44 protein-coding genes and 1 tRNA gene (2 of these 45 running past the window's edge) are annotated in these 57,671 nt (G+C 63.3%); 20 read left to right on the top strand and 25 right to left on the bottom strand.

Features of this window, described 5'->3' with window-relative positions; translation table 11 throughout:
- The 7 genes from FHS69_RS07520 to FHS69_RS07550 all read right to left on the bottom strand — a co-directional run.
- On the bottom strand, positions 1 to 29 hold the 5' end (the start) of the coding sequence (locus tag FHS69_RS07520) for an XdhC family protein (protein WP_166777212.1). Its footprint begins 817 nt before the window's first position; the window shows 29 of its 846 coding nt (coding positions 1-29); its start codon is at positions 27 to 29; the stop codon falls past the left edge of the window.
- Positions 29 to 2,218, bottom strand: a complete 2,190-nt coding sequence (locus FHS69_RS07525) for a xanthine dehydrogenase family protein molybdopterin-binding subunit (protein WP_166777213.1) — start codon at positions 2,216 to 2,218, stop codon at positions 29 to 31. The genes FHS69_RS07520 and FHS69_RS07525 overlap by 1 nt, the downstream gene beginning before the upstream one ends.
- The gene (locus tag FHS69_RS07530; protein ID WP_166777214.1) at positions 2,215 to 3,201 is read right to left on the bottom strand and encodes an FAD binding domain-containing protein; all 987 of its coding nucleotides are present in this window, start codon (positions 3,199 to 3,201) and stop codon (positions 2,215 to 2,217) included. Before FHS69_RS07530 ends, FHS69_RS07525 begins: the two co-directional genes overlap by 4 nt.
- Positions 3,198 to 3,707: a 2Fe-2S iron-sulfur cluster-binding protein gene (locus tag FHS69_RS07535; protein WP_166777215.1), complete on the bottom strand. Its 510-nt coding sequence runs from the start codon at positions 3,705 to 3,707 to the stop codon at positions 3,198 to 3,200. Before FHS69_RS07535 ends, FHS69_RS07530 begins: the two co-directional genes overlap by 4 nt.
- A 65-nt stretch (positions 3,708 to 3,772) precedes the next feature.
- On the bottom strand, positions 3,773 to 6,295 hold the full coding sequence (ligD, locus tag FHS69_RS07540) for a DNA ligase D (RefSeq protein ID WP_166777216.1): 2,523 nt from the start codon (positions 6,293 to 6,295) through the stop codon (positions 3,773 to 3,775).
- Between the two features lie 4 nt (positions 6,296 to 6,299).
- Complete coding sequence (gene ku / locus FHS69_RS07545; protein WP_130585995.1) at positions 6,300 to 7,130, bottom strand: non-homologous end joining protein Ku; 831 nt, start codon at positions 7,128 to 7,130, stop codon at positions 6,300 to 6,302.
- A gap of 66 nt (positions 7,131 to 7,196) precedes the next feature.
- The gene (locus FHS69_RS07550) at positions 7,197 to 7,763 is read right to left on the bottom strand and encodes a TetR/AcrR family transcriptional regulator (RefSeq protein WP_067674116.1); all 567 of its coding nucleotides are present in this window, start codon (positions 7,761 to 7,763) and stop codon (positions 7,197 to 7,199) included.
- 116 nt (positions 7,764 to 7,879) lie between these two features.
- Here FHS69_RS07550 and FHS69_RS07555 point away from each other — a divergent pair, with 116 nt between their 5' ends.
- The 5 genes from FHS69_RS07555 (at position 7,880) to FHS69_RS07575 (ending at position 16,506) form a co-directional block, all read left to right on the top strand.
- Positions 7,880 to 9,028, top strand: a complete 1,149-nt coding sequence (locus FHS69_RS07555) for an efflux RND transporter periplasmic adaptor subunit (RefSeq protein WP_166777217.1) — start codon at positions 7,880 to 7,882, stop codon at positions 9,026 to 9,028.
- Positions 9,029 to 9,030: 2 nt separating this feature from the next.
- Complete coding sequence (locus tag FHS69_RS07560; protein WP_166777218.1) at positions 9,031 to 12,240, top strand: efflux RND transporter permease subunit; 3,210 nt, start codon at positions 9,031 to 9,033, stop codon at positions 12,238 to 12,240.
- Positions 12,237 to 13,640: an efflux transporter outer membrane subunit gene (locus FHS69_RS07565; RefSeq protein ID WP_166777219.1), complete on the top strand. Its 1,404-nt coding sequence runs from the start codon at positions 12,237 to 12,239 to the stop codon at positions 13,638 to 13,640. The genes FHS69_RS07560 and FHS69_RS07565 overlap by 4 nt, the downstream gene beginning before the upstream one ends.
- Positions 13,641 to 13,761: 121 nt before the next feature.
- Positions 13,762 to 15,090, top strand: coding sequence for an alkaline phosphatase PhoX (locus FHS69_RS07570; protein WP_166777220.1), 1,329 nt, complete (start codon positions 13,762 to 13,764; stop codon positions 15,088 to 15,090).
- 207 nt (positions 15,091 to 15,297) lie between these two features.
- A complete protein-coding gene (locus FHS69_RS07575; RefSeq protein WP_166777221.1) occupies positions 15,298 to 16,506 on the top strand; it encodes a GGDEF domain-containing protein in 1,209 nt (402 codons plus the stop codon).
- A 147-nt stretch (positions 16,507 to 16,653) separates the two neighbouring features.
- Here the strand turns inward: FHS69_RS07575 and FHS69_RS07580 are convergent, their stop codons facing one another.
- On the bottom strand, positions 16,654 to 19,524 hold the full coding sequence (locus FHS69_RS07580; protein WP_166777222.1) for a M16 family metallopeptidase: 2,871 nt from the start codon (positions 19,522 to 19,524) through the stop codon (positions 16,654 to 16,656).
- 181 nt (positions 19,525 to 19,705) lie between these two features.
- On the opposite strand from FHS69_RS07580, the gene FHS69_RS07585 reads away from it, so the two are divergent.
- The 5 genes from FHS69_RS07585 (at position 19,706) to FHS69_RS07605 (ending at position 26,993) form a co-directional block, all read left to right on the top strand.
- Entirely contained in the window at positions 19,706 to 20,254 is a 549-nt protein-coding gene (locus tag FHS69_RS07585) for an RNA polymerase sigma factor (protein ID WP_166777223.1), read from the top strand.
- Complete coding sequence (locus tag FHS69_RS07590) at positions 20,251 to 21,324, top strand: FecR family protein (RefSeq protein ID WP_067507166.1); 1,074 nt, start codon at positions 20,251 to 20,253, stop codon at positions 21,322 to 21,324. The genes FHS69_RS07585 and FHS69_RS07590 overlap by 4 nt, the downstream gene beginning before the upstream one ends.
- A 146-nt stretch (positions 21,325 to 21,470) precedes the next feature.
- Positions 21,471 to 25,001, top strand: coding sequence for a TonB-dependent receptor (locus FHS69_RS07595; RefSeq protein WP_166777224.1), 3,531 nt, complete (start codon positions 21,471 to 21,473; stop codon positions 24,999 to 25,001).
- 184 nt (positions 25,002 to 25,185) lie between these two features.
- Entirely contained in the window at positions 25,186 to 25,515 is a 330-nt protein-coding gene (locus tag FHS69_RS07600; RefSeq protein ID WP_166777225.1) for a hypothetical protein, read from the top strand.
- Entirely contained in the window at positions 25,512 to 26,993 is a 1,482-nt protein-coding gene (locus tag FHS69_RS07605; RefSeq protein ID WP_166777226.1) for a methyl-accepting chemotaxis protein, read from the top strand. Before FHS69_RS07600 ends, FHS69_RS07605 begins: the two co-directional genes overlap by 4 nt.
- A 19-nt stretch (positions 26,994 to 27,012) precedes the next feature.
- Here FHS69_RS07605 and FHS69_RS07610 read toward each other — a convergent pair whose 3' ends face one another.
- The 9 genes from FHS69_RS07610 to FHS69_RS07650 form a co-directional block, all read right to left on the bottom strand.
- Entirely contained in the window at positions 27,013 to 27,900 is an 888-nt protein-coding gene (locus FHS69_RS07610) for a sugar kinase (RefSeq protein ID WP_243844593.1), read from the bottom strand.
- A gap of 25 nt (positions 27,901 to 27,925) precedes the next feature.
- A complete protein-coding gene (locus tag FHS69_RS07615; protein ID WP_067674058.1) occupies positions 27,926 to 28,681 on the bottom strand; it encodes an SDR family NAD(P)-dependent oxidoreductase in 756 nt (251 codons plus the stop codon).
- 30 nt (positions 28,682 to 28,711) lie between these two features.
- Positions 28,712 to 29,992, bottom strand: a complete 1,281-nt coding sequence (locus FHS69_RS07620) for an MFS transporter (RefSeq protein WP_166777227.1) — start codon at positions 29,990 to 29,992, stop codon at positions 28,712 to 28,714.
- Positions 29,993 to 29,994: 2 nt separating this feature from the next.
- Positions 29,995 to 30,357, bottom strand: a complete 363-nt coding sequence (locus FHS69_RS07625; RefSeq protein WP_166777228.1) for a cupin domain-containing protein — start codon at positions 30,355 to 30,357, stop codon at positions 29,995 to 29,997.
- 1 nt (position 30,358) lies between these two features.
- Positions 30,359 to 32,530, bottom strand: a complete 2,172-nt coding sequence (locus tag FHS69_RS07630) for a heparinase II/III domain-containing protein (protein WP_166777229.1) — start codon at positions 32,528 to 32,530, stop codon at positions 30,359 to 30,361.
- Positions 32,527 to 34,713, bottom strand: coding sequence for a chondroitinase-B domain-containing protein (locus FHS69_RS07635; RefSeq protein ID WP_166777230.1), 2,187 nt, complete (start codon positions 34,711 to 34,713; stop codon positions 32,527 to 32,529). Before FHS69_RS07635 ends, FHS69_RS07630 begins: the two co-directional genes overlap by 4 nt.
- Before the next feature lie 180 nt (positions 34,714 to 34,893).
- Positions 34,894 to 35,634: a FadR/GntR family transcriptional regulator gene (locus tag FHS69_RS07640; RefSeq protein WP_166777231.1), complete on the bottom strand. Its 741-nt coding sequence runs from the start codon at positions 35,632 to 35,634 to the stop codon at positions 34,894 to 34,896.
- 151 nt (positions 35,635 to 35,785) lie between these two features.
- Positions 35,786 to 38,821 (bottom strand): TonB-dependent receptor, encoded by a 3,036-nt coding sequence (locus tag FHS69_RS07645; RefSeq protein WP_166777232.1) that lies wholly within the window; start codon positions 38,819 to 38,821, stop codon positions 35,786 to 35,788.
- 279 nt (positions 38,822 to 39,100) lie between these two features.
- Positions 39,101 to 39,191, bottom strand: a tRNA-Ser gene (locus FHS69_RS07650).
- A gap of 312 nt (positions 39,192 to 39,503) precedes the next feature.
- Here FHS69_RS07650 and FHS69_RS07655 point away from each other — a divergent pair.
- Positions 39,504 to 40,454, top strand: a complete 951-nt coding sequence (locus tag FHS69_RS07655) for a peptidylprolyl isomerase (RefSeq protein WP_166777233.1) — start codon at positions 39,504 to 39,506, stop codon at positions 40,452 to 40,454.
- Positions 40,451 to 40,768, top strand: coding sequence for a DUF1905 domain-containing protein (locus FHS69_RS07660; RefSeq protein ID WP_166777234.1), 318 nt, complete (start codon positions 40,451 to 40,453; stop codon positions 40,766 to 40,768). Before FHS69_RS07655 ends, FHS69_RS07660 begins: the two co-directional genes overlap by 4 nt.
- Here FHS69_RS07660 and FHS69_RS07665 read toward each other — a convergent pair.
- Both FHS69_RS07665 and FHS69_RS07670 read right to left on the bottom strand, forming a co-directional pair.
- Complete coding sequence (locus tag FHS69_RS07665; protein ID WP_243844594.1) at positions 40,765 to 41,043, bottom strand: VOC family protein; 279 nt, start codon at positions 41,041 to 41,043, stop codon at positions 40,765 to 40,767. The genes FHS69_RS07660 and FHS69_RS07665 overlap by 4 nt on opposite strands.
- Positions 41,044 to 41,119: 76 nt before the next feature.
- Complete coding sequence (locus FHS69_RS07670) at positions 41,120 to 43,210, bottom strand: RelA/SpoT family protein (RefSeq protein WP_067463058.1); 2,091 nt, start codon at positions 43,208 to 43,210, stop codon at positions 41,120 to 41,122.
- Positions 43,211 to 43,352: 142 nt separating this feature from the next.
- Between FHS69_RS07670 and FHS69_RS07675 the strand changes: the two genes are divergently transcribed.
- Entirely contained in the window at positions 43,353 to 44,738 is a 1,386-nt protein-coding gene (locus FHS69_RS07675) for a class II fumarate hydratase (protein WP_094063856.1), read from the top strand.
- A gap of 82 nt (positions 44,739 to 44,820) precedes the next feature.
- Here FHS69_RS07675 and FHS69_RS07680 read toward each other — a convergent pair whose 3' ends face one another.
- Both FHS69_RS07680 and hemF read right to left on the bottom strand, forming a co-directional pair.
- Positions 44,821 to 46,728 carry a M1 family metallopeptidase gene (locus tag FHS69_RS07680; protein WP_166777235.1) on the bottom strand — a complete coding sequence of 636 codons (1,908 nt, stop codon included), beginning with the start codon at positions 46,726 to 46,728 and terminating at the stop codon, positions 44,821 to 44,823.
- Between the two features lie 83 nt (positions 46,729 to 46,811).
- Positions 46,812 to 47,669, bottom strand: a complete 858-nt coding sequence (hemF, locus tag FHS69_RS07685) for an oxygen-dependent coproporphyrinogen oxidase (RefSeq protein WP_166777236.1) — start codon at positions 47,667 to 47,669, stop codon at positions 46,812 to 46,814.
- A 124-nt stretch (positions 47,670 to 47,793) separates the two neighbouring features.
- Between hemF and pdeM the strand changes: the two genes are divergently transcribed.
- The 6 genes from pdeM to FHS69_RS07715 all read left to right on the top strand — a co-directional run bounded on the left by pdeM (position 47,794) and on the right by FHS69_RS07715 (position 53,968).
- Complete coding sequence (pdeM, locus tag FHS69_RS07690; RefSeq protein WP_166777237.1) at positions 47,794 to 48,498, top strand: ligase-associated DNA damage response endonuclease PdeM; 705 nt, start codon at positions 47,794 to 47,796, stop codon at positions 48,496 to 48,498.
- 155 nt (positions 48,499 to 48,653) lie between these two features.
- The gene (infC, locus tag FHS69_RS07695; RefSeq protein ID WP_082834681.1) at positions 48,654 to 49,172 is read left to right on the top strand and encodes a translation initiation factor IF-3; all 519 of its coding nucleotides are present in this window, start codon (positions 48,654 to 48,656) and stop codon (positions 49,170 to 49,172) included.
- Positions 49,173 to 49,301: 129 nt separating this feature from the next.
- Complete coding sequence (locus tag FHS69_RS07700; RefSeq protein ID WP_166777238.1) at positions 49,302 to 50,711, top strand: SLC13 family permease; 1,410 nt, start codon at positions 49,302 to 49,304, stop codon at positions 50,709 to 50,711.
- Positions 50,712 to 50,974: 263 nt separating this feature from the next.
- Positions 50,975 to 52,282: a cystathionine gamma-synthase family protein gene (locus tag FHS69_RS07705; protein WP_166777239.1), complete on the top strand. Its 1,308-nt coding sequence runs from the start codon at positions 50,975 to 50,977 to the stop codon at positions 52,280 to 52,282.
- A 182-nt stretch (positions 52,283 to 52,464) separates the two neighbouring features.
- Positions 52,465 to 53,163: an ATP-grasp domain-containing protein gene (locus FHS69_RS07710; protein WP_166777240.1), complete on the top strand. Its 699-nt coding sequence runs from the start codon at positions 52,465 to 52,467 to the stop codon at positions 53,161 to 53,163.
- A 13-nt stretch (positions 53,164 to 53,176) separates the two neighbouring features.
- Positions 53,177 to 53,968 (top strand): SDR family NAD(P)-dependent oxidoreductase, encoded by a 792-nt coding sequence (locus FHS69_RS07715; protein WP_166777241.1) that lies wholly within the window; start codon positions 53,177 to 53,179, stop codon positions 53,966 to 53,968.
- A gap of 9 nt (positions 53,969 to 53,977) precedes the next feature.
- On the opposite strand, the gene FHS69_RS07720 is transcribed toward FHS69_RS07715, so the two are convergent.
- Complete coding sequence (locus tag FHS69_RS07720) at positions 53,978 to 54,511, bottom strand: J domain-containing protein (protein WP_067462012.1); 534 nt, start codon at positions 54,509 to 54,511, stop codon at positions 53,978 to 53,980.
- A gap of 161 nt (positions 54,512 to 54,672) precedes the next feature.
- Here FHS69_RS07720 and FHS69_RS07725 point away from each other — a divergent pair, with 161 nt between their 5' ends.
- Positions 54,673 to 54,822: a hypothetical protein gene (locus FHS69_RS07725; RefSeq protein WP_157726959.1), complete on the top strand. Its 150-nt coding sequence runs from the start codon at positions 54,673 to 54,675 to the stop codon at positions 54,820 to 54,822.
- A 66-nt stretch (positions 54,823 to 54,888) separates the two neighbouring features.
- Here FHS69_RS07725 and pal read toward each other — a convergent pair whose 3' ends face one another.
- The 3 genes from pal to FHS69_RS07740 form a co-directional block, all read right to left on the bottom strand.
- The gene (gene pal / locus FHS69_RS07730) at positions 54,889 to 55,395 is read right to left on the bottom strand and encodes a peptidoglycan-associated lipoprotein Pal (RefSeq protein WP_067462009.1); all 507 of its coding nucleotides are present in this window, start codon (positions 55,393 to 55,395) and stop codon (positions 54,889 to 54,891) included.
- Positions 55,396 to 55,471: 76 nt separating this feature from the next.
- On the bottom strand, positions 55,472 to 56,827 hold the full coding sequence (gene tolB, locus FHS69_RS07735; RefSeq protein WP_243844615.1) for a Tol-Pal system beta propeller repeat protein TolB: 1,356 nt from the start codon (positions 56,825 to 56,827) through the stop codon (positions 55,472 to 55,474).
- Between the two features lie 29 nt (positions 56,828 to 56,856).
- Positions 56,857 to 57,671 carry the 3' portion of an energy transducer TonB gene (locus tag FHS69_RS07740; protein WP_166777243.1) on the bottom strand. The gene runs 37 nt beyond the window's last position, so the window shows 815 of its 852 coding nt (coding positions 38-852); the start codon falls outside the window, past its right edge; its stop codon occupies positions 56,857 to 56,859.

Here is a 57,671-nt window from a genome sequence, read left to right on the forward strand (position 1 = left end):
AGGGCTTGCAGAGCCGCTTCGGCCTGCATCAGTCGGGCATCGCCGCCAACACGCGGTCGGGCGTCATCGGATAATCGAACAGCCTTGCCCCGCAGGCGTTGTAGACCGCATTGCCGATCGCAGCGGCCCCGCCGCACATACCCAGTTCGCCGATGCCCTTGGCTTGCAGCGGGCTGGCCACCGGATCGCGTTCCTCGACCATGATGACATCGACATCGGGCACGTCGCGGTGCACGGGCACATGATACTCCGCGAGATCGCAATTCACCAGATGGCCGGTCCGCGGATCGAACTCGAGCGCTTCGGTCAGTGCGGCACCGATGCTCCAGGTAATCCCGCCAAGACATTGCGACCGCGCGGTCTTGTGGTTGAGAACGCGCCCGAAGCCGAATGCGCCCAACATGCGATTGACCCGGGTTTCGCCGGTGAAATGATTGACGCGCACTTCGGCGAAGAATGCCCCGAAACCCGAGGCGGTGTAGTCTTCGGCAATCGCTCCAGGCTCGTAATGCCCTTCGCGCGCGAGTTCCTTCCCGCCAAGCAGGTCCACGAGCGTTTGCCCGCCAATGACCCGTCCGTCGGCGAGGTCCAGCGCGGTTTCCTCAATCCCCACACGGTTTGCGATTTCCTCGCGCAGCGCCTGGCAGGCGACATAGACCGCAGAGCCGGTCGAGGCGGCGCCCCAGCTCCCGCCTGAGCCCGAGCCACGCGGATGCTGCGTATCGCCGAGGTCGACGAGAATCTGTGCGGGATCGAGGCCGAGCATCTCCCCGGCGATCTGCGCAAGGATGGTATAGGTCCCGGTTCCGATATCGGTCATGTCGGTTTCGACCAAGCCGGTTCCGTCGGGTTTGATCGTCACACGCGCCTTCGCCTCTCCGACATTATGGACCCGTGCTGCGCTCGCCATGCCCGTACCTATCCACCATTCGCCTTCGCGCGTCATCCGCGGTTTGCGCGGACCCGCATCCCAGCCAAAGGCATCGGCGCCCTGCCTGAGGCATTCGGCGAGCTTGTGCGACGAGAACGGCAGGCCCTCCTCGGGGTCTTCCTCGGGAATATTGCGCAGCCGCAGTTCGACCGGATCGATCCCCGCCCGTTCGGCCAGGATATCCATCGCGCCCTCGAGCGTCGGCATGCCCACCGCTTCGCCAGGCGCCCGCACCGATCCGGCGGTCATGCGGTGAATGCGCGCGACCTCCAGCATCAGCTCGCGGTTCTCGGCCGCGTAAAGGAAATGCGAGGATTGCAGCACCGGTTCGGCGAAGCTTTCGCCGGGCAGGTTGGAAACGAGAGCCTTGTGTCCAAACCCCGCAAGACGCCCCTCGCCATCGGCAGCGAGCTGCAACCGCTGCGTGGTTTCGGAGCGACGCATGATGCACTGGAAGACCTGCTGGCGCGACAGCACCACGCGAACCGGGCGCGACAATTCCATCGCCGCAATCGCTGCAGCGACCGTTTCTTCGCTCAGCCCCAGCTTCGATCCGAACCCGCCACCCACGAAGCGGGAGATTATCCGGACCTGGTCTTCTTCCATGTCCAGCGCATCGGCCAGTTCGGTGATGTTGTAATTGAGCATCTGGAGCGAGGCATGGACGGTCAGTTGCCGTCCATCCCACTGCGCAATGGCGGCATGCGGTTCCATCGCGGCCGACGCGTGACCCTTTGTCGTGTAGGTAACGTCGACCGCATTCTCGGCCGCCGACATTGCGCGCGCCAGGTCTCCCTGGCGAACGGTTTCATCTTCCTGCTCTTCGGCATCGACCACCTGCGGGTCGACCGGCGCATCGCTCTCCTCGCGATATTCGACCCGCAGGTGCTTGGCCGCATCGCGCGCCTGCTCGAACGTCTCGGCCACCACCAGTGCGACCGGCTGCCCCCAATAGCATACCGTTCTCGGTGACTGCTGCGGCGCCTCGTTGGCGGTGCCCTGCGCGGCGCGCGTGGTCATTCGCGGATCCTCGATCACAGCGATGACACCAGGCATGTCCATCACGCTGTCGCGATCGACGGACACCACTTGGCCGCGTGTGATCGTGGCGGTGGCGAGCACGCCTTCAACGCACCCTTCGACCGGATATTCAGCCGCATAGGGCGCGGTGCCAGTGACCTTGGCCAGCCCTTCGACACGCGTGATCGGCTGACCGATCGTACCCTGTTTCATCTGGTCCAGACGATTGGCGGTGTCGGGCTTGTCCTGCTTGAGATGCGCGCTCATGCCGCTTCCTCCACGGCCTGCTTCAACACGGCGTGCAACGTCCGGCGCGCAAGCGGTATCTTAAATTCGTTTTCGCCATGGCCCTGCGCATCTTCCAGCAGCAGATCGGCCGCCGTATCGTAGAGGTCGTCCGAGGGAGCCTGCCCGATCAGGGCATCGGCGATACGCGGGTCGTGCCATGGCTTGTGCGCCAGCCCGCCAAACGCCAGATCCGCGCGGGTGAACTTGCCATGCTGCAACTCGACCACCGCGGCAATCGACACCAGCGCGAAAGCGTAGCTCGAACGCTCGCGCACCTTGCGATAGAGTTGCCCGCCCATGACCGGAGCCGGCAGCGTCACCGCAGTGATGATTTCCCCCTGCTCGAGGACATTGTCGCGCCACGGCGTGTCGCCGGGCAGGCAATGGAATTCGCGCACCGGCACGCTACGCTCACCTCCGTCACCCGATACGATCGACACCTGCGCATCGAGCGCGCTCATCGCGACCGCCATGTCACCGGGATAGGTTGCAATACACTGGTCGCTCGATCCGAGCACGGCGTGCAGCTTGGCCACGCCGTCGATCGCGCCGCAGCCGCTGCCCGGCTCGCGCTTGTTGCAGGGCTGGTCGATATTCATGAAGTAGAAGCAACGCGTACGCTGGCACAGATTGCCGCCGGTCGTGGCCTTGTTGCGCAATTGCTGCGTCGCGCCGGCAAGGATGGCACGGGCGAGCAGCGGATAATCGCGGCGCACCCGCGGATGCACCGCCGTCTCGGTGTTGGTAGCGAGGGCGCCGATCCGCAAACCGCCTTCGGGCGTATCCTCGATCTCGCCGAAGCCGATGCGATTGACATCGGCCAACTCGCCCGGAGTTTCGACCTGCAACTTCATCAGATCGAGCAGGTTGGTCCCGCCCGCTATCGCCATCGTGCTGTCTTGCGACACGAGGCCGGTCGCATCGTCGAGAGTTCGTGCGCGCTGGTATTGGAACTGCCTCATGTCTTGGGCTCCCCGGCAACGTCGCGAATGGCGGCAACGATGTTGGCATAGGCCCCGCAGCGACACAGGTTGCCGCTCATGCGTTCGCGGATTTCCTCCCCGCTCGGCTCGACCGGGCCTTCCAGGTCGTTGCTGGCATCGCTCGGCCAGCCATTGGCGATCTCTTCCAGCATGGCGGTCGCCGAACAGATCTGGCCCGGCGTGCAATAGCCGCACTGGTATCCATCGTGTTCGACAAAGGCGCGCTGCAAGTCGGAAGGGGCATCGGGCGTTCCCAGGCCTTCGATGGTGGTGACGTGGTCGCCGTCATGCATTGCCGCCAACGTCAGGCAGCTGTTGATGCGGATCCCGTTGACGATGACCGTACAGGCCCCGCACTGTCCGTGGTCGCATCCCTTCTTGGTGCCACTGAGGCGCAGATCGTGTCGCAGGAAATCGAGCAAGGTAACCCGGGGGTCATCGGGGATGGGATGCTCGCTCCCGTTGACGGTCATTGTCTCGGCCATGCGCGTCTCCTTTTCTGGTCAACCCGCTCGTCCGGGAAAGTGTCCGAAAAATCCGGTGCCTTGCGTCACAGGTCGGGGAGGCGTTGATCGACAAATCCCCACCCATGCAGCGATCGCGATTGTGCGCGGTCGAGCAGCGTCCTGGCATCGTCGATCGAGTAGGAATCCGCATTGTCCATGTTTTTCAGCTCGTTCCACGCCAACGGAACGGCCACCGGTGCTCCCGAACGCGCTCGCGCCGAATAAGGTAGCACGGCAGTCGCGCCACGCTGGTTGCGCAACCAGTCGATGAAGATCTTTCCCTTGCGCTTGGCCTTGCTCATCGTCGCAGTGAAGCGTTCGGGCTGCGCCATGCTAAGTGCTTCGGCAAAGCGCCGCGCGAAATCCTTGTGGGCATCCCAATCGTGACCCGGGGTCAGCGGCACCACCACATGCACCCCTTTCCCTCCGGTCAGCATGGCGAAGCTGGCCAGGCCAAGATCGGCAAGCTGATCGCGAATATCGCGCGCGGCCCGTTTGACATCGTCGAAGCCGAGCCCCTCGTCCGGGTCGAGATCGAACACCATTCGTTCAGGCGTTTCCACTGTATCCGAGCGCGCGACCCAGCCATGGAATTCGATGGTCCCCATCTGCACGCATTGCAGCAGGCCGCGCATGTCGTCGACGAACAGATAGTCCTCATGTTCGCCGTCCTTCTCGCGGATCGCCACATGGTGCACGCTGTCGCCGAACCCGCCGCTATCGTGCTTCTGGAAGAAACACTTGCGCGCGCGCCCCTGCGGGCAGCGTACCAGGCTGATCGGGCGACGGGCGGCGAAGGGCAGCATGATGGGCGCGACGGCTTCGTAGTAATCGGCCAGTTCGCCCTTCGTCTGACCGCTATCGGGAAAGACGACGCGGTCGCGGCTCGAAATCTCGACGGTGCTGTCGGCCGGCCTTTGTGGGACTGGCTTTTCGGGGACGACGTGGTCGGCATCCTTGTCTGTTCGCAGCCCAAGGAAGCTGCCGTGGCGGATGTTGCCGTCAGCGGTGAACTCGGCAAAAGCGATCTCGGCAACCAGCTTCGGGGTCACCCAGCTCACCCCACGCGACGAAGCGCGATCGACGTCCGCCGGCGGTGTCTTGCGCGCCAGCCGCTTCATCTTTCCGGCAAGTTCGTCGAGATCGTCTGCGGTGAAGCCCGTGCCGACATTGCCCTTGTAGACCAGCTGGCCGCCCTCGTTCTGCGCCATCAGCAGCGAGGCAAAGGGGCGCCCTTTCGCAGTGGATTTCTTCCAGCCGATGATCACGAATTCCTGCCGGCGAGTGCATTTCACCTTGACCCACGCCTTGCTGCGCCGCCCCGCATAGGTCCCATCGACGGTCTTGCTGATGATCCCTTCCTGGCCGGCGTCGCACATCGTGCGATAAAGCCTTTCGCCCGCGCCCAGCACGTGTTCAGCGACGTGAATGGGCGGCTGGGCCGTGTCGAACAGCGCCTCGAGCCGCTCCTTGCGCTCGATATTGGGCAGGCCGGTCAGGTTTTCCCCGTCGAGTTCCAAGAGGTCGAAGGCATGGAGCGCCAAGCGATCCGTCGGGCCCTGCGCCCCCTTCCCGCGTTTGAGGACCTGCTGCAGCGACGAGAAATCGGGATTGCCCCTGGCATCATAGGCGACGATTTCGCAGTCGATCAGGCATGCAGGCAGATCGCAATCTGCAATGGCATCGACCAGCGGCCCGAACTTGTCGGTCCAGTCCTTGCCGTTTCGGGTGTAGACATGCACTTCATCGCCCTTGGCCGCGATCAGTGCGCGATAGCCATCGAACTTGATTTCGTGCATCCAGCGGTTGCCCGTCGGCACTTCGTCGACCAGCGTTGCCAGTTGCGGTTTGCGATAGGCGGGCAGCGCCGCCGCCTTGCGCGTGAATTTGGCTTTGTCGCGCTGGCGCCCGTTGCGCGTCGATGCCTTGCGCATTTGCTTGACGAAGGCGCCACCTTGCTGGCCCTCCAGCGAGTATTCGCCCTGCTTGTCCGCCGCGATTTCTGCCATCGACCGGCCGGTCAGAACGCTGGTCAGCTCGCGCTCGACCAGCGCATCGCCTGTTTCGACGTGCTCGTCCTGCAATTTGCGCAACAGCCAGTTCTCGCGCTCTTCGCCCTTGCGCGGTTTCAAGCGCACCAGCAGCCATTCGCCGCGCATGCGTTCGCCCGCGAGGCAGAAATGAAGATGGCCCTCTTCGAGATCGGCAACGCTTTTGCCCGCGATCGGCCGCCACGTTCCGCGGTCCCATAGCATCACGGTGCCGCCGCCATATTCGCCCTTGGGTATGACGCCTTCGAAATCGGCATAGGACAGTGGGTGGTCTTCCGTGCGCACCGCCAGCCGCTTGATATCGGGATCGGGCGAAGGGCCCTTGGTCACCGCCCAGCTCTTCAGCACGCCATCAACTTCCAGCCGTAGATCCCAGTGCAGACGGGTCGCATCGTGCTTCTGGACGATGAAGCGATTGCCCTTCGTGTTGCTGGCGCGCTTCCCAGCCGGTTCGGGCGTGAGCGCGAAATCGCGTTTCGCGTTGTAGTCTGCCAGAGGGTCCTTTTGCGCTGCCACGCGATCAGGCCGACTTTTTCCGGCGCGCCGATTTCTTCGGCTTGTCCTCGTTCACCGACTGCTTGAGCGCAGCCATCAGGTCGATCACGTTCGACCCGTCGCCGCCGCCCGGCTCATCGACATCCTCGATAACCGCCGACTTGCTCTTGGACTTGGCCTTTTTGTCGATCAGCTTGCGCAGCGCCTGGCCATAGCGGTCTTCGAACTCGCTGGCGTCAAAAGGCGCGCTCTTCTGGTCGATCAGCGTGTTGGCAAGATCGAGCAATTCCTTGCGCGGCTTGGCCTCGTCGATGTCGTCGAAAAAGGCCTGTCCGGCGCGAACTTCGTCCGCATAGCGCAGCGTTTCGAGCAGCAAGCCCTTCCCGCAGGGTTTGATGGCGACGAGCTTCTCGCTCCCACGGACCGACAATTGGCCCAGAGCGACCTTCTTTGCCTTACGCAGTGATTCGCGCAGCACGATGAAGGCTTCCTCCGCCAATTCGTCCTGTGGCGCGACATAGTAAGGTTTCTCGAAATAAAGCGGGTCGATCTCGCAGGCGTCGACGAACTGCACCAGTTCGAGTGTGCGCTTGCTCTCGATCTTGACGGCTTCGATCTCGTCTTCATCGAGCAGGACGTAATTGCCCTTCGAGACCTCATAACCCTTGATGATCTCATCGCGATCGACGGGTCCGATGCCGGGCACCACTTTCTCGTAGGATATCCGTTTGCCACTCGGTTCATGGATCTGGTTGAACCGGATTTTCGCCCCCGATTTGGTGGCCGAATAAATTTCGACCGGGATCGAAACCAGCGCCAGCCTGATCTGCCCCTGCCAATATGCGCGTGCCGCCATGTGCCTTCCCTTCGACGGGAAAAGCGCTTTACCGGCGCATGCGTTCCGGTGGGGGAGGCCGGCGCATCAATCTACCGGATCGGTCAGCGCCATGAGGCAGGACAGCATGGTATCGACCACCGACTCGATTTCCGTGCGCGTGGTGGTGCTCAGCTTCATGCCCATGATTGCATGGTGCAGCATTTCGCCGAGCCCGCGCGGGGTGATGGCGCGGCGCTCCAACGCGGCTTCGTAGGGCAGCAGGAATTCGCACAGATTGCGTTTCGCCTCGACATGGATTTCGGCCAGTTCCTCGCGGATGGTGGTGGCCAGCTCGAGTTCGAGTTCGTCCGCATGTGGCATCGCCTGCATCGACTCCCACGATTCGAGGACCATTTTGTCCATGAATTGCTGGAACCGATCGCGGCGTTCGTCGCTGACTGGGCAAGCCTCCCTGATAGCCTGCCACTTCGAATCGAAATGGTAGCGTACCACACCAACCAGCAGGGCCTCCCGGTTCGGAAAGATATTGTAGACCGTCTGGCGTGACACCCCCGCCGCTTCGGCAATGTCGTTCATCGTCGCGCGGCGCACGCCATACTGGCTGATCACCGCGTAACCCGCGGCGGCAATGTTGCAAGCTCTCTCATCCATGCCAGTTAATTGGACACGAGATGCAAAAATGTCAATTTACAACTGTACTGAAATTGTAAAAACGCAGGCCTAGATGAGCCGCCGGTCGCAGGTGAGTCGCATCCCAAGGAAAAGTCATGACGCCAATTCGCACCCTGCTCCTTCTTTGCCTCGGTCTCCTCGCTGCGGCCTGTTCTTCGGCCGATGCACCGCAGGAAGGGCAGGCGATCCCCGTGCGCACGGTGACGGTGGCCACGACCGATCTCGACAATATCCTCGAGTTGCCCGGACGCGTCGAGCCCGTCCGCGTCGCCGAAGTGCGCGCGCGAGTTACCGGCATCGTCCAGCAGCGACTTTATGAAGAAGGCACCGATGTCGGTCAGGGACAGCCGCTGTTCCGGATCGATCCCGCCGAGCTGCGCGCCAGCTATGCGCAGACACAGGCCAGCCTTGAACGCGCGCGTGCGACCGCCGCCAATGCCAATGCGGTGGTGGCCCGCTATCGCCCGCTGGTGGCAGAGAATGCCATCAGCGGCCAAGAATTCGACGCGGCACAGGCGGCGGCACGCGAAGCGAATGCGAATGTCGCGCAGATCCAGGCACAGCTTCGCGCAGCGTCGCTGCAACTGGGCTACACCACTGTACGGGCCCCGATTGCGGGCCGTGCCGGACGCGCCGCAGTGACCGAAGGCGCGCTGGTGTCGCAGCCCGAAGGCACGCTGATGACGCGGATCGAGCAGATTTCGCCGATCTATGTTTCCTTCTCGCAATCGGCGACCGAAGTGCTGCAAATCCGCCGCGCCATTGCCGCAGGCAATCTCGACCTCTCGCCCGACGACGCAGTCGAGGTGCGCCTCGTGTTTCCCGATGGCACCGAATACGAACTTCCCGGACTGATCGAATTCCTCGACTTCTCGGTCGACGAGGCAACCGGCACTGTCGAGCTGCGCGCCGAATTCCCCAACCCCGACGGGCTGCTTCTGTCGGGTGAATTCGTCAACGCGCGCATTTACGCGGGCAAGAAGACCGGCGTTATCGCAATCCCTCAGCGCGCGGTCAGCGTGGCCGACAGTGGCGGGACGGTGATGATCGTCGACAAGGACGGCAAGGCCGCTGTCCGACCGGTCGAGCTGGGTGAGCTGGTGGGCGCCAAATGGATCGTCACAAGCGGGCTCAAACCCGGTGATCGCGTGATCGTCTCCAACCTCCAGAAACTGCAACCGGGCATGCCGGTCCAGATCGCCAACGCCCCGACCGGGCAGAAGCCAGCCGCGAAGGCCGACTGATCATGGCACGCTTTTTCATCGACCGTCCCATCTTCGCCTGGGTCGTTTCGCTCGGCATTCTCCTGTCCGGTTTCATCGCCTTGCGCGCGCTCCCGATCGAGCAGTATCCCGAAGTCGCCCCCCCTTCGCTGGCGATCAACGTTGTCTATCCGGGCGCAGATGCCGAAACGCTCGAGCAGAACGTCACGCAGGTCATCGAGCAGCAGCTCAACGGGGTAGAGGGGTTCCTCTACATGTCCTCGTCGAGCCTATCGAACGGCACTGCCTCGATCACGCTGACCTTCGAGGCAGGGACCGACATCGACATCGCCCAGACCGAGGTACAGAACCGGCTGAGCACCGTCGAAGCGCGTCTGCCCGAGGAAGTACGCCGCCAAGGCATCACCGTTCGGCAGGCGAACGCGGGCTTCCTGCTCATCGTCGCACTGACATCCGAAACCGGCGCGCTCGACTCGACCGATCTGGGCAACATCGCCTCGACGCAGGTCATCGACGAACTGCGCCGCGTGACCGGGGTCGGCGATGTCACCTTGTTCGGCTCCGAATACGCGATGCGTATCTGGCTCGATCCGGACAAGCTCGCGTCCTACAACCTCTCGCCCAGCGCGGTCGTCGCCGCGATCCGTGAACAGAATGCACAGACGGCCGGCGGTTCGCTCGGGGCCCTTCCCCTCCAGGAAGGACAGCAGATCACCGCGACCATCACCACCGAGAACCGCTTCGAAACCGAAGACGAGTTCCGCCGCATCATCCTGCGCGCCGACGCGGGCGGTGCCAGCGTCAGGCTGGGCAACGTCGCGCGGGTGGAAATCGGTGCGCAGACCTATGCGACTTCGACCACGCTCGACGGGCAGCCCATGGCGGGCATGGCGGTCCAGCTCGCCACCGGCGCCAATGCACTGGCTACCGCCGAAGGCGTGAAGCAACGCATGGAAGAGCTCGGTGCCGGCTTGCCGCAGGACGTCGCTTGGTCAATCCCCTACGACACGACCCCCTTCGTGGAGGTCTCGGTCGAGGAAGTCGTCAAGACGCTGGTCGAAGCCATGGTGCTTGTTTTCCTCGTCATGTTCCTCTTTCTCCAGAACTGGCGCGCGACGCTGATCCCGACACTCGTAGTCCCGATCGCGCTGGCGGGCGCATGTCTCGGTCTGTGGCTGTTCGGCTTCTCGATCAACGTGCTTTCGCTATTCGGCATGGTGCTGGCGATCGGCATTCTGGTCGATGACGCCATCGTGGTGATCGAGAACGTCGAGCGCATCATGCGCGAGGAAGGGCTTGGCCCGCTCGCCGCGACACGCAAGGCGATGGATCAGATCACCGGGGCGATCATCGGCATAACCCTGGTGCTCATCGCGGTCTTCGTACCGATGGCGTTCTTCCCCGGATCGACCGGTGGCATCTACCGCCAGTTCTCCGTCACTCTCGCGATTTCGATCTTCTTCTCGGCCGTGCTCGCGCTGTCGCTGACACCAGCGCTCTGCGCGACTTTCCTGCGCGCGCAGGACGTGCAGGACCATGACGGCGACGCAGACAGCGAGCCGGACGAGACCCCGCTGCCCGAAGGCTGGCGCGGAAAGGTCGAACTGGCGCGGCGCAAGGGCACCGTATTCTTCAACCGCTTCAACCAGTGGTTCGCGCGGATGACGGAGAAATACGGGCGCACGAACGAGAAAATCCTCGCCAGGCCGATGCGAGGACTGGCGGTCTTCCTGTTGCTCGGTGCGATTACCGGACTGCTGTTTGCCCGCCTGCCCGGCGGGTTCCTGCCGACCGAGGACCAGGGCTATGTAATCACCGTCGTTCAGTCGCCTGCAGGATCGACGCAAGAGCGGCTCGACGAGGCGATCGAACCCGTCGAAGGGTTCTGGCAATCGCGCCAGGAAGTCGAACGCGTAGTCGTGGTGCGCGGCTTCAGTTTCTTCGGTCAGGGCCAGAACAATGCGATCATGTTCACCCCGCTGACCGATTGGAGCGAACGCGGCGCGGCGGAAAGTTCCGCCGAGGCGCTGGTAGGACAGGCGATGGGCACGTTCATGGGGCTCGACAATGCGCTGGCATTCGCGATCCAGCCGCCCGCGATCCAGTCGCTGGGCCAAGCCAGCGGGTTCACCATGAAACTGCAGGATCGCGGCGGCGTGGGCCGTGAAGCGTTGACCGATGCGCGCAACCAGTTGCTTGGGATGGCATCGCAAAGCCCGCTGCTTGCCAACATCCGACCCGAAGACCAGCCCCCTGCGCCGCAGTTGCATGTCGAGGTCGATCGCGTCCAGGCGCGCGCGATGGGTCTGTCGATGACCGACGTGAACAACGCTCTGTCGATCAACTTCGGTTCGGCCTACGCCAACGATTTCAACCGTCAGGGCCGCGTCCTGCAGGTACTGGTGCAGGCGGATGCTCCACACCGGATGGAACCTGAAGACGTGCTGTCGCTGCGTATTCCGAACGATCAGGGCGCGCTTGTTCCCTTCAGTTCCTTCGCGACCGCCGAATGGACCGCAGGCCCGCCGAGCCTCGGCCGCTACAATGGCTATCCGGCCATGACCGTTTCGGGGACTGCGGCCCCCGGCGAATCCTCCGGCGCCGCACTGGACGAAATGGAACGTATTGCCAGTCAGTTGCCTGACGGTATCGGCTTCGAATGGACCGGCATCAGCTATGAAGAGAAGCAGGCGGGCGGCCAGATCGGCCTGCTGCTGGGCTTGTCGGTGGTGATCGTTTTCCTCGTCCTGGCAGCTTTGTACGAAAGCTGGTCGGTGCCTTTCTCGGTGTTGCTGATCGTCCCGATGGGTGTGCTGGGCGCGGTGATCTTCACCATGCTGCGCGGATTGTCCGCGGACATTTATTTCAATGTCGGCCTTATCACGATCATCGGTCTGGCGGCGAAGAACGCGATTCTTATCGTCGAATTCGCCATCGAAGAAGAAGCCGAAGGCAAGAGCCCGCTGGAGGCCGTCAAGGCAGCCGCGCGCCTGCGCCTGCGCCCGATCATCATGACCTCGCTGGCCTTCATTCTCGGCATGGTGCCGCTGGTGCTTTCCTCGGGTGCTGGCGCAGCCAGCCGGATCGCGGTGGGTACCGGCGTGATGGGCGGAATGATCGCGGCCACCGCGATCGGTATCTTCGTCATCCCGCTGCTCTATCTGCTGGTGCGCACCAAGCTCGGCGGTCGCAAGCCCACCCCGCCTGCCGAACCCGAAGGAGACATTGCATGAAGCGCCTCACCAGTGTGAGCCTGCTTGCGCTCGCCCTTGCCGGCTGCGTCAACATGGCACCCGATCATACCCGGCCCGCGCTGGCGAGCGCTGCCGCCTACGACCCCGCCTTCGCCCCCGATGGCACGGTGACCGCAGCCACGCTTTCCTATGGCGACTGGTTTACCGATCCCCGGTTGGTCGCGTTGCTGGACACCGCCGTTGCCAACAACCGCGATCTGATGGCCGCCACCGCACGGATCGAGCAGGCCCGCGCGCAATACCGCATTCAGGACAGCCGTCGCCTGCCCACTGCCGTGGCCAGCGCGGCGGCCAGCCGCACGCGGACGCCGCTTGGCATTCTCGACAGCGAAGCGGCGGGCGCGGTGACCACCGACAGGTTCGACGTCGGCGTCGGCGTCACCTCGTTCGAGCTCGATTTCTGGGGCCGCGTCGCCAATCTTTCGGATGCCGCGCGAGCGCAATACCTCGCCACCGAAGCGAACCAGCGGGCCTTCTATCTCTCGCTGATCGCCGATGTGGCTTCGACATATTTCGAACTGCGCGAGACCGAGGCGCAGATCGATCTGGCGCAGGCGACGCTGGACAGCCGTCGCGAAGGGCTGCGGATCGCACAATTGCGGCTCGATGCGGGCGTGACCTCGGCATTACCCTATCGCCAGGCGGAAACGCTGCTGACCTCGGCCGAGCAGCAACTCGCAGCGCAGCAACTGGCTCAGGCGCAATTGCGCAACCAGTTGGCGGTGCTGGTCGGAGGAAGCATACCGACCGATCTGCCCGGGGCCATGTCGCTTCAATCGCAGGGCAATGCCATGGTTCTCGACGCCGGCACGCCTTCCGAACTGCTGCTGGTGCGCCCCGACCTCGTCGCAGCCGAAGAACAGTTGCGTGCTGCCCGCGCCAATATCGGCGCTGCGCGCGCTGCCTTTTTCCCGACGATTTCGCTGACCGGCAGCGCGGGCTTTGCATCGAGCGACCTTGGCGATCTGTTCGGGTCGGATGGCGCCACCTGGTCTTTTGGACCGACCATTTCGCTGCCCATCTTCGACTGGGGCGCGCGCGAGGCCGATCTGGACCTCGCCAAGGCGCGCGAAGTCGAACAGGTCGCGCTTTACGAGAAAGCGGTCCAGACCGCCTTTCGCGAGGTGTCCGACGGGCTTGCCGGTCGGCGCTGGCTGGCCCAGCAGGTTGCCGCACAGGAACAGGGCGTGGCGGCACAGGAACGCATCGCGCGCCTTGCACGATTGCGCTACCGCGAAGGCGTGGCGGATTATCTCGAAGTGCTGGATGCCGAGCGAAACCTGTTTTCTGCACAGCAGCAATTGCTCGCCACCCAGCGCGCCTATCTGCAAAACGGGGCCACGCTGTTCGTTGCCCTCGGGGGCGGCCTCGCGCGATAGGACTAGGCGTCGATTGTCTTCGAAAGGACCGCGAAAGCATCCCGTCCGCCTGCCGAAAATCTTGACCTTGCCGCGCAGGATAGTCACCGAACAGTCACACCCTTCGGCAATGGGATATGACATGACAATCGACCGGCGACACTTCCTCGGCGCGACCGGCGCCGCATTCTCTGGCTTGCTGCTGAGCGGCTGTGCAGGACGCATGGCCACACAAGGCGCTACGGCAGCCGCGCCGTTCGAAGGGTATGGCCCGCTGGTCGCGGATCCGAACGGCCTGCTCGATCTGCCACGCGGCTTCAGCTACCGGCTGTTGTCCAGCCTTGGTGACACGATGGCCGATGGCGGCACCGTGCCCGACAAGGCCGACGGCATGGGCTGCCTGCCGCTGGACGAGAATGAGATCGTCCTGATCCGCAACCACGAACTGATCCCGACCGACGATGCCGGTGGCGATCTGGCAAGCGGTTTCGGGCGGCGCGACGGTGCGATCGTACCAGGTGGCACCACCAATCTGGTGCTCGATGCGACAACGCTCGCACCCAAGCGCGAATTTCGCACGCTCGCCGGCACCATCCGCAATTGCTCGGGAGGGATCACGCCGTGGGGCAGCTGGCTGACTTGCGAGGAGGCACCGACCGGCCCCGGCCAACGCTACGGAGACGGGCTGGAACGCAACCACGGCTGGGTATTCGAAGTCCCCGCCGCCGCCAACGGGCTGGTCGATGCGGTACCGCTCACCGCTATGGGGCGCTTCAACCACGAGGCCGCCTGCGTCGACCCGGCGACCGGCATCGTCTATCTTACCGAAGACCGCGACGACAGCGTACTCTACCGCTTCCTGCCCGACACGCCCGGCCGTCTTGCCGATGGCGGGCGCCTGCAGGCCATGATGATCGACGGTCTTGCCGATACGCGCAACTGGACCGGCCCCGACATGGCCACGGGGACGAGTCATACGGTCCGCTGGATCGACTGCACCGACGTCGAGGCACCACAGGACGACTTGCGTCTCCGTGCGGCCGCAGATGGTGCGGCACTGATTGCGCGTGGCGAAGGCATCCACACGGGCACCGACGAAGTCTTCATCTGCTCGACCAGCGGCGGCCAGCGCAAGCTGGGGCAGATATTCCGTCTCGTCCCGGGGCGCGGCGCGCGCGCCGATACGATCGAGCTGTTCTTCGAAAGCGAAAGCGAAGACCAGTTCAATTACGGCGACAACCTCACCGTGGGTCCCAATGGCCACCTGATCGTGTGCGAAGATCAATATACCGACGTGGTGGACAACCATCTCCGCGGGATCACACCCGATGGACGGGCCTATGCCTTTGCTCGCCTGCGTCTCCAGACCGAACTCGCGGGCGGGTGCTTCTCACCCGACGGCAAATGGTTCTTCGTCAACGCCTATTCGCCCACACGCACGCTCGCCATTACCGGCCCCTGGGCCGCCTGACGCGCTGCGTGTCCTCGCCGTCTCCGGGGACAGAACAGCGATACGGCGGGGTCGGCCTGACGGTGCAGTCTCGCTTTGAGACCTGACCACTGTCGTCCGGCCACTGGCCGTGCCCATATTTCCCGAGGCGATTTACATGGTTAGGGCATCTTAACCTGTCACCACTATCGACCGCCGCGGGAACAAGATGGGGGCAGGGAACGGCCGATGACCGCGGCGTTCATACTCGGGATCAACATGTTCATCGCCGCGCTGTTCGGCGTGGCGTTTGCCGTGGTCGCGCGTTCCAACCCGGTGGCACGCGGTGCTGGCTGGCTCGCGAGCGCCTATGCGCTGGGAGTGGCCGACGTCACACTCGAATTCCTGCTGCCCTGGTCGGCGCACCCCACGACGATCGGTTTCGTCATCTTCTATATCTACCTCGCGGCGCTGACGTGTGGGATGATCGGCGTGTCGAAGCATTATCGCGCGCCGCTGCCAACCGCGCCGATCGCTTCGATCTGGGTGCTTGCCGCGCTTCTTACCCCCGCGATGCTCGTCCTGCCCTATGGATCGGCCGCGCGCACGCTGCTCTACCACATTCCTTATTTCGCAATGCAGATGCTGATGACCTGGATCGTGATCCGGTCGCAGCGACGCATGCTGCTCGACCGGCTGCTGGTGTTCGTTAGTTCGGTCGCTGCGCTCACCTACATGATCAAGCCGCTCGTGGCATGGCGCATGGGCATCGCGGATGCGCCGCAACACTATCTGGCCTCGCATTACGCCGCGATCTCGCAGAGCATGGGGTCGGTGATCCTGATCGCGCTCGCGCTGGTCCTGCTGCTGGTGATGATGCGCGACATGACGATCGAAATGGTCGCCCGTTCGGAAACCGATCCCTTATCGGGCCTGCGCAACCGGCGCGGCTTCGAAGTGCATGGTGATGCAATGGTGGCGACCGCCCTGCGCCGCGCCAGGCCGCTGACACTGGTCACCGTCGACATCGACCGTTTCAAGGCGATCAACGACCGTCACGGCCATGCGATAGGCGATCAGGTGATCATAGCGCTTGCCCGGCTGCTTTCCGACGCCACCGGAGAGAAGGACCTCGTGGCACGCCTCGGCGGGGAGGAATTCGCGCTGATCCTTGCCAATCAGAATATCGAGCAAGCGGCGCGAACAGCCGAGATCCTGCGTCAGCGGGTACGGGCCGAACTGTCCGCAGCGATCGGACACGAGCAAGAGGTGTCGGCTTCGTTCGGGCTTGCGCAGCTGGCCCCGGGCGAAGCCCTGTCCGATCTCGCCCGCCGCTCCGATCTTGCGCTCTACGAGGCGAAGAACACCGGCCGCGACAAGGTCTCGCTGGCCCCCGTCGACAAGCCATCGCTCGCCCACGGCCACCCGGTGCTCATCTCCAGCAGAACCGCCGCCTGAAGCCAGCGCCGCGGAGCACTGGCACCGCCAAACAAGGACGGGTGGAACGCCGGAGAACGGACATTCCACCCGGACCGGCGCTATGCCGGTCGCCGGTGATCGCCTGATGGGGGTCGGCGATCACCGGTCGGGACACGATTGCTTTGGCTACTGCATCTTCGCCGGCAGGATGTAGGCGGTGATCTCGTTGCTCCCACCGAACACCTGGCTGGCCAATTCGCTGATCTCCTCGGCGGTCATGTCGCGATAGGCAGGTTCGCGCACGCGAAAGCGGGTCAGTCCGCTGGCGTCGGTCTGCGCATCGCCGAGGACGCTCAGCCAGTAGCTGTTGTTTTCGAGACTGCTGTCGAGATCCTCGACGATCGGCGTCCAGGCACGGATGAAGGTATCTTCGTCGATCGGCGTGTTCGCCATCTCGTTTGCGACCCGAAGGACCCCCTCGCGCACCTTGTCGACCTCGTCCGGCTTGGCGGTAACCCGGGCGTAGAGATAGCCGTAATCGTCGAAGAGATCGTTGGCATAGGATGCCGTGCCCGGTGAATAGGTCGATCCCATCTCTTCGCGCAGCACGTCGGACAGGCGATTGCGGAACAACCCGCGCAACAGGCGCATGCGATAGCGATCCGCGGGGTCGCTCGCATCGGGCGCGGGCCAGTAGACATAGACCAGCGCCTGGTCTGGCGTACCCTTGTGATAGTAGCGGTAGGGCGTTTCGTTGCCCTCCGGGAACTGCACGTTCCCTATAACCGGGTAATCGCCTTTCGTATCGGTACGTGCGGGCAGAGCGCCAAGCGTTCGCGCCACCTGATCGACGACGGTCTGCTTGTCGATATCGCCGACGACCGTCACCTCGATCAGGCCGTTGGCCATCTCGGGTTCGATCCACGACCGGGCATCGGCGATGGTGGGTTCCATGAAACTGTCGAGATCGTCGAAGCCGTAGGCCTTGTGCCCCGAGCGCACGAGGCGCGGCAGATACTTGCGCACCGTTTCCTGCGGCGAGGAATCATGAGTCGGATACCATGCCCTGATCTTGCGGAAGTACTGTGCGGCAACGTCCTCGCTGAAGGCCGGCGCCTTCACCTTGGCCGCCAGCAGGTTGAATTGCGCGGCAAGGTCATCGGCATCGGTCGCACCGAGCAGTTCGAAAGCATCGTTGTCGATGAAAGTCTTGGCCGTGACGCCGACGCGCTGCCCGGCGAACATAATCCGCAGGTCGTCGTCGGTATGGCCGACCACGCCGCTCTGATCGAGCAGGTTGAGCCCCAAGCGGCGAAGCGCTTCGCTGCGGGTCGGCATCGCCATGAAGCCACCTCCAACGCGAACACGTACGGAGATCGTGCCCGCATCGAAATCGGTCTGCTTGAAATTGAGGCGGACATTGTTCGCGAACTTCACCAGATGCGCGTCGGCATCCTCTACATATTGGTCGGACACGACTTCACCGGGCGTTCCGAAATCGGTATAGGCGAAAGCGCCGACATTGCGCGGTTCGGGAGGTGCCACCGCAACCTGGCGCGATTTGGTCAATGCCGTTTTCAGCGCCGCCTCGGTGTTCTCGAGCGGTGACTTGTTTACGAAGTAGATCGCCGGATCCTCGATGCCGCGCCACGCATCCCGGAATTCGCGTTCGACCTCTTCCAGAGTGATCGTCGGCGCAGTTTCTTCGAACAGCGCGAGATTGGTCTGAGGCGACGTGAACACCTTGTCCTGTGCAAAGGCAGACACCAGTTCCTTTGCGTAATTGTATTCGAAGCCGGCATAGGTCTTGCGCGTATCGGCGCGTTCGACCGCGGTTTCGCGCGCCTGCCGGATGATCGCCAGTTGCTCGTCGAGCTCGTCCTGCGAGAAACCGTATTGCAGCGCCCGGCGAAGCTCCTGCTCGCCCTCGGCAAGTGCCTCGGCCCAGTCCTCGGGCGTCGCTCGGACGGTCAGCGTCATGCCGTCGATCACGTCGTCGAAACGGTAGCGGCTGGCTCCGCCCGAAAGATAGGTCGCCACGCCCTGTTCGACCTTGCGATTGAAGCGCCGGTTGAGGATGCGCGAACCGATGGCGCGGATCAGGTTCTCGCGTCGCGTGGCCCGGGTATCGGGGCGTTCTTCATAGGGTCGCAACGCGCCGAGCGTCACGGAGGTCATCAGCTTCTCATCGAAGAAATAGCCAACCCGGCCAGGCTTCAATTCTGCGGGTCCGGGCAGCGCTTGGCCAAGTGCCGGACCCTGCGCCTTCCAGTCGCCGAAATATTCCTCGATCTTGGCGACCGCAACCTCCGGCTCGACATCGCCGATGAACGCGATGAAGGTGTTCTCGGGGCGATAGTAACCCCGATAGAAGGACACGAATTCCTCGCGTGGCATCGTCTCGATCGTTTCCGCAATGCCGATCGGCAGGCGGTTCACGACCTTGCTGCCCTCGGTGAAGAAGCGGAGCCGGTCGACGGTCGAGCGGTAGGACAGCGAATCCCGGGCGAGTTTTTCCGATGCGATGACGCCACGCTCGCGGTCGATCGCATCGGCATCGAGCAGCAGGTTCTCCGCCGTCTCGCGCATCAGGAAGAAAGCTTCGTTCAGCACCGGTTCGCCGACGGTCGGGAGGTTCAGCTTGTAGATCGTCTGGTCGAAACCCGTGCTGGCATTGGTATCCGCGCCGAACGCCAGCCCGTGACGCTCGAGCCGCTTGACCATCTCGCCCTCGGGGACGTTGACCGACCCGTTGAAAGCCATGTGTTCGAGAAAATGCGCGATGCCTTGCTGGGCATCGGTCTCGTTGAACGAACCGGTGGCGATGCGCATGCGGATCGCCGCATTGCCGCTCGGGGTCTGATTCTTCATCACCGCGTAGCGCAGACCGTTGGCTAGCGTGCCGTAAACGACCCTTGCGTCGGCCTCGAGGTCGCTCGCTTCATGGACGAAGGCGGGATCGCCCTGGGCCACAGCTGCGCCCGGCAGAGCGACGGCGGCCATCAGCACACCAGCCAGAAGGGGCCGCTGCCAGAGACGGAAAGTTTTGCTGCGCATTGCAGGTTCCTCGCTATTCGCAGGCCACCTGAAGCGGCCATTTCGTGTAACACTGTTGCCGGGGAAGACGCACCACTGCGCGGACACCTCAACGAATTTTGCTTTCTTGCCATCGTTGGCCAGCGGCCCCCATACACGCGCGAGGAACGCGCATTCGGGGCGCTGGGAACGGGAAGACATCTTGGCAGGCAGCAAGCTTCACAACCATGCCGGGGGGCAGCTTCACTCCCGGAATAGAACCGAGACCGACCTATACGCCCGCTTTCGTGCTCCGCTGGAACGGTATTTCGCCAAGCGGGTGTTCGAGAAGGGCGATGTCGACGATCTCGTCCAGGAAGTCTTCACCCGGCTTCTGGCCCGGTCCGAGCGGGTCCAGATGGAGGAACCCGAGGCTTACGTGTTCCAGATCGCGGCCAATCTCCTGCGTGATCGATCGCGGCGCGATATCGTCCGCAAATCGGCCAGCGGGCGCTTCGCCGAAGAAAACGGCGATTCCTTTGAGGCAATCACGCCCGAGCGCGTCTTACTGGCCAAGCAACAGGTTGCGAAGCTGAAGGACGCGCTGGCGGAACTACCCGAGCGCGTGCGATTTGTGTTTTTACTTCATCGCTACGAAGGAATGAAGTATCGAGAAATCGCCCAGCACTTGGGCATTTCGGTAAGTTCGGTCGAAAAGTATATGATGCAGGCGATCAAACACGTCGCGAACCGACTGGGGAGGCACCCATGAGCGGCGACAACCAGTCCGGGACGGCTTCCATGCCGGCGAGCGCCTTCGACCAAGCGGCCGAGTGGTTTGCGCGTTTGCAATCGGAGGATAGCGGTTCTGCGACCAAGCGGCGCTTCCGCCGGTGGCTGCGCCAGTCGCCCGACAATGTGTCTGCGTTTCGCGAATGCCAAAGCATGTGGGACGCAGTCGGCGATGCATCCTCTGACCCCGACATACTGTCCATGCGCAACGATGCCCTGACTGCGGTCCAACCCGAAACGCACGACCGCTGGGGTCGAATCACGGCGATTGCCGCCAGTCTCTGCGCACTCGCGATCTCGGTCACCGTTCTCGCGCTGGTAACCCGCGACACTGCGCCCGCGGACGCATCGATCGAAACGGCGCGTGTCGCGGTCGCCCCCGAAGCGACGATTTACCGGACCGAGACCGGGCAGCGTTCGACCATCAGCCTGCCCGACGGATCTACCGCCGAACTCAACACCGATTCGCTGATGCAGGTAAACTACTCGAACGATCGCCGCGAATTGGTTCTCCTCAAGGGAGAAGCCTTCTTCGATGTCGCGAAAGATCCGGAGCGCCCATTCGTCGTCAAGGCCGACGACAAGGTGGTTCGCGCGGTGGGCACCGAATTCGCGGTCAGGATGGACGGCGACGCCGTACGCGTCACGCTGGTCGAAGGCGTCGTCGATGTGGGCCGCACAGTCGAAGGCCGCTTCCTCGGCGGCGGCGAGGAAGTAACGCTGGAAAGGCTGGTCGCGGGCGAGCAGATCGTACTGGCCGCCAACCGTTCTGGCAGCAAGGATGCCATCGATACGCAAATCGCCACCAGCTGGCGCGACGGTCGCCTCGTGTTCGACAATGATCCGCTTTCTCGCGTCGTCGCCGAGGTCAATCGCTACTCGGCCCGCAAGGTGGTTCTTGGCGACCCCAGCCTCGCGGAAATGCGCGTAAGCGGCAGCTTCCGTGCCGGATCGGCGGATGGTTTCGCCAAAAATCTTCAGGCGGCCTTTCCGGTCTCGGTTCAGACCGATGATGAACGGAACCACCTGATTCTCAATTGGAATAATTAGCCTCCGCGAGCGTGTTCGGCGCATCCAAAGGCAAGCTTTTCCCACCGTAGCGCAATTTTCTTTGAGGCAGCACGCGCCCCGCGCGTCTTACGCCCCATGAACCCGGCAACCCGGGTCAGGGGCGGTCGCGCTAAAAGGGGAAAAGAATGCATACCGGAATTTCGACGAGCCTGCAGGCTGCCATGCTGGTGGGCGCGGCACAGATTGCCATAGCGGCGCCGCTGCACGCACAAGAACGTCAGGTCGACTTCGACATTCCGGCGCAGGAACTCTCCAAATCGCTGCGTGAATTCGCTGCCACCACCGACATGGACCTGCTCTATCCCCCGCAACTGGTCGAGAACCGTCAGGCGCGCGCCGTCAAGGGCGCAATGACCCCCACGGCAGCGTTGCGGGAAATGCTTCGCGGTTCCGGTCTGGCTTTTGACGTGAATGGCGATGACGCCGTCACCCTGCGCGCCGTCGGCGCCAGCCGCAGTCAGGCCGAGCGCGGGGACGAGGACGCAGCGAATTCGATGGTGGCAACCGCTCCGCTGAGCGGGATCGTTCGCAATGCGGCAACCGGGTCGGTCCTGCCCGGAGCGAACGTGCGAATTGCAGGAACGCCCCTGCGCACGGTGACCGATGACCGGGGCCAGTATAACTTTCCCGCAGCACCGCAGGGCACGCAAACGGTCGTCGTCGAATATCTCGGGCAGGTCCCGCAGGTCGCTAGCGTCTCGGTGGCACCCGGCGTCCGCAACACGGGCGATGTAAGCGTCGGATCATCCAGCGACGAGATCGTGGTGCTGGGCTATCGCAGCGCGATCCAGGTGGCGTTGAACCAGCAGAAGAACGCCGACAACAACTCGACCGTGGTCGCGTCGGACCTGCTCGGCGGGTTCCCGGCGGAAACCGTGTCGGAAGCGCTGCGCCGTGTTCCCGGCGTGGCCTTCGGCCGCGACGCCGACACCGGTGAAGGCTCGCGCATCACCGTGCGTGGTTTCAGTTCGGAAGCGATCAACGTCCAGCTCAACGGGCTCGACCTGCAGGGCACGGGTTATGAGCGGACGATCGATCTGAGCGGCTTCCTTGCCGACAACATTTCGCAGGTCACGGTCCACAAATCGCTGCTGCCGAGCCACGAATCCACCGGCTCGGGCGGGCTGGTCGAGATCGAGACCAAATCGGGCCTCGATTACGGCGACTTCGCCTTCAACGTGAGCGTCGAGGGCGAAAGCAATTTCGATCGCGACTTCGGCGAAGAGTACCAGATCAACGGAACCATCGCGAAGGAACTGACGCCCAGCTTCGGCATCGCCGCCACCCTGCAGTACCGCAACACCGACCGGCTGAACTACGACGTGTCGATCCTCGACACCGTCCCGCCGGTGCTGCCCGAAGGCTACACTTCGATCTTCTTCGTGCCGGCAAGTTTCGAATTTCCCTTCGATCCCGGTCTCGACCAGCAACTGGTAACCAGCACCAGCTATCTGCGCCGCGAACGCGCCGAGGAGGCCTTCGTCGGCTCGCTCAACCTCGCCTGGGATATTGCCAGCCACACCCGCCTTCGGCTCGACCTCCAACGCAATGTCCGTGACAGCGAAGGCAGCGATTCACGCACCGCGATCGGCTTCCTCACCTCCAGCCTCGACATGCCGATCCCCGAACTGGATGGCGAGGTTCGCCGCCGCACGACTTTGCGCGCGCTGCGCCCCAGCATCGCCTTTCGTTCGACCGATCAGAAATTCACCTCCGACACGATCAGCTTTCGTGGCGATACCGATATCGGCCGCTGGGAATTCGAGTACAAGCTTGGCTATTCCAAGGCACGGCAAGAGGGCAGCAACACGGCCATCACGCTGCTGGGAAACAGCTTCACCAATCTTGAAGACCTGATCGACCCGGCAACGCTGCGGACCGCCCCAGACGATGATGCGGCGCAAACCGAGAGGGTGATCGCCGGGGGCTTCGTCCCCGGCCCCGACGGACTGCCGCTTCCATCCCTGACCGCCGAAGGGTTCGCCCTGATCGGCGATCCGGGCCAGTATGACCTGTTCTCGGCTGTCACGAACCCGATCGACAGCCCCTCGGAGTCCTACATTGGCGAGTTCCAGGCGCGTTACAACACGCCGCTCGGCTTCCTCGAATATGTCGAACTCGGAGGGAAATACGATTCGAGCAAGCGCCAGACGGTTGGCAATGTGACCAACCCGCGCAACGTGACCAGCCAGCGCTATTTGAGAATTACCGGGGCCGACAGCGACCTCGCATTGTTCGACCCGAACCTGCTGGGAGCCGACGATATCTCGCTGATCGGCGTCGACGCATTCGACCTGCCCTATCTGTCGGCAGGTGGCGCGCGCACGATATTCGACATACTCCCGGGTTACACCGAGGACGATCCTGCAAAGGCCTTCAACGAAGAACGGTTCACATTCACGGATTTCACGCAACTCGACCCGATCGCTGATGGATCCGGGAACCTGGTCCCGACCGAGACGACCGAGGACAATTGGGCCGCCTATCTCGAATCGAAGCTCGTCTTCGGTGACCTGTCGGTAATCGCAGGCGTGCGTTACGAACGTGAGAAGCGCAACGGTTTCACCATTTCTTCGCCATCGGTCCGGCTCGACGAGCCCGGCTTCCGCACGGAGGATCGCGAGACCTTCGTGCAGGCAGGCCTCGTCCGCTTCGCCAACACCGGCGGCACGGTCGACACCTGGACGCCCAGCTTCCTTGCGACCTACCGGCCGCATCCCAACATCGCAGCGCGGCTCGGCTACTTCCGTTCGACCGTCAATCCCGACTTCCGCCTGCTCAACCGCAACACGCAGTACAGTGTCGACCTGCGCCCCGGTTTCGGCCGCGTCACGATCCTCGAAGCCAATCCCGACCTCAAGCCGTCGACCACCGACAATATCGACCTCGACCTAGCCTATTATTTCGACGACACGCCGGGCCTTGTTCGCGCGGGCTTCTTCTACAAGAAGATCAACAACAACTTCACCAATGTGGACTTCACCGCGGTCAACGACGACGGTGTGCGCCAGCGTTTCCTCGATGAGTTCGCGCCGCTCGCCGAGAGCCGCCCCGACCTGCTGGCGCTGCCCGAGGATACCGAATTCCTCGTCAATCGCCCGACCAATGGAGAAGGCGGGAAGATCTGGGGGCTCGAGTTCGAACTCATCCGGCGGCTCGACTTCCTGCCCGGCTTCCTCAGCGATTTCGGCGTGCTTGCAAATGCGACCTATACCAATGGCGATTTCCCGACACTGGTCTCCGCGCGGTCCGACGATAACGAGATCATCCAGCTCAGCCTCGACCGCCCGCTGCGCGACCAGGCCCGCTGGGTCTACAATCTCTCGCTCGACTACGATCGCGACGGGTTCCAGGGCCGGGTCATCTACACCAGCCAGTCCGCCACCGTCGACGCCTTCGACGAGTTCAACCTGAACACGGTCGTGCCGTCATACGACACGCTCGATGCACGCCTCTCCTACACGTTCGAGAATCTCGGCGGGCTCTGGACGATCTTCCTCGAAGGCGACGACCTGCTGCGCGACGCCAAGGATGCGGATATCCGCAGCACCACCAGTTCGCAGTTCGGGGACGGGACCGCGGTCTTCAGCTATCCGCAGGCCTATCAGTTCAATGGCGGTCGTACAGTGACCATGGGCGTCCGCGCCCGCTTCTGACCGAGGTAATTGCTTCAAGGCCGGCTCACCCTTTTCACAGGGGGAGCCGGCCTTGTTGCGAGAGCTAGCGAGCACGGGATTGCAGTCGGCGCAAGGCATCGCACCGCCGCGAAAGACGCAGAAATCTGCGCCGGAACCCGATATGATTAACTCTCCTTCAACCATATGGCGCGATTGGGACATCATGTTCCGGCGCCTCCCGCCCCTCCCTGTTGCCGCACGGCTGCTGTCCAACATCATGCTGCTGGCATGGGGACCGATCGTCCTCGGCGCCTTTCTTCTGGCGCCCCCGGCGCGCGGCGAAATGCTGGTCGTGCCCTATTCGAATGAGGGCAGGCACACGGTAGTGCGCATGATCGGCATTCCGTCGGTTAGGATCATTTCCCGCGGACCAATCGCGGGCTCGCTGGTCGTCAGCGGCGATCGTCGCGCGATCCGACAGATCATCAGCGGCGGAGAGGCCTTCCTCTTCGCAGTTCCATCCCAGGGTTGCTCGGGAATAACCACTGCATGAACGACGAGATCTCATCCCTGCGGCAACGCGGAATTGTCTGGCTAACGATGGCCGGCTGGATCGTCAGCGGCGCCTTCGTGCTGATGGCGCTCTTTACCGGCACCTATGGCTGGCAGGCGCTGATAGCCAGCGTGGCGATCAATTTGCCCCCATCGCTCGTGGCGCTGCAGAAACGCCATGATGCAATCGCCCGGCTGGTTGTCGGGCTGATGATCGCGGCCCAGCCCGCACTGCTGCTCTACGCAACGCGCGGGATCGAGTGGCAGATCGACATGCACATGTATTTCTTCGTCGCGCTGGCCAGCCTCACGGTGCTGTGCGACCTGCGTCCGATTATCGCCGGCGCGCTGCTGATCGCGGCGCATCACCTCCTTCTCGCGCTCGTTGCGCCCTCCTGGGTGTTCGCTGGTGGCGGAGGCATTCCCCGCGTTCTCATCCACGCGCTGGCCGTGGTGCTGCAGGCAGGCATTCTCGGGACGATTGCCGTGAGCCTGACTGCCACGCTGCGACGCTCTGCTTCCGCGCGCGAAGAAGCACAGCAGGCGCTCGAATCCACCCGGGCCGAGCGTGCGCTGCGCGAACAGCTCGAACACGATCTCAACGAACGCCGGAGGACCGAACTGGTCGAAATCGGGCAGGCTTTCGAAACCTCGGTATCCCGTGTCGCCACCGCGCTTGCGGATACGGCCCTGACGCTCGACGAAACCACCGGGCAGCTCGATACCGTCGCCCGCGACACCGGTTCGGGAGCCGCGGGTGCAGCGCAGGCTGCCGCCGCCGCTTCGCATGCGGTGGCGACGGTCGCCGATCACATCGCGAGCCTGTCTGCCTCGATCGGCAATATCGCGGTCACCGTTTCGCAACAGGATACGCTGGCCAGCGAAGCCGACGGCCGCTCGCAATCGGGCGGCGTGTCCGTCGCTCAACTCGTCGGCCATTCGGCCGATATCGCGCAAGCCACACGCGCCATTGCCGAGGTCGCCGACCACACCAACATGCTGGCATTGAACGCGACCATCGAGGCTGCCGCTGCAGGCGAGAGCGGCCGCGGTTTCGCGGTCGTCGCGCAGGAGGTAAAGTCGCTCTCGCGCCAGGCCGCACAGGCCACGGGTGAGATCGAAACGCTGCTTACGGGGCTGCAGGCCGGTTCGCAGGATGCCGCTTCAAGCTTCTCGCAGATCAGCCGATCGGTGCAGGAACTGGCACAGGCTGCTTCGGTCATACGCCGCGACGTCGACGGTCAGCGCTCGCTGGCAGCGGAAATCGAGGTCACTGCACGGCAGGCCGCGACCGAAGCCGATCAAATCGCCTCTCGCAGCGATGGCCTCGCCAAGAGCGCGCGGCTCGCCGAACAGCTCTCTGCCGATCTCAAGTCGGCATCGGCAATGCTGCTCGACAACGTCCGCGAACTCGACAAGTCGGCCGGCGACTTCCTAGCCCGGCTCGACCGGGCTTGCGACAGCAAGCGCGCCGCCTGAGGCGGCGCGCAAAGCACCCTCAGAGCAAGATAGCTCCGCGATGCGCCAGCGTCGCGCGGGCCCTGCTCTGACCGGCTTCGACGCAGTCATCGATCGCTCGGTCCCGCAACCAGGCGTCGAGAAAGCCGCCGTTGAAGGCGTCACCAGCACCGCTGGAGTCGACAACTTCGGTACGAACCGCCGGTATCACACGCGGCGCGTCGCCCGTCGGGTCACCCAACACGCACCCCTTCTCGGCGGCCTTCACCGCGACGAGTGCGCATCCCGCCCCATTCCAGCGTTCTGCAATAGCGCATTCGCCTTCCTCGCTCGCCCAAAGGTCGCGTTCGTCGGTGTTGGTTGGAAGTCCGATGGTACAGCACTGCATGGCCTTGCCGGAGATTTCAGCGGCATCCCTTCGGTTCGCCCAAAGATTGGGCCGGTAATTGCTGTCATATGCCACGGCCAGCCCCGCCTCCTTGCGAGTCGAAGCCAGCGCAAGCAGTGCTTCGCGCCCGGCATCGTCGATGATCGCTAGCGAAATCAGGCTGAAATACAGCAGCTTCGCTGAAGCAGCGGCGCCAAGCGCTTCCGTCATTCCCGGATGCGCGAACATTTCGCGCGCAGCGCTCCGGTCGCGCCAGTAAAGGAAGCTACGCTCCCCTCCGTCGTCCAGGTGTATCGCATAGATCCCCGGATTTCGCCCGGGGTGCCGCAGCACGTGCCGCGTGTCTATGCCTTCGGCGGCCCACGCGTCGACCAGCGCATCGCTGATCGGATCCGTTCCGACCGCCGTGACATATGCGACTTCGTGTCCTGCACGCGCGAGATGGATCGCCGTATTGAGCGTATCACCGCCATAGCGGAGCCCTGCTCCGCCATGGCTGTGATATTCCAGCATGGCTTCGCCGAAAATGAAGGTCGTCATGCGATCCGTTTCCGCAGCCAGTCCGTCAGGAGAAGGCGAGGCCGCCGTTGATATCCACATTCGCGCCGTTGATGAACGACGCCTCGTCCGAAGCGAGGTAGGCGACCGCGTCGGCCGTTTCCTCGGCGCGGCCCTGCCGGCGCAGCGGCGTCGAATTGGCAACATTCTCGCGGGCGGCGTCAGGCGTGAACTTGTCGTGGAATGCGGTAGCAATCATGCCGGGACAAAGGGCATTTACACGGATGCCGCGCGGACCGAGCTCCTTCGCCATCGCGCGCGTGAAAGTCATGACTGCCCCCTTGGAGGTGGCATAGGCTGCGGCACCGCCGCCGCCGCCATCGCGGCCGGCCAGCGAAGCGAGATTCACGATCGCGCCGCCTTCGCCCATATGCTCGGCCGCCGCCTTGGTGGCGAGGAAGGTGGATGTGAGATTGAGTTGCATCACGTGGTTGAAGAACTCCTCGTCCATCTCCGCCAACGGCTTGCGTGCGACAAGCCCCCCGGCGTTGTTCACGAGGATATCGATACCGTCGCCGAACGCTTCGGTCGCTGCCGCGACCAGCTTCGCGACGTCTTCCGACTTCGTCACGTCGGCGCGGACTTTGATCGCCTTGCCGGAACCCGTTGCCTCGATCGCTGCGAGCGTCGCATCGGCATCGGCTTCATTGCTGAAGTAGTTCACTACGACATTGGCGCCTTCGCTGGCGAGTTTGACCGAGATGGCCCGGCCGATATCGCGGCTGCCACCGGTAACAATTGCGGTCTTACCTGTGAATTTCATGAAAGTTTCCCCGGTTCTGAATGGGTCGCGCTAGGCGGATTTGGGTTTGAGAGGTTTGATTTCCGGGCACAGCACGAGCACGGAAAGCACGGTCATGATCGCCAGCCCGGCCCCGACCACGAAGGCGGGTGCGTAGCTGTCGACGGTGATGATCGGGATGAGGAAGTTGAGGCCGACCACTGCGAGCTTGGCGGCGGTTCCCGCATAGCCGGCAAGCGTACCGACCGAATTGCCGCTGTAGAAGTCGCTCGGCAACGTCTGGATATTCCCCACTGCAGTCTGGAAACCGAACAGGATTGCCGCCATCAGCAGCACTGCGATCAGCGGAGTGGCGGCCTGCGTCGTGGCCAGTAGCGAGACCAGCATGATCGCGCCGCCGAGGCCGATAACGAACTTGCGCGTGCGGTTTACGGTCCAGCCCGCTTGGATCCGGTTCTGCGCCAGAAGCCCGCCAAACCACGCGCCGAACATCGCGCCGATATAGGGTACGGCGGCGTAAGTCGCGATTTCTTCCACTCCGAAACCGTAGGTCTCGTTGAGATAGAGCGGCAGCCAGCCGACGAAGAGCCACCAGATCGGATCGAGGAAGAAGGATGCCATGATGACGCCCCAACTTTCCTTGCGCGAGAGGATTTCGCCCGAGCCCGGCGCATAGTCCGCAACGTCGTCGACATCCTTGTTGCGCTGCCCGGTGAGGATGAACTGTCGCTCTTCCTCACTGATCCATGGGTGCGCATCGGGGCCGCTCTTGTAGACAATCAGCCAAGGCACCAGCCACAGCAGGCCGAGAATCCCGATCGCGACGAAAGTAGCCTGCCAAGACCCCAGGAAGACGAACAGCAGGCCGACGATCGGGGCTGAAACGATCCCCCCGATTGCTGCGCCGGAATTGAAAATCCCCTGTGCGAACGCACGCTCGTTGATCGGAAACCATTCGGCATTGGCCTTGGTCGCGCCTGGCCAATTACCCGCTTCCGATACGCCGAGCAGGCCGCGGAACACCGCGAAGCTGGTCAGGCCGCCGGCTACCGCATGCAGCATCGTGGCGATCGACCACGCCGCAATGGCAAGGACGAAGCCGAGCCGTACGCCGATCCAGTCGAAGATCTTGCCGAAAATCGTCTGCCCGAAGGCATAGGCAAATGTGAAGACATTGATGATGACCGCATATTCGACCTTGGTGAGGCCGAGCTCTTCGGAAATCTCCGGCCACAGCACCGCCAATGCGCCGCGATCGATGTAGTTGATGATGGTTGCCAGCGCGACGAGGCCGACGATCCAGTAGCGCAGCTTGCCCTTGCTTTTCGCCATGGTCAGCCCTCCCCGCCGAGAAAGTCTTCGCGCGCGGGGCTAAAGGTATCGATCAGCACCCCGGCTTCGAGGCACACCGCACCATGATCGAGATGCGGCGCAACATAGAAGCCGTCACCGGCCCCGAGCACGCGGGTCTCCCCGTCGATCACCACTTCGAAGCGGCCGCTCTCGACATAGGTGGACTGGCTGTGCGGATGGGCGTGTACCGCCCCGACCGACCCTACCTCAAACGCGACGCGCACGACCATGAGATCGGGGCCATGGCCAAGGATCTGCCTTGCGATACCGCCGCCCAGGTCCTCCTTCGCGACGTCCGCGCCGGCAAGGAATGCCGCGCTCTGTTCAATTGATTGCGTGGCCATATCAGTTCTTCTCCCCGGCGAGATCGATCCGCTCGGCAAAGCCGGTCCAGCGCACCATGCGTCCGTCAATGTTCGCGCGGTGTTGCTTGTCCGGGTCTGTGTCGTTGGAGATCGCCAGCACGGTCTTGCCGCCGCGCTTTGTTTCGACGATCACGAGATCGTATCCGTTGTGTTTGCGATGCCGCAGCGAAGCGATGAGGCTCTGGCTGTCGACGGTTTGCTCTGTCGCCCCGTCGGACATTCCATGCGGCTCGAGCAGGCTGACGAAGGTCATCTCTTTGGCTCCTTCGACGCGCTGAATGACCAGCGGTTCGCGGCGCAGGTTGAAGGCAGGATCGTTTGCGCCACTTTCGCCGAGGATGACCTGCAAATCGGGCTGCGCGGCCATCCGGTAGCTGTAGAAGCGACCGCCCAGCAGCCATGTTATGAACGCACCATCGCCTTGCACCCGCGCGGTGCCATCGACCCAGATGTGCTGGTACCCGTGGCTGTTGCCGAGAACCGGTCGTCCCGCGAGTTCGCGATCGACGACAAATCCGGTCTCGATGATGTGTCCGGCATAATGCAGGGGCAGGTCGTAAGTGTTTGCCGTTTCGCCGGTCGCGCGCAAAACGTCGATAACCACCGGCGAGGCGAGACCCGCCACGTCGACGAGAGCCAGGGTTCGCTGCATGGCGACGGGGTTGTCCGGATAGGCGGTGTCGATGCGCGCACTGCTCAGTTGCAGGCCAGGAACGGAGGAGAAGTGAAGCTGGCGCGGTGCATGACGATCGGCGAGATCGGCATCGCCCCCAAAATGGCTCGTTCCGTTCACCACCAGCGCATTGTGCGCCACCGTCTGTTTGGCCCAGCTTTCGTTCTCGGGCAGATAGCGTCCGCCTTCCTTGGCAACCACGTTGAGGAAACGCGCTGCACCATAGTCGCGCACTATCTCGCGCCCATTGTCGTAAAGTTGCCAGCTGAGCTTGTCGAAATGGCCATGGCCCATGCCCTGCGAGGTGTTCTTGGCAACGAGAGCCAAGTGATCGGGCCCCTTCCCGTCGCGCAGGATCGCGACTGCACCCCGGTCGCCCTCGGGGCCATCACGCAGCAGCAATGTGCGAAAATCGAATGGCTGTGGGGTGCCTGCCGCCAAATCGCGCGCGAGAAGTAATCCATCCTCGGTCAATATGGTCCGACCCTGCCAGTCGGCGATCGCGAGCAAGCCCGGGTCTCGCGTTTCGGCATAGGCTATCGCGACACCGTGATAGAGTTCGTCGGTGTTGAGGCTCTTGTCGCGGATGGCGTCGTTGAAAGGGAAGAAATAGCCTCCGTAGGTCAGCTGGATAGTCGTGCGCAGCGCCTTCAACAGGATACCGTCGCGATGGGCGAATATCCCCCGCTCGGGATCGTTGCGCGCGATCGCATCGGCGAAGACCATGAAGGGCATCAGGGCGTAACGCTGGTAATAGGGTCCCTCGGTATAATAGCCGTCTGGCGAGAACAGCAGTTCGGTCTGACGAAGGAAGCCGGTGTTGCCGGTCTTGTCCGAACCAAGCAGCGCGCGATCCACCATGTCCCGGTCGTCGAGTAGGTAGCCGGTCATGCCGACACCCGCGGTTGCCCAGGTCGCGTGATTGTGGATGCGGTCGAACGTGGCCTGTGATTCCACCGACAGGAAATGAGCCGCCCGTCGAAATACCCGGTCATCGATTGCCGCGCGGTCGGCGGCGCTCAGCGTGTCGCGGACATCGGCGTAGCCCTGGACTGCATGGACCAGCCAGACGGCATCGTTGAGCACTTGCCAGAACAGTCGGCCGACATTCTGATTGGCCTTGGCAGGATGCTCGCCCAACGTGGGATAGAGCTCGGCATAGGCCAGCAGCATGTCGCGTACATAGTCGGCATACGCGCGGTCTCCCGTGATCCGGTAGAGCTGGCCGGCGAGATAGATCGCGCGATAATTGCGCTTATGCTGTTCATGTGTGTAGCCGCCACCCGGATCGGCCGGCACGGGCACCACCACGCCGCTGGCCATCATGTCGGACACGAAACCCTCGGCTAGGGCCATCTCCGCGCGGTAGAGCGGTGAGAGTTCGCCGGTTTTCTCGAGCGGTTCCTGCGCGTTGAGCGGCGCGATGAGTCCGCCCAATGCCAGCATGACAGCAGAAAAGACGAAGAGGAGCGTTCTCATTGGAGCGGCTCCCCATCCAAGCTGTTTCCGGACATCTCCACGCGCGGAGCACCTTGGTAAACCAGCTCCTCGAATACCGGCGCGGGGGTGTTGTCAAAGCTGTTGTCGACTACCGATGTCGCAGGCGTTCCGACGGTGTGAACTATCTTGAGCCGCGCCGACTGGCTGACCGTATTACCCTCGATCCTTGCGATCTGGACACCATGGAGATGCAATGCGGCGCCACTGCCATTGGTCGCAGCGCGTCCGACAGTGCGCAGCGTATTATTGCTTAGCGTCACCGCCGGTCCAAAGGTGCTTTCGTCGCGGCCCCCGCGGTAAACATCGGCGATCGGGCCACCGATGTCTTCGAAACTGCTGTCGGCCACGTCGAGGTATTCGACATTGTACTGGCCGTAATCCTCGGTCTCGGAAGCCACCGAGATGACCGTTCCCGAGATGTCGGAAAAGGTGCTGTCGCGGATCGCGATACGGTCAGCGAACGTGCTTTTGCCCAGCGTGAGAACGTTGAACGACTTGTTGACCGTAAGATTGCGAACTTCGACCCGCTCGAACTCGATCTGCATGTTGGATTGTACGGGGTAGATCGTGGTGCGGATTACCGAATTGCCCACCGAATCCGGCGCCAGGCTTCCGTCGATTACGAGGTTGACCAGTTGCAGATCGCCGCCTTCGCGCAGTTCGATGAGCGAAGGCCGTGAAAACATGATCACCGGCTTGTCCGGACCGGTGCCTCGAATGGTGATCGCCTTGTCCAGCGCGATGGTCCGCTCGACCACGTGCCGCCCCGGCGCAAGTTCGATGACATCGCCCGGTTGTGCAACTTCGACGGCAGCGACCAGCGCATCGACACCCGGCGCGATCGTCACCCTTCGCCCGCTGGATTCGAACGGACTTGCGTCCTTCGGCTTGGGATACCAGTCGACCCCGACTTCCTCGAGCCCGATAGGCGCGAGGTCGCGTGGCGCCCCGACGGCATTGATCGCCGGATCGCGCGGATACAGCAAGCCGTTCTTCGCCCGCTCGAGCTCCGCCGCGCCGCGCGCGATCTTCGCCAGTGCGGGATCGACAGTGCCGGACAGGACAACATTCCCGTCGAAGGCGATGCCCGAGACATCCGATGCGGCGGAAAGAAATGCGTCGCTTCCACTCGCGCTCATCAGGTTGCGCGCGAAGACCGTCTTGCTGGGAGCCGCCGATCGCTCCTCATCGGCCCCCACGCCAAATCCGATCCGGGCGCTGTCGAGGATCGAATTGCCGGTGATCTGCGCATTCTCGACTTCGACATAGCGATTGACGGGTGAGTTGGGCACGCCGTTCATCACCGCCAGCGCGCTGGAGAAACCCGTTCCGCGCAGCCCCTCCATGTAATTGTCGCGCACGGTCTGATCGCGATTGATGACTCTGATACCGCCGGTGTAGTCCTTGCCGTGACCGAGGAAGATGTTGCGCTCGACCAAATTGCCGTCCCCGTGCCGGAGGGTAAGATTGCCACGCGAGCGCAGGAAGAGATTGCCGCGGAAGGTGTTGCCGCCCGATTTGGACGAGATGATTTCGACCTCGCCATCGGTGCGGTCGAAAACGTTGTTCTCGACAACGGTCTTCGAATCGAACATCGAAAAATGGCTGGTCCCGATCCGCAGGGTTTCGCCCCCATTCGATCCAAGCGACTGGCGCGGGCCGAAATAATTGTGATCGATCCGATGGCCGTTTTCGCGACTGTCCTCGCTGTCGAGCCGGACCGCGAGCGTCACGCCCTTGTTGGTCTTGCCTTCCAGATGGTTGTGATCGAAGCGATTGCGCTTGCCGTAGAGCGCCACCCAGTAATCCGACTCAAATCGATCCGGCTTGCTGAACCCATCGATGACCGTCTGCGTGACACGGCTGTCGAAGGCGAGCTTCTCGGAATCGACGCGGAATGCGATCACATCACCGCGCGGGCTATATCCGTTGCGGAAAACAAGGCCCGAGACCACAAGATGCGATCCGCCGAGCCGTAAGCTCGATTGGCCCGTCAGGACGACACCGCCCGGGGTCTGCGCGGCGACCGTGAGCGGCGCGCGCCCGGTTCCTTCTCCACGGACGACGAGGTCGAAATCCCGCCATTCGCCATCCGCCAGCAAGATAGTGTCACCTGGCTGCGCAGCCTCGATCGCTGCATCATATTCGCTTGGGCTGCGCACCAGCACCTGCTCTGCAGCGGTAGGCGCCGCAGCAAGCGCTATAGCAGCGAGTACAAGGCTTCGCCCTGCCAGCATCCCCTCGGTCCTCTCATATGTTTATGATTCGACCATAGGGTGCGAGGCCAGATTGTCAATCAATCTGGCCTACCAGTTATCTCTATTTTTGTAATACCAGTTTGGTCAGCCAAATTTGGCGGCGGCCAGGAAGCGCTCCCGGCTTTGCGACGCGCGCAGTTGCACTTCTTCCAGTGCCTTGCGCTCGGTCGCCTCAAGCATGGATTCGAGCAATCGCTGGAAATGTTCGCGCATGGCCTGGCGCGCCGCGCCCGGGTCGCGCGCACGGAGCGCATCGAAAATCGCGCGGTGCTCTTCCGTACGACTCTTGGCGTCATGAACACAGACCGCCTCGTAAGTGGCCTTCACCTCGGGAATCTGCTCGCGCATCTGCCACAGCGACTGGATAGTATGCACCATGGCCGCATTGTTCGATGCTTGCGCGATAGTCAGATGGAACCTCTCGTCAGCCGCGTTGGCGACGCCTTCGTCTTCCGAGCTCATCTGATTGACCAAGGTCTCGAGCTCGTCGATCGCCTCGTCGGTAATATTATGCGCCGCGAGGGCTGCCGACTCCGCTTCGATCATCAACCGCGCTTCGGTGACTTCGAAGGCGCTCGCTTGCGGCAGTGCGCCGAGACTGGCGGGCTTGCGCTCGCTGACATAAACGCCCGAGCCAGTCTTGATCTCGAGCCGGCCCACCGCCTGCAGCGCGATCTCCGCCTCGCGGATGGTTACGCGACTGACACCAAGCTTCTCGGCGAGTTCGCGCTCACCCGGAAGGCGGGTGCCCGGAGGATAAGCGCCCTCATCGATCAACTCCGCGATCTGTTCCGCGACAGATTGGAAGAGTCTCTTGCTGACCATGCGCCGCTATTCTCCGCAACATATTCAATCGTACGATACTATACCAATTTTCCTAGACGCTGCATGCGCGATTATCCAGTTCGCAATCCCGCCGGTGCCAGGAGGAGGAGAGATGGCACCGGCGGGTTGGCAGTCCTGCGCTGTCGCTCGGTCAGAGCTTGAGCGTGGCGCCGAAGGTAATGCGGCGGTCGGGCAGGCCCTGGAAGCAGAGCAGCGCGCCATCGTTCACGCAATACTGCTCGATCCGGGACTTGGTCAGATTGACGCCTTCCACACCGATGTTCAGATAGTCGGTCACGTCATAAGTGACGCTGGCGTTGAGCTGGCCACGCGCGCCCGTCACGACCGGGAAGCCCAGCGTGCTGTTGAGTGTGGCGCCACCCGCGGTGTCGAGCGTGCGGAACGCGTCGCGCCAGGTGTAGCGCGCGCGCGCCGATAGGCCGAACTTCTCGTAATACAGCGTCACGTTGTAGGCATGCGGCGAGAAATCGAGCAGCCCCTGCACTGCGGTCACCGGCGTGGCGATACCGGGATTGATGGCCTGGAAGATATCTTCCCCGCGTCCGGACGCCTCGTTGCTCGCCTCGCCGCCGCCGAAGTCCTGGTAGGTGTAGTTTGCCAGAATGCCGAATCCCGAGGCAAAGCCGAGGGTATCCTCGAATTGCGAGAGATCGTACTGGAAGGCCACCTCGACCCCGGTCTGCGTGGTGCTGGCCGTGTCGTTGATAATGGTCTGAAGCGGCACGCACAGGCCGTTGCCCGGCACCGGCGAGAGCACGTTGCGGTCGGGCAGCGGATTGTAGATTCCGCCCTGTTCGCAAGGCGCGGTGATATCGCGGAAACCGTTGGCGTCCTCGAACGCATCCTCGAGCTGAGTCACGAACAGATTCTTACGCTTCTTGTGGAAGAAGCCGACGCTGATCACCGAAGCCGGTGCGAAATACCATGAGACCGATGCGTCGAAGCTCTGGACGGTTTCGGGCGCGAGATTGGGATTGCCGATCGCCACGGCGTTGTTGGGACCGGTCGGGAAATTCACCGAAAGAGACAGGTCGTCGAAATCGGGGCGGTTGATGTCTTCGGTGTAGCTCGCCCGCAACACGATGTCGGGAGTGAGCTCGGCACTCAGGTTTACGCGCGGCAGCCATTCGGCATAATTGCCCCGCGCGGAGACCGGCGTGACCACCCCGTTCGCCACATTGTTGCCCAGCGATTCGACAGTGCTGGTGACCCAGCGCAAGCCGGCATTGCCCCGCAATATCCCGGCCTCGAAATTCAGCTGTCCATAGACCGAATGCGTGGTTTCTTCGATATCGAAGAAACCTGCCGGGTCAGATGTCGCATCGTCGAGCACGACCGCATTGGGTGTCGCGAGCAGCGCCGCCTGCAGCGTATCGAGCGTGCCATCCGGATCAGAAAATGCCTGGTCGGGATCGATCAGCAGGAAGTTGCGGAACGCCAGTTCACGGCCATCGAACTCGCCGAAATTGTCCGGTCCGGGGACGAGCAGTTCGGAGAACGCCAGACCGCTCGGGCTCGAATCGATCGCTCCGGTACCGAATGTGGATCGCACGAGATCGAATTCGGTCGAGCTGCGATTGAAGCGGTAGCCGGCATCGAAGGAGGTGAAGAAACCGGTCAGTCCGTCGAGGTCGAGCGACCCGTCCAGACGGAAAGCGTCCTCCTTGTTCTTGGTCCGGTTGTTACCCACCGTAACCGCGTCGAGCACCACATTGGCGGGATCGAGCAACTGGTCGATCGTCGGCGCGAAGGGGGAATCGAAGTCGATCCCGAAGCTCAGAGCGCCGCCGGTCAGATCGTAGCGGAAGGGCACCGGGTTGTCGTTGCTGGTGCCATCAGTCGGCACGTTGGGATTGATGAAGTTCAGCGTGGTACTGAGATTGGGATTGCGCGAATCCGAACGCGAGGTCGATGCTTCGATCCGTCCCGAGAAGCGTCCTGTCTCGAATTCGGTACCGAGGCGGAAGACCTTGCTGTCGGTAAGCCGTGCGCCCGTATCGCTCGAGAACCGCAGATTGGGATCGTCATCGTCTTGCGCCAGATTGGGCTGGATCGTCCCGCTGAGCGCGGCATCGATGCTGCCCAGAGCGACGCCGTCGAGCGAGCCGAAGTCGACCGTTTCGAAGGAATCGGGCACGTTGTTGCGAATTAGCGCGCTGACGCCGGAACCCTGCACGCGAGAGCTGTCCTGCCGGCGCTCCTGATCGTTGACGATGGCGTCGAAGTAGACCTTTACGTTATCGCTCGGCGCCCATTCGAGGCTGCCGGCGAAATTGATGGTTTCATATTCGAAATTCTCGAGTTCCTGATTGAGGAACTGAATGCCGAGGAATGGGGTCGCAGGCCCCGGCGCGCCGGCTGCGGTCACCGAAGTTCCGCCAAGCACCACATTGTCGCGATCCACACGCGGACGGAACGAAGTGGCTTCCTGCTTGGTGTAGCTGCCCGCGAGTACGAGACCGATCTCGCCGCCGCCAACGCTCCAGACATCCCCGAAGCTCGCTGCAAAGCGGGGCGATATGCTGTCCGACAGCTCGCTGTATTCACCCTGCGCACGCAGCACCAGCAGCGTCTCCGAGAGATCGAGCGGGCGAATGGTGCGCAAATTGATCGTGCCGCCGACGGAACCTTCGACGGTCTTGGCCTCGGGCGCCTTGATGACCTCCACCGACGCGATGATAGCGGCGTTGATATCTTCGAAATTGATCCCGCCACGACCGGTGCCCGAACCCACGGTCGACACGCCGTTGATCTCGACCCGATTGTCGTTCGTGCCGCGGATCTGGACCCCGGTGCCGACACCCGCTGTACGGGTGATCTGCACGCCGGTAACGTTCTCGAGGACTTCCGCGAGATTCTGGTCGGGCAACTTGCCGATATCTTCGGCCTGGATCACCTCGATCAGGCTGTCTGCATCGCGCTTCTCGTTGAGCGCACTTTGCAGCGAACTGCGGATCCCGGTAACGAAGATCACGTCGCCATCGGGCGCGGCATTGGCGAATTCGTCATCGACGATTTCGTCGACCGCCCCCGCATCTTCCTCAATGGCCTGCGCCGTTGCGACGCTTGGCAAAGCCAGCGCGGCCAGCGCGGAACCAGTCAGAAACTGAGCGAAAGGACGAGCGTTGCGCGCGACCGGGCGGCCGCGACCAGTGTATCCAGGCATGTATCCCTCCCAAGGGTTTGTTATGCGACTCGGGATAGCTGTCACGCCAAATATGTCAACCTGAGTTGCAATCCTATTATGATATTTCTGTCATACCAATTTGGACCGACAGTTTGGTAACCGCATACAGGAACGCATCTGGATGCATAGCATCGCAGCCTTCGTCGTTCTGGAAAGTCTGTGGACCTGAGCATGGTGGCGAAGCTGCAAACCGCTTAGCCAAACCGCGCGTATCGGCGGTTCTTCTCTCAGAGTGTCACGGGTTCTTGTGCCGAAAAATGGCGGAGCAGGAGGGATTCGAACCCTCGATACGGGGTTACCGTATACACACTTTCCAGGCGTGCGCCTTCGACCACTCGGCCACTGCTCCGCATGCTCTCTTGTTGCCCAGCCGCTTCGCTATTTGAGGGCGAAGATCCCGATCGGATCCCCGGCGCTCAAGTAGCGCACAGCGCGGTAGCGCCACAAAAGAGCCGCGCGTCTAGCGGTGAGAGGTGCCAAGCGCAAGCCGCCGCGGGAACCCGATCGGGACTCCCGGCGTTTTTTGGTGTACGATCCCTCTCGTGACGGTGCTGCGCGGATCAGGCATCCCCTGCGAACACCGTCTGGAAGCCCCCTCCCGCCCGTACAATGCGCGAGAGGGGGCTTTTGTTTTGTCCGGGCGGGTGGCACCACTCATCCGATGAGGATCTTTGCCCTACCGCTCGCCGCGCTGCTCGGACTGGCGCTTCCCGCACAGGCGCAGGAGGAGGCAGCCGCGCCCTCTCCCAACCAAATCGTTGAGGAGGCCGCGCGCGAAGATTGGGTGGCAATTGCGCCCCAGGACTTGCTGGTAATGACGCTCGCACCGGCAGTGGATGGCAGCGCGCGCAAAGTGGTGATCCAGCTGATGCCCGCGCCCTTCAGCCAAGGGTGGGTGGAGAACATACGCACGCTCGCGCGCGCCGGGTGGTACGACGGCATCACGATCAATCGCGTGCAGGACAATTACGTCGTCCAGTGGGGCGATCCAAATTACGACAATCCGGAGGCCAAAGGGGCGGCAACGCCACTTCCCGAGGGGCTTCGGATCATGAACGAGATCGACTATATCTCCGACGAAATCGGGCAGGCTCTGGCCATGGAAGATGTCGCGATCGACGAGGACCCCTACGCAGATACGACGTTCTTTCATCAGGGTTGGCCGGTCGGCGGCGACACCGATGGCGCTTGGCCCGTCCACTGCTACGGCATGATCGGCGTTGGACGCGGCTATTCGCCCGACACCGGCGCGGGCGCCGAACTCTATACCGTGATCGGCCATGCACCGCGCCATCTCGACCGCAACATCGCGCTTGTGGGTCGCATCGTCGAGGGAATGGAGCATCTCTCCTCGCTGCCGCGTGGCTCGGGCGCGCTCGGCTTCTACACTGCCGCGGAAGCAGACAAGCGCACGCCGATCCTCACGGTCCGCGTTGTGAGCGATCTGCCCGAGAGCGAGCGGCCCGCTTTCGAGTACCTTTCGACCGACAGCGACGCATTCGCGCGCTACGCGGATGCGCGCGCCAATCGCCGCGATCCGTTCTTCATCGAGCCCGCAGGCGGCGCCGATATCTGCAACATACCGGTGCCGGTGCGCCGGGTAGTCGATTGAGCGACACGGTATCCACCACCGCGCCCTTGTGGCGCTGGACCGCGAAGAACGGGGTTAGCTGGTTCTTCGTTACCATCGATGGCGAAGCGGGCGAGGAACTGTCGGCGACCGAGGCGATGCGCCGGCTCGAATTGGGCCGCAAGCCGGGGTTCCGGTCGCTAAAGGTCGAAGCGCGCATCGGTGAAACGGTCTGGCAGACCTCCTGCTTTCCGCGAGACGAAGGCGGCTGGATGCTCCCGGTCAAGGCTCCGGTTCGCAAGGCCGAGAACATATCCGAAGACGATCGTGTCGCGGTCACCCTGCGCGCGGTCTAGACCCGCTGCATCAATTCGATGCGATTGCCGAACGGGTCGGCGATATCGCCGCGGACGTAACCCTCGAGCGGCTTTCCCGGCTTGAAGGGCACCCCCGCCCGCTCCAGCCGCAATACCAGCGTGTCGAGATCGTCGACCAGCAATGCGGGATGCGCCCGCCCTGCGGGGAGGAAAGCCTCCTCGACCCCGCAATGGATCGAGACGCCGTGCCCCTCGAACCAGCAACCGCCATTCACGGCGAGATGCGGGGGCTTGGCCACTTCCGCCAGCCCCATCAGATCGACCCAGAACGCCGCGCATGGGTCTCGCCGCCATGCGGCATAGCGAGTTGAACGTGGTCGATCCCGATGATCACACGCGTTCCGCCTGTGCGACCGAGTCGCTGGCGCGCAAGGCGCTGAGGATGCGCGTGAGGTGCGGAACGTCCTGCACTTCGAGGTCGATCTCGTATGTGGTGAACGGATGGTCCAGCTGCGTCTGCATCAGGCTGGTCACGTTGACGTGGTTCTGCGCGAAGATGCCCGCCATTTCCGCCAGCGTGCCGGGCCGGTCGTAGAGCGTAACGCGCAATCGGCCGACCGCCCCGCGCGAACGCTTGCCCCACGACAGGTCGAGCCAGTCATTGTCGATCCCGCTCGCGAGGCGGCTGCAATCGATAGTGTGCACTTCGACGCCTTCGCCGGGTTTGCGCAACCCGACGATGCGGTCGCCCGGCACGGGGTGACAGCACTCGGCGAGCTGGAAGCCCATGCCAGGCGTCAACCCGCGGATCGAAAGCGCCTTGCCGCTCTTTGCCCAGTCGGGTTCGTTCTCGAGCTCCGCCGTGCATCCGGGAACAAGTGCTTCCATCACCGCGCGGTCCTCGATCTTGGCCGAGCCCATAGCGTAATAGAGGTCTTCCTCATCCTCCATTTCGAGCCGCTTGATCGCCTCGCGCAGCGCTTTCTTACCGATCTTGGCGGGCACGCGCAGCGCGATCTCGTCGAACAGCTTCTGACCGATTTCGGCCACTTCGGCGCGTTCCTTCAGCCGCACCGCGCGGCGGATCGAAGCGCGCGCCTTGCCGGTGACGACAAAGCCGAGCCACGAAAGCTGCGGGTCGGCATTGTCGCTCTTGATGATCTCGACCACATCGCCATTGTTGAGCTGCGTTCGCAGCGGCATGTGCCGCCCGTTGATCTTTGCGCCAACGGTCTGCGCGCCGAGATCGGTATGCACCGCAAAGGCAAAGTCGACCGGCGTTGCACCCTTGGGCAGCTGGAACAGCGCGCCCTTGGGGGTGAATGCGAAAATGCGATCCTGGTAGATCGCCATTCGCGTGTGCTCGAGCAGTTCCTCGGGATCATGGCTGGCATCCACGATCTCGATCAGGTCGCGCAGCCAGCCGACCTGGCCGTCGGGCCGGTCATCCTGCTTGTAGGCCCAGTGCGCGGCAAAGCCGAATTCGTTGACCCGGTGCATTTCGCGCGTGCGGATCTGCACTTCGACGCGCATCGACTTGCCGTAGATCAGCGAGGTGTGCAGCGACCGGTAGCCATTGTTCTTCGGGGTGGAGATATAGTCCTTGAACTTGCCCGGCAGGAACTGCCACGTCGTATGCAGCACACCCAATGCGCGGTAGCAGTCCGACACGTCTTCGCAGATGATGCGAAAAGCCATGATGTCGGTCACCTGCTCGAACGAAACATGGCGCTCGGCCATCTTGCGCCAGATCGAATAGGGATGCTTCTCGCGGCCTGAAACCTCGGTGGTGATTCCCGCTTCGAGCAAAGCGTGCTTCATGTCGAGCGCGATGGCATCGACCTGCCCGCCGTCCTCGCTGCGGATCTGGTCGAGCCGCTGCGTGATCGTGGCGTAGGCCTCGGGCTCGATCTGCTCGAAGGCGAGCATCTGCATTTCGCGCATGTATTCATAGAGGCCAATCCGCTCGGCGAGCGGGGCGTAGATTTCCATCGTCTCGCGCGCGATGCGCTGGCGTTTCTCGGGCTTCTTGATGAAGTGCAGCGTGCGCATGTTGTGCAGCCGGTCGCCCAGCTTGACCAGCAGCACGCGGATGTCCTCGCTCATCGCCAGCAGGAACTTGCGCAGGTTTTCCGCCGCGCGCTCGTTCTCGGGCATCTGTTCGATCTTCGACAGCTTGGTCACGCCATCGACCAGCCGGGCGACGTCCTTGCCGAACTTCGCCTCGATATCGTCGATCGTCGCCAGCGTATCTTCCACCGTATCGTGGAGCAGCGCGGTGGCGATGGTTTCCTGGTCGAGTTTGAGATCGGTCATAAGACCGGCGACTTCGACCGGGTGGCTGAAATAGGGATCCCCGCTCGCGCGCGTTTGCGTGCCGTGTTTCTGCACGGTGTAGACATAGGCGCGATTGAGCATCGCCTCGTCGGCATCGGGATCGTATTCCAGGACCCGTTCCACGAGTTCGTACTGGCGCAGCATATTTTCGAGATAGGTGCGCTTCGCCGCCGTGAACAGGAAGAATTTGCCGACCGTGCGATTCACGGGTGGCGCGCTGCGCGAAGCGATCCTACCAGAGCGCCACATCGAGACGCGCCCGAAAGCGGCAACAAGGAGACAGGCGATGAGCGAGACGCGCACCGAAACCGATTCCATCGGACCGATCGAAGTTCCCGGCACGGCATATTGGGGTGCGCAGACGCAGCGCAGCTTGCAGAACTTCCCCTTTCCCGCGAACCAGCAGATGCCGCTGGGTATCGTTTACGGCCAGGCCGCAGTGAAGCAGGCCGCGGCAAGGACCAACGGCAAGCACGGGCTCGATGCCACGATCGTCGCCGCGATCGAAGATGCCGCGACCGCGATCCGCGCGGGCGAGTTCGACCAGGAATTCCCGCTGACCATCTTCCAGACCGGCAGCGGCACGCAGACCAACATGAATGTCAACGAAGTGATCGCGGGTATCGCCAACGAGAAGCTGGCGGGCACGCGTGGCGGCAAGAGCCCGGTCCACCCCAATGATCACGTCAACATGTCGCAAAGCTCGAACGACAGCTTTCCCACCGCGCTGCATATTGCCACAGCCCTGGCCACCCGCGATGCGCTGCTGCCGGCAATCGATACGCTGATCGCTTCGCTGCAGGCCAAGTCCGACGAATTTGCGGATATCGTGAAGATCGGCCGCACGCATACGCAGGATGCGACGCCGCTGACCCTGGGCCAGGAATTCTCGGGCTATGTCGCGCAGCTGGTCAGCTGCAAGGCGCGCATCGAAGGTGCGCTCGACGGCAACATCCGCAAGCTGGCGATCGGCGGCACCGCGGTCGGTACCGGCCTCAACGCGCCTGACGGCTGGGCGCAGGACATGGCAGACGCCATTTCGGACATCACCGGCATGCGCTTCGAAAGCGCGCCCAACAAGTTCGAACAGCTCGCCGCCAAGGACGGGCTGGTGTTCTTCTCGGGGGCGCTCAACACGCTAGCAGTGGCGCTCAACAAGATTGCCAATGATATCCGCTTCCTCGGCTCGGGCCCGCGTTCGGGCCTTGGCGAACTGTCGCTGCCGGCCAACGAGCCGGGCAGCTCGATCATGCCGGGGAAGGTCAATCCGACGCAGTGCGAGATGCTGACCATGGTTGCCGCGCAGATGATCGGCAACCACCAGGCGGTGACTGTCGGCGGCATGCAGGGTCATTTCGAACTCAATGTGTTCATGCCCGTGATCGGCGCCAACGTGCTGCGCTCGATCGAACTGGCAAGCATCGGGATGACCGGCTTCGCGACGCGGTGTGTCGACGGGATCGAAGCCAATCGCGACCAGATCGCCGACCTTGTCGGCCGTTCACTGATGCTGGTCACCGCGCTGGCGCCCGAGATCGGCTACGACAACGCCGCCAATATCGCCAAGCACGCGCACAAGACCGGCCAGACGCTCAAGCAGGCCGGGCTCGAGCTGGGGCTTGTCGACGAACCGACCTTCGATCGGCTGGTGCGCCCCGAGACCATGGTCTGAGAGCCGGCGCGGGAAAGCGGGCGTTCCTGCCGGAGCCCCGCTTTCCCCCACCGCATGGGCAGGACCTGTATCCGCCCCGGCTTTACTGCGCCGGCTCACCCACGATCGCATCGACTCCCGCGCGGGTCACCGCATGGTAGCCGCCACGGGTATCGGCATAGATGCGTTGCGCGATGGGCTGACCCCAGTCACCCTGGTCCCACAAGACTTTGAACAGCGGCCGTACGAACTTGGCACGGCCGACCTCGGCCAGGAAAGCTTCCACCTGCGGAACTGCGGGCTGGTAGCGGTTGGCGAGCGCCAGTTCGAGCCACAGGAACAGTTCTTCGTTATTGCCCGTACCCGATAGGCCCAGCGCCCGGTCGAGCGTTGCCAATTGGTCGGCACTGCGCTGCTTGGGAATATTGTCGAGGAAACGCTGACGCTCCGCGCTGCTCCACTGCGCATAGGCGCCCGGGATTGCGCCAGTGGCTCCATAGGCCGTCACCGCCGCATCGACCGTCGCAAAAGCCGCCGGATCGGGCTTCGCCACATTGGCGGGCAGGCCCGGCTCGAAGATCCATTCGCGCAGCATCAGCGCCTGGGCTTCGGCCTCGCCCTGCACGAGATTGGCCATCATGTCCTCGTAGAACAGCTCGCTCGTTGCCGGCTGGAAGGCGTGATTGTCGAACCACTGGCGCAGCCAGGCGTCGAAGCGTTCGCGGCCGACCACGCTTTCCACCGTGCGAAGGAAGAAGGCGCCCTTATCGTAGGCGATCGCACTGCCGAGCTGGTATCCCCCATCGGTGCTGAGCGCAGTGCCAGGAGCATCCGCGCCGACCTCGGCAAGCGTTTCCTTGATATTGGCGAACATCAGCGCGGCTTCCTGCTCGGCGCGCTGCTTGCCATAGACCGCCTCGACGATGCGGTTCTCGAAATAGGTGGTCACGCCCTCGTTGAGCCAGCTGTCGCCCCACACTGCATTGGTCACGAGATTGCCCGACCAGCTGTGCGCCAATTCGTGCGCGACGAGGCCGTTGTTCGACCGGTCGCCCGCGATGAATGTCGGCGTAAGGAAGGTCATCACGGGGTTTTCCATCCCGCCATAGGGGAAAGCGGGCGGCAGGACGATCATGTCGTAGCGCCCCCAGCGATACTCGCCATAGAGTTTCTCCGCCGCGACGACCATTTCCTCGGTGTCGTTCACTTCGCGCCATGCGCGGTCGAGCGTGGCCGGTTCGGCCCAGACACCGGTGCGCGGACCAATCGCCTTGAAGTCGATATCGCCCGCCGCGATCGCGATGAGATAGGGCGGCACGGGCTTGTCCATCACGAAGGTGAAGGCGCGGCGGCCATTCCCGAGCCTTTCGGGCTCGCCCTGTCGCACGCCGCTCATCACCACGTCGAGCGGCTCGGGTGCAGTGATCCGCGCTTCCCATGTCTGGCGGATGCCGGGACTGTCCTGCGTCGGAATCCAGGTGCGGTTGAGGATCGCCTGCCCCTGGCTGAAGAGGAAGGGGTGCACCCCGCCCTTGGTCTGTTCGGGGCTGAGCCATTGCAGCGCGCTGGCATCTTCAGGTGCGCGATAGTCGATGCGCAGCGTTTCCGCCCCGTCGAGCGTGATCGTCAGCGGAGCCCCCTTGCCGCCGCGCGGATCGGGTTCGCCCATCGTGTAAGCAAGCGCGCGGCCAGCACCATCGGTAACCTGCTCGATCTCCAGCCCGTTGCTGTCGAGGACGATCTCCTGCGCGCCGGGCGCGGCGAGGACGGTCAGTTCGGCCGTTCCGCCGACGCGCTTGGAATCGAAATCGAGCGCAAGGTCGAGCGCGACATGCGTCACGCGTGCGACCTGCGGCTGCGCATAGGTCAGCGTATCGACCGCTTCGGGGGACGTAAGGATGGGCGAAACCATGCGATCGGGCCCAACTGCCGTCGAGACAGACGTGGTTTCCATCGTGGTGCAGGCGGTGCTGGCCAGAAGCAGGGCGAGCGGGGCGGCGATTCTACGCATTGGGTGGTCTCCGGTCGGTGCATGCCGGATGCGCGACCCGGCTGTGTGTCTGGTGCTTCGGTATGTCTAGGCTCGCGGGCGGCTCACGACCAGACCGCCTCGGGCGGCAGGCTCATCAGGATCGCATCGATATTGCCGCCGGTCTTGAGGCCGAACAGCGTCCCTCGGTCATAGACGAGATTGAACTCGGCATAGCGGCCGCGCCATTCGAGCTGGTGCAGCTTCTCAGCATCGGTGAATTCGCTGTTCATGCGGCGACGGACAAGAGTGGGGAAGATGTCGAGGAAGGCCTCGCCGACGTCCTTCGTGAAAGCGAGATTGCGCTCGAATGCAGGCTCGTCCTCGCATTCGAGGTGGTCGTAGAAAATCCCGCCCACGCCGCGGTGCACGCCGCGGTGGGGGATGTAGAAATAGTCGTCCGCCCACTTCTTGAACCGGTCGTAATAGGTCGGATTATGGGCCGCACAGGCAGCGCGGAAGCGCGCGTGAAATTCTTCGGTATCCTCGGCATAGGGAATCGGCGGGTTGAGATCTGCACCACCGCCGAACCAGGCCTTGCCGGTGGTCAGAAACCGCGTGTTCATATGCACGGCAGGGACATGCGGGTTCGCCATATGCGCCACCAGGCTGATGCCCGTGGCGGTGAACCCGGGATTGTCCGCGCTCGCGCCGTTTATCGTACCCGCGAACTCGGGCGCGAAATTGCCGCGCACGGTCGAGACGTTGACGCCGACTTTTTCGAACACCTTGCCCTTCATCAGCCCGCGCTTACCGCCCCCGGGATCGGCATTGCCTTCCTCTTCGCGGTTCCAGCTGTCGTATTGGAAGCTGGCGTCGCTGCCCGCCTCGCGTTCGATCGCCTCGAACTCTGCGCAAATGCGGTCGCGCAGGCTTTCGAACCAAGTGCGGGCAGTGTCGGTCTGCTGGGTCCAGTCGGTCATAATATCCTATGATGTCGCTGCATGAGCTCGCTCACAAGGCCCTTGCAGGTGGGCGCGCATTGACCGGGATCAATTCGCCGTTCCCGGCCTTGCCATTGCGACCGGGCTACGGCAATAGCGCCGCATGGTTCCCCTTTCGTTCGCTGGCGAGGAATGGCTCCTGACCGAGGGCCGCGCGCTGTACTGGCCGCGTGAACGCGCCCTGCTGGTCGCCGACCTGCATCTGGAGAAGGGCAGCTTTTTCGCGCGGCACGGGCAAATGATCCCACCTTACGATAGCCGCGAAACGCTCGAGCGCGTCGCGCTGGCGATCCGCGAGACGGGCGCACGCCGCGTGATCACGCTGGGCGATAATTTTCACGATTCGGCCGGCTCGACCCGGCTGGAAGAACATGCCGCGGGCATGCTCCACGCGCTGACGCGCGCGGTCGACTGGGTCTGGATCACCGGCAATCACGATCCCGATATGGAGGCGCGCTGCGGCGGCACGCTGGCGGAAGAACTCGAAGTGGCCGGCGTGATCCTGCGCCACCGCGCGCAAGTGGGCGAAACCCGCCCCGAGCTGTCGGGCCATTACCACCCGCGCCTGCAGGTGAAGGTGCGCCAACGCATGATCCGTCGTCCCTGCGCGGTGGTCAGTGCGAACGACGGGCCGGACGGCAAGCCCTCGGGCCGGATGATCCTGCCCGCCTTTGGCGCCTTTACCGGTGGGATGAACGCGGGCGACCCGGCGATCCTCAAGGCGCTGCAACCGGCAGACCGGATCGATGCGGTGGTGCCAGCCAAGGGCAAACTGGCGCGCTTCAACCTGTGGAACCGTGCTGCCTGAGCGCAACGCCGACGCGCAAATATGCGCCCCATTCGCATAACACACTTCCGAATCCGCGGAACAATGCCTACATGCTGCCTTTCTGAATACCGCAACCTTTATCAAATTCGGCAGCCAAAGGAGATTGCCCCATAGCCCGTCCACCCCGGCGCAGCATGCAAATGCCCGTGAAAAGCGGCCCGCGCTACGATAACATGATCAATGTGCCGAAGGTCCGCGTGATCGATCACGAAGGCGAGAACCTCGGCGTTATGTTCACCCGCGAAGCGACTGAGCAGGCCAATGAGCTTGGCCTCAACCTCGTCGAAGTGTCCCCCAACGCGGACCCGCCGGTGTGCAAGTTCCTCGATGTCGGCAAGCATCGCTACGAGGCGCAGAAAAAGGCGAACCTCGCGCGCAAGACGCAGAAGACCCAGGAAATCAAAGAGGTCAAGATGCGCCCCAACATCGACACGCACGATTACGACGTGAAGATGCGCAATGTCGTCAAGTTCATCGAGAACGGCGACAAGGTGAAATGCACCCTGCGTTTCCGCGGTCGCGAAATGGCGCACCAGCAGCTCGGCATGGATTTGCTCAATCGCGTCCGCGACGATGTCGAGGAAATCGCGAAGGTCGAAGCATTCCCGCGGCTCGAAGGCCGCCAGATGATCATGGTGCTCGCGCCGAAATAGGCAGCGCCGCGCTATCGATTGCATGCGAAGGGGCGGTCCGACGGGCCGCCCTTTTCGTATCAGGTCGCCGCGCATTGCCCCCTGCTCCCGCCGCTGTTAGCAGGCGGGCCAAGGGGAGGATCGCAGCAAATGGCGGCCAGACACATCGGACTGCTGGTGGGGGCGCTCGCGCTGCTCGCCAGTGCACTTCTGCCAACTCCCGCGGGCATGAGCCGCGAGGCCTTTATCGTCGCCGGACTGGTGATCTGCATGGCCGCGTGGTGGATGACCGAAGCGCTCCCGCTGACCGCCACGGCACTGATGCCCTTCATTGTGCTGCCGTTCGCCGGGGTGATGGATGCCAAGGCCACCGCCAGCGCATATTATTCGGACATTTTGTTCCTGCTGCTGGGGGGCGGGTTCATCGCGCTGGCGATCGAGCGGACCGGGCTGCACCGCAGGTTGGCGCTGGCGATCCTGCGTGCGCTGGGCGGCCGTGGCGGACAGACAGGGCTCCTGCTGGCTTTCATGATCGCTGCGGCGATCCTCTCCATGCTCATCTCCAACACTTCGACCACGCTGATCATGACGCCGATGGCAGTCGCGGTCCTCGCAGGTGGCGGGATCGCGGCTGACGACCGTGAAGGACTGGCGGGCGCGCTGCCGATGGGGATCGCTTTCGCTGCGACGATCGGCGGGCTGGGTACCCTGGTCGGCTCTCCAACCAATGCAATCGCGGTCGGTCTGCTCGACACCATGATCGGCGCGCAGATCAGCTTCGCCGAATGGTCGCTCTACGGCTTTCCCATTGTCCTGCTCGGCGTCCCGCTCGCCGCCTTCCTCGTCGCGCGGGTCCAGCAGGTCGCGCGGCATCCCTTCGACGTCGGTGCCGCGCGGGCGGCGGTCGAGGATGATCTACCCATGGGCAGCGCCGAACGCCGGCTCATGCTGGTTGTCGGCGTGACCTTTGTCGCATGGATGACGCGCCTGCTGCTGGCCCCCTATCTGCCCGCGGGCGCTTGGACCGACGGGACCATCGCCATCATCGCCAGCCTCGTGCTGTTCCTGCTGCCCGACGGCACCGGACGACCGCTGCTGGTGTGGGAAGAGGCCAACCGCGCGCCCTGGGGCGTGATCATGATGTTCGGCGGCGGGCTGGCTCTGGCTGCAGGGATGAGCGCGAGCGGGCTGGCCGATTGGCTCGGCAATGCGCTGCTCCCGCTCGAGGCCTTCCCGCTCCTGCTGGTGGCGCTCGCCGTGGTGGCGATGGTGGTGCTGATTACCGAATTTGCCAGCAATGTCGCAACCGCCACGGGGATCATTCCTGTTATCGCCGCGCTGGTGGTAGCGCTGGGCGTCGATCCGATCCTCCTCGCGATGCCCGCCGCACTGGCGGCAAGCTGGGGCTTCATGCTGCCCGCGGGCACGGGCCCCAATGCGATCGCATGGTCGACCGGACACATCCGCATCGACCGGATGGTGAAGGCGGGGCTGCTGCTCGACATCGCGGGCGTCTTCATGATCGTCGGCGTGGTCTGGGGTATCGCCGCGATCGTCTGACTTGCCGCCGCGATAGAGCATTTGATCGTTTGCAGCGGCACCTAATGGTCGGACGTGTGTTCGTTCCCTAGGACCAATACGTCACCTTTTCGCACTGCAAGGTTCGTCGCAGTTGAAACCAATTGCGGTCCCCAATATGGCTTGCGCCGACAGCGGCGGCCGGCGGAGAGGCGTTCCTGCGGAGGTTAGGAACGGGAGCCCCGGTTCGCCCGACTTGGCTCCCGCCTTCCTGGGAGCGCGAATTCAGGAAGGAGGCTCACCCGATGAGCGACCACGATATCGACCCGACCAGCCCGCGCATGGCACCCAAGCCCGAAGTTACCAAGATTGCCGGGCGCGAACTCAAGCCCAGCACGCTGATGATGGGCCATGGCTATGATCCGGTGCTCTCCGAAGGCAGTCTCAAGCCGCCGATCTTCCTGACCTCGACCTTTGCCTTTCCCAGCGCCGCCGATGGCAAGCGCCATTTCGAAGGCATCACCGGCAAGCGCCCGGGCGGCGCGGACGGTCTCGTCTATTCGCGCTTCAACGCGCCCAATCAGGAAATCCTCGAGGATCGCCTGTCGGTATGGGACGGCGCGGAGGATGCATTGAGCTTCTCCAGCGGGATGACCGCGATCTGCGTGCTGATGCTTGCCTATGCCAGCCAGAACGATGTGATCGTCCACTCGGGCCCGCTTTATGCGGCCTCCGAAGGCTTCGTGGCCAAAGTGCTCGCCAAGTTCGGCGTGACCTATGTCGACTTCCCCGCCGGTGCCACGCGCGAAGAGATCGATGCAGTGCTCGAGAAGGCGCAGGCCCAGGCCGACGAACAGGGCGGCAAGGTCTGCATGGTCTATCTCGAAAGCCCGGGTAACCCGACCAATGCGCTGGTCGACATCGAAGCGGTCCGCGCATCGGTAGACGCGGCGCAGCTCGACTGCCCGATCGCGATCGACAACACCTTCCTCGGCCCGTTGTGGCAGCGTCCGCTCGACCAGGGTGCGGACATCGTCGTCTATTCGCTGACCAAATATGTCGGGGGCCATTCGGACCTTGTCGCCGGCAGCATTGCCGGCGCGAAGAAGTGGATGGATCCGGTTCGGATGCTGCGCAACACCATGGGCGGCATTTGCGATCCGAACACGGCGTGGATGCTGATGCGCAGCCTCGAGACCGTCGAGCTGCGGATGAGCCGTGCGGGCGACAATGCCGCCAAGGTCTGCGACTATCTCGCCAAGCATCCCAAGGTCGAAGGCCTTGGCTATCTCGGGATGATCAAGGATGCGCGCCAGCAGGACATCTACGATCGCCATTGCAAGGGCGCAGGCAGCACGTTCTCGCTGCTGCTCAAGGGCGGCGAGGCCGAGTGCTTCCGCTTCCTCGACGCGCTCAAGATCGCCAAGCTGGCAGTCAGCCTAGGCGGGACCGAAACGCTCGCCAGCCACCCCGCTTCGATGACCCATCTCTCGGTCGCAGAGGGCCGCCGGGCCGAACTGGGCATTTCGGACAACCTCGTCCGCATCAGCATCGGCATCGAGGACGCCGATGACCTGATCGCCGACTTCGAGCAGGCGCTGGAGGCGGTCTGAACCGGATCGGCTTTCTCGCCTGCGCCGACACGCTCCCCGGCGAGGGTCCTCGCCGGGGAGATGCGTTCGAGCATGATCTCGAGGTCAGCGCGCTGCGGCCCGCGTTCGATGCGGCGGGGCTTGAGCTGATAGAAATCGACTGGCGCGCGCCGAGCGAAGCGTTCGATGGCATTGGGCTGGTCATGCTCGGCACGGCCTGGGACTATCAGGATCACCCCGAGGATTTCATCGCACGGCTCGACGAGCTCGCCGCGCGGGGTATCATCGTCTGCAACCCACCCGATGCAGTTCGGTGGAATGCCGACAAGCGCTATCTGCGCGAGCTCGAAGCGCGAGGCGCGGTGACCGTCCCCACGCTGTGGCAGGAAGACTGCGATCACGCGGGCGTGGTCGCAGCGATGGACCATTTCGAAACCGACCGGGTGGTGGTGAAACGGCAGGTCGGCGCGGGTGGGCTCGGACAGCACAGCTTCACCAGAGACACCTTGCCCGCTGAAGACTGGGGCATGGGCCGCGCCTGCATGGTGCAACCGTTCCTCCCCAGCGTGGTCGAGGAAGGCGAATTCACGCTGGTCTTCGTCGAAGGCGATTTCAGCCATGGTGTCCTGAAGCGCGCCGCCCAGGGCGAATACCGGATCCAGTCGCTCTATGGCGGCTACGAATGCGCCTACGAGCCCGACCCTGCCGATCTGGCCGCTGCACAAATCGTGGTCGACGCGCTGCCGTTCGACGATCTGCTGTACGCGCGGATCGATATGGTCCGTCTTCCATCGGGTCAACTTGCGGTGATGGAGGCGGAACTGATCGAACCCTATCTCTACCCGCAGCAGGGATCCGATTTGGGCAAACGCCTCGCGCGGGCTATCGTCGCGCGCCTGTAGGGAGGCGACGGCAATGGCGGATAAAGTGTTTCTGGTGATCGGTGCAGGCGCGGGGATCGGCGGCCACGCTGCTGCGCGCTTTGCCCGGGGCGGCTATCACGCGGTATTGGCGCGCCGATCGGATCGGGCCGGGCTCGAAAAACTCGTCCGCGCGATCGAGGAAGACGGCGGTAAGGCGAGCGGCACGCTGCTCGACGCCGCAGCCGATGGCACGATCGAGGATCTGGTCGAGCGGGTCGAGCGCGAAATCGGGCCCATTGCCGGCGCGCTTTACAATCTGGGCGCACAGATCGGCAATCGTCCGCTGGGTGATACGCCGCATCGCACCTTCGAACTCGGCTGGCGCCTCGGCTGTTTCGGCTTGTTCAGGCTGGCGCATGCGCTGACGCCGCGGATGGTCGAACGCGGCAGTGGCGCAATTCTGGTCACCTCTGCCACCGCGGCGGTGCGCGGCAATGCCGGGCAGCACAGCCACGCCGCCGCGATGGGCGGCCGCCGGATGCTGTGCCAGACGCTGAACGCCGAATTCGGCCCGCAGGGAATCCATGTCGCGCATGTCGTGGTGGACGGTTCGGTCGACGCGCCCGACACGCTGGGTAAGCTGCTGGGCGACCGGTTCGAAGCCTACAAGGCGGCGAAGGGCGAGGACGGGGTAATCGACCCGCGTGCATTGGCCGAAACCTACTGGCATCTCGCGCATCAGCCGCGCAATTGCTGGACGCACGAGATCGACGTGCGCCCCTATACCGATGTGCCTTGGTGGAACGACAATCCCCCCGCAGCGATCGATACGCGTTCCCGCTAATAGGCGCGCTCAGCCCTTCCACTCGCGGCGTTCTTCGGCCGCTTTGAGCACTTCGTAGGCAAGCTGGAATTTCTGGAACTCGGCAGCAGCTTCCTTGTCGCCCGGCTTCACGTCGGGATGCACCGTCTTGGCCTTCTCGCGCCAGGCCTTCTTGACCGCAGCAAACTCCGCATCGGCCTCGAGATCGAGCACGTCGAGCGCGCGCATTTCGTCCGCGCTACGCGATCCGTCACCGCTTCCGCTCCAACCGTAATGCTGCGCCTCGGCGTAGCCGGCATTCTCGCTCCGCTCGGCCGAAGCGCGCGCTGCCTTCTCCGCCTTGTCGAGCCCTTCGAAATAGTCCCACTTCTGATTGTATTCAGCCGCGTGCTTCTGGCAGAACATCCACCGTTCGGGACTGTTGGGCGCCTTGGGCGCGGGGCAATCGCCGGGCTCTTCGCAGCCGTGGCGATCGCACAGCCGCACAGTCGTGGTCTCGCGCGACGAGCCATAGCCGCGCCAGCGCGGAAAGCCCCAATCGTTGGAACGGCGCGCCTTAGGCATGGCGGCGAAAAGTCGATTGTCGGGTGAACATCGCGGTTAATCTAGGCGGACTGGCCCGCAGTGCAAGCGTGTGGAACCAGTTTCGATATGAAATGTTGCAATGCAACGAACACTTAACATATGGGCGTTAGCCGCAAGCCAGCCTTCGAACGAGAAAGATCATGAGCAAGCAACTGACCCTGTCCGCCACCGTAGCCATCCTCTCGATGGCCGCTTTCGCCATGGTGGCGGGAAGCGGTGGATTAACTTCGGGGCAGAGCGACCGCGTCGCCAGTTCGGGTCTGCTGTTCTGGCTCAACGCCGCGCAATAGGCGCGGTTACAAGCCCGGTCGAAAGCAAGAAGGGCTCCCGCATTGCGGGAGCCCTCTTTCGTGCAATCACCCGATAGTGATCGTCGCGGCACGGCGGTTCTGCGCCCATGCCGCTTCGTTCGAACCCAGCGCGACCGGGCGTTCCTTGCCGTAGCTCACCGTACGGATACGGTTGGCCGGAATGCCGATCGACACGAGATAGTTCTTCGCGGCATTGGCGCGGCGTTCACCCAGCGCGAGGTTGTAATCGCGCGTGCCGCGCTCGTCGCAATGGCCTTCGATCGTGAAGGTAACCTGCGAATATTGGCTGAAATACTGCGCCTGGCGCTGCAGTTTCGACTGGTCTTCCGCATCGATGTTAAATCGGTCGGTGTCGAAATAGACGACGGTGTTTTCCTGGCCGACTGCGCTAACGAAATGCTGCTGCGAACCGACCGCCGGGCCGGTCGGTGCCGGAGCGGGCGCCGGCGTTTCGGTCGGCGGCGGCGGCAGTTCCTCAGGTGCCTTCTTCTGGCAGGCTGCAAGCGCGATGGTCGATGCGAGCATCAGACCGGTAGCAACACGGGTATTCATAGGCTGTCCCCTTTTCAAACAGCGTGGTGAAGTCGGTTTTGCCCCCAAAATCGATCCCTCAACGATTTCAATGCAGTTACGGCAGAATCGGTCCCCAGGCGGGGTCCGAAGCATCGACCGGCGTCGGCAGCCGCCGCAAGTTATCGCCGGTCAGATCGACCTGCCACAATCCGGTCTTGCCGCTGTTGCGTTCGGTGCGGAAGAACTGGATGATCCGGCCATTGGGTGCCCAGGTGGGGGCCTCGTCCTGCCAGCCGTTGGTCAGCGTACGCAGATTGCGCCCGTTGGGGCTCATCACTGCGATGTTGAAGTTACCCGCAATATGCGTGAACGCGATCTGGTCGCCGCGCGGGCTCCATTCGGGAGTGGCTGCCCGTCCGCCGAAGAACGACAACCGGCGCTGTCCGGTCCCGTCTGCGTTCATGATGTAGATCTGCTGGCTGCCCGAACGGTCGCTTTCGAAGACGATCTGGCTGCCGTCGGGGGAATAGGATCCGCCGATATCGATGCCTGGCGTATCGGTCAGCCGCTGGCTTTCGCCGCCGCGGGCCGACACGCGGTAGATATCGGTATTGCCGCCAACCGCCATCGAATAGAGTATCCAGCGTCCGTCCGGGCTCCAGCGCGGCGCGAAGGTAGGATTGCTGCTCTGCGTGATCAACGTCTGGCGGCCGGTGCCGATGTCGTAGACGTAGATCCGCGGATTGCCATCGACATAGCTGAGATAGACCAGTTGCTTGTAGTCGGGCGAATAGCGCGGCGTCAGCGCGGTCGAGCGGCCGGTCGTTATGAAGCGGTGATTGGCCCCGTCGCTGTCCATGATGGCCAGCCGCTTGGTGCGGTTATCCTTGGGACCGGTCTCGGCGATATAGGCGATACGGCTGTCGAAGAACGGGCTTTCGCCGGTCAGCCGGGCATAGATAAGATCGGCGCATTTGTGCGCTGCGCGCCGCCAGTCTGCGGGTTGCACCACCCAGCCCTCGCGCACCAGTTCCTGCTGCAACGCCATGTCATACAGGTAGCAACCGACCGTCAGGCGATCGTCGCTGCGCCCTCGGACATAGCCGTGCACCAGCATTTCCGCCCCGCGGTTCGACCAGGTCGGCCAGTTGGGTGCAGTTATTTCCGAGAAGCCGGGCTGCGGCAGCGCATCGGGCCCAGTAGGCTTGAACAGCCCGTTGTTGCGCAGGTCGGAGGTGATGACGCGCGCGAGTTCCTTGCCCAGCGCCGCGGTACCCGACGCATTGGCCGGGGTTGCGACATCGCGATCGGTCGCAAAACCCGGGATGGCAATGCCGAGATCGTCGAGATTGCCCTCGAAACTGACCGAACCGGACAAGCCCTCACCTTCGTCGATCGTCTCGACCTCGCCTCCTTCGAGAAGCGGCTGGCCCAGATCCTGCTGGTTCTGGGCGTAGAGGGGGGCTGCCATCAGCGCGACGGCGGCGAACAGAACATACTTCACTGGGCCAATCTCCAGTCGAAATCCACGGTGATGAGTTTCCATGCCTCGTAATATTCTTCGGGCATGTCGAAGGGGGCCGCCAACTGGACCGCGCGGATGGCCTGTTCGCCATGGCGCCCGGCCTGGGCTCTGTTGGTATCGTTGACCCCTCGCTGCCCGACAACCGATGGCGCACCGGAAAGAGATCCATCGGGATTGAGGCGGAAGCGGACCTTCGTCACGATTTTGTCTACATCCGGTCCGCTCGGCGGCTGCCAGTGGGGGCGCAACTGTCGCGAAATCGCCTGGAACAGCGATGCCTTGGTGCTCGCCCCAATTTGCGACGCAGGTGTGCGTGTTTCGGCGGTGGTCGTGCTGCTGCCAGCACCGTCGAGGAAATTGTCGCTCAACCGCGAACCGCCGCTGCGCTGACTGCTTTGCGGCGGGGTCTGGCTCCGCTGAGGTGTACGCGTCTCGCTCGGCTGCGAACGGCTTTCGGTCCGCGGAGGATCAGGGCGACGCCGCGCCTGCGTGTTGCTCCGCGCGCTGGGCGGCGGGGCCGGCGACTGCGCCTGGGGCGGCACCGGGCGGCTGACCTGCGGCGGCACGGGAAGCTCCTGCGCAGGGGCAGGCGCGGGATTGATCTCGATCGTTGGTGCAGTCGAAGCGCGGCTTTCCGTGACCGGGTCGGGCGCAGTGGCTTCCATGCCCACCTCCTCCGCGAGGCTGACCGTCATGCGCTGCGGCGGGTCGATCACCGGGGCGGGGAACAGGCCCTGCACCAGCAGCAATGCGAACAGAGCGAGGTGCAGCACCACTGCGACGACCAGTC

It is taken from the genome of Qipengyuania flava (assembly GCF_011762005.1).
In the GTDB taxonomy this organism is placed as follows: Bacteria; Pseudomonadota; Alphaproteobacteria; order Sphingomonadales; family Sphingomonadaceae; genus Qipengyuania; species Qipengyuania flava.

Bases quoted from the DNA above. Each gene is read 5' to 3' on its own strand.
- FHS69_RS07525 (WP_166777213.1), bottom strand. From the start codon at position 2,218: ATGAGCGCGCATCTCAAGCAGGACAAGCCCGACACCGCCAATCGTCTG.
- FHS69_RS07530 (WP_166777214.1), bottom strand. From the start codon at position 3,201: ATGAGGCAGTTCCAATACCAGCGCGCACGAACTCTCGACGATGCGACC.
- FHS69_RS07535 (WP_166777215.1), bottom strand. From the start codon at position 3,707: ATGGCCGAGACAATGACCGTCAACGGGAGCGAGCATCCCATCCCCGAT.
- ku (WP_130585995.1), bottom strand. From the start codon at position 7,130: ATGGCGGCACGCGCATATTGGCAGGGGCAGATCAGGCTGGCGCTGGTT.
- FHS69_RS07550 (WP_067674116.1), bottom strand. From the start codon at position 7,763: ATGGATGAGAGAGCTTGCAACATTGCCGCCGCGGGTTACGCGGTGATC.
- FHS69_RS07555 (WP_166777217.1), top strand. From the start codon at position 7,880: ATGACGCCAATTCGCACCCTGCTCCTTCTTTGCCTCGGTCTCCTCGCT.
- FHS69_RS07560 (WP_166777218.1), top strand. From the start codon at position 9,031: ATGGCACGCTTTTTCATCGACCGTCCCATCTTCGCCTGGGTCGTTTCG.
- FHS69_RS07565 (WP_166777219.1), top strand. From the start codon at position 12,237: ATGAAGCGCCTCACCAGTGTGAGCCTGCTTGCGCTCGCCCTTGCCGGC.
- FHS69_RS07570 (WP_166777220.1), top strand. From the start codon at position 13,762: ATGACAATCGACCGGCGACACTTCCTCGGCGCGACCGGCGCCGCATTC.
- FHS69_RS07575 (WP_166777221.1), top strand. From the start codon at position 15,298: ATGACCGCGGCGTTCATACTCGGGATCAACATGTTCATCGCCGCGCTG.
- FHS69_RS07580 (WP_166777222.1), bottom strand. From the start codon at position 19,524: ATGCGCAGCAAAACTTTCCGTCTCTGGCAGCGGCCCCTTCTGGCTGGT.
- FHS69_RS07590 (WP_067507166.1), top strand. From the start codon at position 20,251: ATGAGCGGCGACAACCAGTCCGGGACGGCTTCCATGCCGGCGAGCGCC.
- FHS69_RS07595 (WP_166777224.1), top strand. From the start codon at position 21,471: ATGCATACCGGAATTTCGACGAGCCTGCAGGCTGCCATGCTGGTGGGC.
- FHS69_RS07600 (WP_166777225.1), top strand. From the start codon at position 25,186: ATGTTCCGGCGCCTCCCGCCCCTCCCTGTTGCCGCACGGCTGCTGTCC.
- FHS69_RS07605 (WP_166777226.1), top strand. From the start codon at position 25,512: ATGAACGACGAGATCTCATCCCTGCGGCAACGCGGAATTGTCTGGCTA.
- FHS69_RS07610 (WP_243844593.1), bottom strand. From the start codon at position 27,900: ATGACGACCTTCATTTTCGGCGAAGCCATGCTGGAATATCACAGCCAT.
- FHS69_RS07615 (WP_067674058.1), bottom strand. From the start codon at position 28,681: ATGAAATTCACAGGTAAGACCGCAATTGTTACCGGTGGCAGCCGCGAT.
- FHS69_RS07620 (WP_166777227.1), bottom strand. From the start codon at position 29,992: ATGGCGAAAAGCAAGGGCAAGCTGCGCTACTGGATCGTCGGCCTCGTC.
- FHS69_RS07625 (WP_166777228.1), bottom strand. From the start codon at position 30,357: ATGGCCACGCAATCAATTGAACAGAGCGCGGCATTCCTTGCCGGCGCG.
- FHS69_RS07630 (WP_166777229.1), bottom strand. From the start codon at position 32,530: ATGAGAACGCTCCTCTTCGTCTTTTCTGCTGTCATGCTGGCATTGGGC.
- FHS69_RS07640 (WP_166777231.1), bottom strand. From the start codon at position 35,634: ATGGTCAGCAAGAGACTCTTCCAATCTGTCGCGGAACAGATCGCGGAG.
- FHS69_RS07645 (WP_166777232.1), bottom strand. From the start codon at position 38,821: ATGCCTGGATACACTGGTCGCGGCCGCCCGGTCGCGCGCAACGCTCGT.
- FHS69_RS07655 (WP_166777233.1), top strand. From the start codon at position 39,504: ATGAGGATCTTTGCCCTACCGCTCGCCGCGCTGCTCGGACTGGCGCTT.
- FHS69_RS07665 (WP_243844594.1), bottom strand. From the start codon at position 41,043: ATGGGGCTGGCGGAAGTGGCCAAGCCCCCGCATCTCGCCGTGAATGGC.
- FHS69_RS07670 (WP_067463058.1), bottom strand. From the start codon at position 43,210: ATGCTGCGCCAGTACGAACTCGTGGAACGGGTCCTGGAATACGATCCC.
- FHS69_RS07675 (WP_094063856.1), top strand. From the start codon at position 43,353: ATGAGCGAGACGCGCACCGAAACCGATTCCATCGGACCGATCGAAGTT.
- FHS69_RS07680 (WP_166777235.1), bottom strand. From the start codon at position 46,728: ATGCGTAGAATCGCCGCCCCGCTCGCCCTGCTTCTGGCCAGCACCGCC.
- hemF (WP_166777236.1), bottom strand. From the start codon at position 47,669: ATGACCGACTGGACCCAGCAGACCGACACTGCCCGCACTTGGTTCGAA.
- pdeM (WP_166777237.1), top strand. From the start codon at position 47,794: ATGGTTCCCCTTTCGTTCGCTGGCGAGGAATGGCTCCTGACCGAGGGC.
- infC (WP_082834681.1), top strand. From the start codon at position 48,654: ATGCAAATGCCCGTGAAAAGCGGCCCGCGCTACGATAACATGATCAAT.
- FHS69_RS07700 (WP_166777238.1), top strand. From the start codon at position 49,302: ATGGCGGCCAGACACATCGGACTGCTGGTGGGGGCGCTCGCGCTGCTC.
- FHS69_RS07705 (WP_166777239.1), top strand. From the start codon at position 50,975: ATGAGCGACCACGATATCGACCCGACCAGCCCGCGCATGGCACCCAAG.
- FHS69_RS07710 (WP_166777240.1), top strand. From the start codon at position 52,465: ATGCTCGGCACGGCCTGGGACTATCAGGATCACCCCGAGGATTTCATC.
- FHS69_RS07715 (WP_166777241.1), top strand. From the start codon at position 53,177: ATGGCGGATAAAGTGTTTCTGGTGATCGGTGCAGGCGCGGGGATCGGC.
- FHS69_RS07720 (WP_067462012.1), bottom strand. From the start codon at position 54,511: ATGCCTAAGGCGCGCCGTTCCAACGATTGGGGCTTTCCGCGCTGGCGC.
- FHS69_RS07725 (WP_157726959.1), top strand. From the start codon at position 54,673: ATGAGCAAGCAACTGACCCTGTCCGCCACCGTAGCCATCCTCTCGATG.
- pal (WP_067462009.1), bottom strand. From the start codon at position 55,395: ATGAATACCCGTGTTGCTACCGGTCTGATGCTCGCATCGACCATCGCG.
- tolB (WP_243844615.1), bottom strand. From the start codon at position 56,827: ATGGCAGCCCCCCTCTACGCCCAGAACCAGCAGGATCTGGGCCAGCCG.